Below are 49,304 nucleotides of genomic sequence, written 5' to 3'. Positions count from 1 at the left end.
CTTTGAAGACTTTATCAGTAAACCTTCGGTTAAGGATACCAAGGTCATATTAATGGGATTCTCCTTAGGCGGTAACCTTGCTTTAAAGATAGGCATCAACAACCAAGAGCAAATAGACGGAATGGTTTTAGAAGGCGCTTTTACCGATCAAAAATCTATCGCAGCAGAACGAACTCCTTTTCCTATGAAATTCTCGGCAAAAATGATTGTTAAGAATTTTGTAAAGGGCAAGGAATTAATTCAAGAGTGGATGAAACCCTTGCTTATCATTCATAGTGAAGACGATGTGGTTTGTCCTTATTATATGGGGAAAGAATTATATGAATTAGCTGAAAGTCCAAAAAAAGAATTTTGGAGTATCAAAGGCAAACATTTAGCGGGAATGGCTTTGAATTACGACACTTATATTGGTAAAGTCTCAAGACTTTTAGATTAGATTACTCCACAACCAAATTTAGGAATACAGGCAAATGGTCGGACATATAATAGAGGCTTGAAATAATATTTTTCGGTTCAGATTTATTTTCGGGTAAATCAATTAATGATTTATCCAACCTCAGTCCATCTTGGCCTACTGCTCGGTAAGAATCTTGCATATATTTAATTCCACTACCTCCATCCATTATACTTTCGTCGAGTAAAATCAAATCGAAACGGTCGTCCATTCCACCGTTAGCGCCACCATTAAACTCTTTAGTTCTTGTACTTTGTGTATGATATTTGGCATATTTTGGATTAGCGTGCCAAGCCCCTGATTGGTCGATTGGATCTTTAAAATTTAAAGCGTCTACTGCTGTTAAAACCTCCCATCCAGGTTCGATATTCGAGCCATACATATTAAAATCTCCAGCCATCATTTTATTGTCTAAATCAGGATGATTGTTAATATATGTCTCCATTAACTTCAATGCTGAAAAACGCAACTGTGCAGATGTTACACTTGCTTTAAGGTGACAAGTGAATAGATTTAGGAAAGTTGTATCGTTGTTAATATCATCTTTTTTTAATGTGTAAAAATTATAATGATCAATTGTTCGAGGCAATGATTTAATACTTGTTGATTTTTTCAATCCCAACTTTTTAGCATTGTAGAAAACAATGTTCTCTTTGCTACTTCCCGATGGTATATTCGCCATTTGATAATCTCGAACAGTATCCTTTATGAGAATTTTATAATAAATTAAGTCCGCACCACTTAATCTTGACATTTCATTCAAGACTAAAATATCAGGCTTGAGATAATTCAAAATATTGTTCAGTGTATCCAGTCTTGTTTCATTCTTTTGCGGAAACCACAATAAATTATACGAAACGACAGCGATTGTATCTGTTTGAGAATTAGCTGGTGAAATATTCAAAACCAGCATAAATAAAATTAGAAAAACTCTTTTCAAATTGATTCAATTTTAACAAATATAATTATTCGAACGCGGATTTTTATTCAGTTACTCAATTCAATTAAATATGTACTGTTGATAAGAACCGAATTTTGATTCGTACTACCAGCTAAATTGAATTATCTTTATGAAAAATATAATACTATGCTGAAAATTGGGTTGTTTGGAATTGGTCACTTGGGTAAAATTCATGCGAGATTAATTACTGAATTGTCAAACGAATTTGAATTTGTTGGATTTTATGATCCTAATGACACCAATGCAAAAGCTGCTGAAGAATTGGGTTTGAGAAGGTTTGCGTCTATAGATGTATTGTTAGACATGGTTGATGCAATAGACATTGTCACCCCTACGCTTTCTCATTTTGAAATTGCGTCTTTAGCGATTCGAAATTCGAAACATGTATTTATTGAGAAACCAGTTACCCAGACTAACGAAGAAGCAAAAAAGCTGCGTTTATTAGCGAACGAGGCGAATGTAAAAGTGCAAGTTGGTCATGTCGAACGATTTAATCCGGCATTTAAACATGCACTTCCATTTATAAATAAGCCGCTATTTATTGAAACACATAGATTGGCTCAATATAATCCAAGAGGAACAGATGTTCCGGTTGTATTAGATTTAATGATTCATGATTTAGACATTATTCTTAGTACAGTTAAGTCTACAATTCGTAGAATTAGTGCCTCGGGGGTTGCTGTTGTCAGCGAAACTCCAGATATAACGAATGCTCGAATAGAATTTGACAATGGTTGTGTAGCGAATTTAACAGCTTCAAGAATTTCAATGAAAAACATGCGTAAATCGCGTTTTTTTCAGAAGGATGCTTATATCTCTATAGATTTTCTTGAAAAGTCTTCTGAGATTGTTAAAATGACGACGCTAGAAACCGAACCCGATCCGTTTGACATCGTTTTTGACTTGGGAGAAGGTAAAGCAAAGAAAAAAATTGAAATTTTTAAACCTGAGATTTCTGAGTCAAATGCGATCAAAGAAGAATTACAATCCTTTGCCGAATGTATTAAGAATGACACTGTTCCAATCGTATCAATAGAGGATGGAGAGTACGCTTTAAATGTCGCTTTACAGATTATGGAAAAATTAAAATCAAACGGAAACTTGATTCAAGAAAATATTTAGTGTTTTTTTGCGTTCTAAAAAAAATACGCTTTTCCATATGACAAAAATTTTACTTTTTACAGTAACGATTTTATTTCTTTTTTCTGGCTGTAAGCAAGATAATCTAACACCTTCTTGGTTGAATATAGATGAATTTCTATTAGAAACTGATGAAACTTATCAAGGTGCAAATTCAACCAAAATAACTGATGCATGGGTATACATGGATGGGCAACCGCTTGGTGTTTTTGAACTTCCTGCAAACATTCCAATTTTAGCTGAAGGAGAACATAGTTTCATCATATTTGCTGGAATAATGGATAATGGTCGATCCGGAGAAAGGACTATTTATCCTTTTTACAGAAGTTATGACATTGATTTAGATCTAGTTACCAATGATACAATAGCAATTACTCCAGTTACTGAATATAAGGCGGCAACTACTTTTGCATTTATTGAAGATTTTGAAAGTGCAGGCTTTGATATAGTTAAAGGAGCGGGATCTGACACGAATATCACTTTTATTACAAAAGAAGCATATCCCGAAATTGTAAAATATGGTAATAAATGTGGTGGTATCTTTTTGGATGAAATAGATAGTCTTTATGTTGGCCGAACGAATGAAAACTTTATCCTACCAACGAATCAAGATGTTTATTTAGAGATTGACTATCGTAATGATAACTCCATGACAATGAGTACAATTTATGAAGATAATGGTGACGAAACGCAAGAATTACCTTATATAACAATGGTACAGCAAACCACAGGTGAAGAAGTCTGGAAGAAAATGTATATCAATTTAAAAGAGAATATCAGTTTTAGGGTCGGAGCAGATAATTATGACGTTTACTTTTTATCCATCCTTGACAACGATAAGGTAACTGGTACATTTTATTTGGACAATATTAAGATTGTACATAATTAATGAACCAGAAAAAACGCACAATATTTTTAGTCATCTTTGATTATTTAGCTGCCTTTGCAGCCTGGTTTTTGTTTTATGTATACCGTATTTTACTTATTGAAGAGAATGACTTGATTTTTAAAGAAGGCTTTTTCATTGGTATTGTTATTATCCCAATTGCATGGATTTTGCTTTACACCTTGCAAGGGACTTATCATGAAACGTTACGGCAGTACCGCTTAAAAACAATCAAACAAACACTTTTTGGTTCTGTAATAGGTGTAACCATTCTATTCTTTATCCTTTTATTGGATGACCAAGTTTATTTATATCAACAGTATTACACACTATTTTTAGTTTTGTTTTGTCTACATTTTGGGTTAACTATCATTCCTCGTTTTATTGCAACAACTATTCATGTTAAAAAAATTCACTCGAATAAAATTGGATTTAGTACGGTTATAATTGGTGGCAGCAAAAAAGCGTGTGAGATCTATAATGACATTATTCATTTAAAGCCGAGCTCAGGCCACCGTTTTATTGGTTATATCAATATAAACGGAAGTGATTTTGATTTAAACGATAAGATCCCTTATTTAGGACACATAGACAATATTGACGATATTATTAATAAGGTTGATGTAGATGAAGTGATTATTGCATTAGAAAGTTCGGATCATGAGCGTTTGAAAGGAATTATCACCAATTTAGCGGCTTATAATATTCGCGTAAATTTAATTCCTGATACCTACGATATCCTTTCTGGTCAGGTGCAAATGTCAAGTATTTTTGGTGCTTTATTGATTCGTACCAACGATTCTTATATGCCTGACTGGCAATTTGCCACCAAAAGAATTCTGGATATAGTAATCTCGTCTATAGCCATTGTTGTATTATTGCCACTCTATATTATCCTTGCTATTTTGGTCAAAACATCTTCCCCTGGCCCAATATTTTTTAAACAAGAACGGATTGGATTGAATAGAAAACCCTTTAGTATTATAAAGTATAGAACAATGTTTGTTGGGTCGGAAAAAGATGGCCCGCAATTGTCCAGCAGTAATGATAAACGAATTACTAGGATTGGCAAATTCCTCCGAAAAACGAGATTGGATGAATTCCCTCAGTTTTGGAATGTAATTATTGGCGATATGTCACTTGTTGGTCCTCGTCCTGAAAGACAATTTTATATTGACAAAATTTCAGAACACGACCCTCAATACTTGTATCTGCACAAGGTGAGACCGGGTATTACATCATGGGGACAGGTAAAGTTTGGTTATGCTGAAAATGTTGAACAAATGGTCCGGCGAATGAAGTATGATTTATTATACATCAGAAATATGTCCATTGCCTTAGATATTAAAATAATGTTCTATACAATAGCAATTATCTTTAAAGGAAAAGGTAAATAACACCTCGAAAACACTAAATAAACAAAGGATTAATTCAACCTTTGTTTATCCCATACTTCAATTAACCTATCAGCTTCTCGAATAAATTCATTGTAATGATAAAAACTTGTCGGCGATTCACCTTTATTATTTAAAGCCGTTTCATAAACCGCTTTTATCAAGAAGAATATATTTGATCCAACTAATTTTTTTGAATATTCAGGATTCACCTGAAAACTATCATATACGTCACGAATTCTAGCCAATTTGGTTCGTTCGGACTTATCCAATGATGTCTTGGTCATTAATTCTGATAAACTCGGCAGCAGCGATCTTGAAACCATCACAAATCGCTGAAGAATGTGCACAGCACGTACTCGTTCTTGAAATGTCATAATAGTTTGTTTGTTATAAAAGACGTGTGAAAATTTAAAATGGTTGGTTTCCTATCGGGTAGAAAAGAATGAATAAATAAAACAAATGGACTTTCATTCATTTATAATATCATTTAATATTTCACGATCTAACTAATTAAACATTGAGAATATTATATATGCAGAAGTATAATTTCGCATTAACTTTAAGACAGTTTTTCTTAATTACCCGATTATTTGCACTAGCAATTAATTATAGGATCTTTAACTTTGATAATTTTTATAAGTCCAAAAAAAAGACTTTTCAATAAAAATAAATGTTTATATTTCCAAAAACTTAAATCTATGAAATTTAAACAAAACTTATTTTTACTCATACTTATCTTGCCGTTTTTGTCGTTTTCCCAAGATATTTCTGAAGGTTTACTACTGCATTATAATTGGAATGGAACTTTTGAGGATCAAAGTGGTAATGAGTATGATGGCATTGCCACTGGAACCACTTTCGTTGAAGATCGGTTCGGTAATCCAGGGAAAGCTTGCCATTTTGACGGGATCTCAGATTTCATTTCAATGCCAAACCTAGCAGAACTAAAACCTAATTTACCTATTACTATAGCTTTCTGGCTAAAACATGAAGACCTCTATTATGAGTATGCATCAGTCTTTAACACCTCTTTCCAAGACGATGTTAATTCTGGCTTATTCTTTACAATTTCCAATGCTACACATGAATATGCTGTAGGATATGGTGATGGCGATTCAGGTTATAGTAGTTCAGGCCTTAGAAGACTTTCATCAACGGCAGTCGCAGATATCACCACTTGGCACCACATAACACTTGTTGTAAGTGGACCTACAGACATGGAAATATATGTTGATTGTCATCCAACAGGAGATGAATACGTCGGGTCTGGTGGATCAATAGCTTATTCCTCTGGTGCTGGTACTATTGGTAAACACGATCGAAATACAGGTGATCCCGGAGACTTTTTTAAAGGGTACTTAGATGATTTCAGATATTATAACAGAGCATTATCCGCTGAAGAAGTAGCTATTCTTTGTACAGTTAAAGATGAAGATGAAAATGCAAATTTGGATGAAAAATCGATATTGAATGAAGAATTACTCGTTTATCCAAATCCATCTACTCATGAAATTAATTTTAAAATTGAAGATCCTTCAGCTGTCAACTATCTTTATATCTCAGACATGCTTGGAAACAAAATTTATTCTGGTCCTTTCGTAAGGAGTTTAGACGTCCAAAATTTACCTGCTGGTGTCTATATAGTGCGGATTGAAAATGCACGCTCTAGTAGTATTACAAAATTTATTAAAGAATAATTTTAATCGACTGCGATTTATAATTTACAAAACTATAATTGATAAAAAAAGGGTAATAGCTGACAGCTATTACCCTTTTAATTTTTACTTAATTCCAAGTTTAAATTGAAGATCTCATTTTCGCATTAGTTATTTTATGCAACCATACTTTAAATCTATAAAGAATTAAATACATCACTGGCACAATAATTAGCGTTAAGAATGTAGCAAATGTAAGTCCGAAGATAATTGTCCATGACATTGGACCGAAGAACATTGTATTGTCCCCTCCTCTATAATAGTTTGCACTATATTCTGTAAACAATGTTGTAAAGTCGATATTTAATCCCATTGCAAGTGGAATTAATCCAAGTATAGTTGTCAATGCCGTTAAAAGAACCGGTCTTAAACGCGTTTTCCCTGCTTGTACGACAAAATCTACTATTTCTGGCAGAGGAAGTTGTTCATACTCACTTAAGCCTAACTCTTCTCTTCTACGTCTTCTTAATAAATCTGTATAATCAATCAATACAATGGCATTATTCACGACGACCCCAGCTAAGGATATAATCCCAATCATTGTCATCATAATAACGAATTCCATTTGGAAAATAACTTCTCCCATGAATACCCCAATTAAACTAAATACAACAGAGAATAAAATTATTACTGGTGTTGTATACGAATTAAATTGTGCAACAATTACAAGAAGAATAATAAATACAGCGATTAAAAGTGCTTTAGAAAGGAAAGCCATTTGATCAGCCTGCTCTTCTTGCTCTCCTGTGAACTTAACTTCTACTCCATCCGTCATGTTTACTTCATCCTCATATTGTTCCATTATCTCTTTCAATTCTGCAACAATTTCATTTGCGTTATAACCTTCCTGTACATTTGAGAAGATTGTTACAATTGGAATTTGATCCTTGTGAATAACCGAACTATAAGTAGTGGTAGGTTTAGGAGTCGAAATTAATGCACGAATGGGAATTCTAAGCATTTGCCCTTTATTGTTTCGGAAAATCAATTTTTGATTCATTAAAGCATCCAAATCATTTCTAGACTTATCGTTAAAACGAACAACCATATCGTAAGTATCATCACCCTCTTTAAAGGTTGAGATATCTGCGCCAAATAAGGCGGTACGAACAGCATTTGCAATTTGTCCTGTACTCGTATTAAATAATCTCGCTTTTTCACGATCAATTTCTATTCGTAATTCAGGCTTACCCGTTTCTACATCTAATTTTAGTTTTTCTACACCATGTACATTTTTACGGTCTAAGAAAATTCTAATTTTTTCTGCTTCAGCTATTACCTCATTATAATCAATTTCTCCACCTACCTCAATATTAATTGGCGGTGCCGTTGGTGGTCCTTGATTATCTTTATCAACAGTAATTTGAATATCTGCAGGGAATTTGTTTTTTAATCCATTTGATATTTTCTCCATTAAATGGCCTGTCTCATAATCTTTTCTATACTTAAATTCAGAAAAGTTAATTGTGACCCTACCTTTATGTGGTGTATTCCCCATTACAATTCCTTGTGATGGATCAGAGGTACCATTCCCTACTTGCGCAATTACAGATTGAATAATCCAAGACTCGAAGTCTTTATTCACTGTATCACCAAGTTCTTCAGGTAAAATCTCTTCGTTAATTATTCGCTCAACCTCTAACGTTGTTTCATTCGTAACGCGAATGTCTGTTCCGATTGGGTGTTGAATAAATATATTCACATAATTCGGTTGATTTTCGGGAAAGAACAACACTTTTGGTGTGAAAATCCCGACAAAAACAAGCGACATAAATAACAAACCAATAGTTCCTAAAAAGAAATAAACTGGTCTTCTTCTTTTTAAAGCATAAGCCAATATTTTTTCATATCCACTTTCTAATCTAGGTAAAAATTTCTCTTGGAAAGTTTTAGTAGCAGGTGTAAGTACGAAAATGTTTAGTATTACAAATAAACCTATCACAATAAATAAATTCCCTGCACCAGTACTAACGCCTAATAATATAAAGCCAAGAACAATAAAGATACCAGCAACAATTAATGGAATTTTCTTCTTTTTATTCGATTCGTCAACCTTCATCCACATTGCTGTAAGCACTGGATTCACAATTAATGCAACGAATAGAGAAGAACCAAGAACAATAATCAAAGTTATAGGGAGGTATTTCATAAACTCACCCATTATTCCAGGCCAGAAAGCCAAAGGAATAAATGCACCTAACGTTGTTGCTGTTGAAGCAATAATTGGCCATGCAACTTCACCAACGCCTTTTTTAGCTGCGGTAAAACTGTCTACACCCTCTTCCATCAAACGTTGAATATTTTCAACAACAACAATTCCGTTATCCACCAACATTCCTAATGCCAATACGAGTGAGAATAATACCATCGTATTTAAGGTTACCCCCATTGTTGATAGAATCAAAAATGACATTAACATCGACAGCGGTATCGCAACACCAACAAATATTGCATTCCTTAAGCCTAGGAAGAACAGTAAAACACCTACAACCAAAAGTACACCAAAGATGATTGAATTTAACAGGTTAGAAACCATTTCTTCCGTCTTCCCCGATTGATCATTCGTTACAGAAAGATTTATTCCTGCTGGTAAAATTTTGTCTTTCTCTACTTGTGCAATGATTTCATTAATCTTTCTTGATGCCTCTAAAAGATTCTGTCCGCTTCTTTTCTTAACATCTAACATGACAACCGTATTGCCACGTTCACGTGCATAAGAAGTTGTATCTGCATCAGTAAATTTAACTTCTGCGATATCACGAAGATATACAGGTTTATAATCCTCTTGTTTTACAATTACATTCTCAATTTCTTTAGCCGATTTGAATTTACCATCAATTTGGATAGTTCTTTTTGTTGTTCCATCTAAATACTCTCCACCGGACATGGTGATGTTCTCATTAGAGATTGCAGTTTGAATATCGTTAAATGAAACATCAACCATTTCCGCTTTTTTGGGATCAACCATAATCTGCATCTCTTGGTCTTGAATACCACGAATGTCAACTTCTGAAATCTCAACCAATGCTTCGATTTTATCTTCTAAAATTTCAGCATAATCTTTTAGATCACTAATTGAATAGTCACCTGACAGGTTAATGTTCATAATCGGCATTTCTGAAACATCCATTTCAAAAATATTCGGTTCAACTGGTAAATCAGCGGGAAAGTCTTTAGTTGCTCTAGCCTTATCAACAGCATCTTTTACATCTTGTAATCCTTGTTTTGGACTAACAGTGAAATCGAATTTGATATTGATTGAAGCATAACCATCAATTGAAGTCGAATTAATTTCGTCAACGTTTTTAATCGTCTTTAATTCCTTCTCAATTGGATCGGTAATTTTTTCCGCTATTAATTCAGGCGAATTCCCAGGATAAGCAATACCGATATATATTTCAGGTATTTGAAGTTCTGGAAAGTTTTCTTTTGGCATTGATTGGTATGATGCAAAACCACCCAATAAAATCATCATTATCAATAAATAAACCGTTTTCCGGTTTTTTACAGCCCATGATGAAAGTCCAAATTCTCTTTGGTTCTCAATTTTACTTTTACTCATTGTCTTTCTTATTGTAAAGTTACTTTATCACTTTCCGTAATTCCCTTAGCTCCCTTCATAACAATTAATTCATCCTTTGTTAAATTACCTTCAACACAAACGAAATCTCTGTACTTCTTCACTATCGTTACAAATACCTTCTCTACTGAGTAAGTTTCTGAACCTTTTATTTTTGTTAGCTTGTATAAGTAGTTATTGTTTTCAGTATCCTGTAGAATTGATTCAGCATCTACAACAATTGCATCTTTTCTTTCAAAATCAGTCACATTTACTTTAGCAAATTGATTCGGCAATAATAATTTATTGTTCTTAATTTCAATTTGAATTCTAAATGTTCTGTTCGTTGGATCGATATAATTTCCTTTATTCGTCACTACTGATACAATTGTAGTATCATTCATTGCTGGAAAATTCATTTCAACTGCTGTTCCTTCATTTACTTTAGACAATAAGTTTTCTGCCATTGAAGCATTAATCGTAACAGTACTATTATTAACTAATCTCATTAATGGAACTTGAGGAGCTGCCATTTCGCCTTCATTTACCATTATGTCGTCAATAATTCCTGAGAATGGTGCACGAACAGTTGTTTTACCTTGTTGAGATCTTAATGTTTTAATTCTTTTCTCAAGCGATAATTTTTGGTTCTTCGCTTGTTCATATTCAATTTCAACACCTACACCTTTATCATGTAATTGTTCTTGCTTTTTCACCATATAATCTGCTAACTCTAAAGAAGCTTGCAGTTCTTCAATATTTGCAGCTAAAATCTCAGAATCAATCAAAGCTAAAGTCTGTCCTTTTGACACTTTTGCGCCTTCTTTGACGTATATTTTGGTAATTAAACCACTTGCTTCAGCTGTGATTAATGAATTTTGGTCTGTTTCAACTGTACCTGGAACTTCAACTTTATGAACAAAATCTTCGATCTTTACTTTGGTAGCTGTTACTATCGGTAATGATGCCACTTCCGCAGTATCTAATTCCGAAATCTTATGATTCAATGTTACTAGTTCCGCCTTGAGCGAATCTCTTGTTGATTTTAATTTATCTAAATTGGTAATTTCTGCACCTCCACAACTAGTTAAAATCACGCCTAGGGTTAAGATATAAATTAAGCTTCTTTTCATTACTCTTTTTTTTATTTTTTTCGATTGTTCCAATTACTTTTTGAGCTTATTAGCTTTTTTGGACTTATTGATTATATAATTTATCTAATTGTACTTTCACATTTAACATATCCATTACTGAACGGATATAATTACTTTCAGCTGTTAATAACTGACTTTGTAATTGGGTCACTTCTAAAGCAGAAACTGTTCCTGTCTTTTTTCTGATCACTGCATTTTCGTAAACTCGCTTTGCCAAATCAACATTCGACGATTCTATCTCCATCAATTCAACAGACGACTTATACGTTGCTTTTAATTGAATTTCTTGAAATTGTAAGCTTCTTTCTAGATTCTGTAGGCTATTCTCGTCTTGTTCAATTTTCATTTCCGCTTGTTGAACCTTGGCAATTTTCTGCCCACTGCTCATAATAGGAATGTTTAGCGTCACTCCCCAAACTGTAGTTGGATACCATGGTTTGTTTTCGAAAAAATCGAATTCACTTCTAAAAGCATTCTGAGAATGATTAAAAAATGCACCTAAAGAAGGCAAATAAGCAGCTTTTTCATTCTTCAAACTATACTCGCTAGATTCTCTTTGTTGATCTAGCATAATGTAGTTAGCATTTTGCTTTACATCCTCTGTTTGTTGCATTGGGTTGTTTGTCTCTAACTTCGCTAAAACATCATCCAAAGTTTGGCTAAGTTCAAGTCCTTTTTCAAAATCATAGCCCATTTGTAACTTCAATAAATTCATTGCCACTTCAATTTGTCTTTTACCACTATTCTTTGAAGCACGAATTCTATTAAAAGCAATTTCAACTTGATCTGATTCTTCAACTGGAATGAATCCACTTTCAAAATAGATCTTCGTTTCTTCCCATAATGTTTTTGTTACCAATTCAATCGAATCAAGTAAAGCAACATTCTCTTTCGCTACTAAAACATTATAATATGCTTCTCTTATCAAAGCTTTTACTTCGTTTTGAGTATTCGTTGCAGATGTTTGCGCCATTTTCTGGAAAAACTTCGAAAACTTTAATCCAACGATATATGAACCATCAAAAATTAACTGTGATGCTGTAAATGTTGCTGAAGTACTAAACTCCTGCCCCATACTAAATTCCATCACATCTCCTGGTTCTGCCATCGGATTGAATAAACTTGCATCCACAACAGAAACTGGAATATCTAATAACTGTTGGAATTCGCCTTTAGCACTTACCTGAGGTAAACCAATTGCTGTTGTTTCCCAAACTTTTTTCCGCGCTATTTCAATATCTAATAAGGCATTTTTTACCTTTTCATTATTGTTAACACCATACTCCTCTGCTTCCTCCAGCGTAAATGAAGTGGATGATTCTTGTGCGAATGATACCTGACTCAGCAACAAGGCTGATATAACTAATATTTTCATTTTATAAATTTTCATCGTTTTTGATCATTTCTTTTAAATAGGCCAACCCTTTTGTACTCGCAATCCCTCGAATATGGTATCTGAAAAATTCAGAATAAATTACTTCAGGACCGTAAGTATGACCTTCGGTTAAGTCATTTGACATTAAATGCTCCATCAATGCCATATGAATATTAGCTAAGATTTCTGCATTAAGATTATCGCGAAACAATCCTTCCTTTACGCCTTTTTTTAAATTATTTAATAATAAATCTTTTATTTCCGAATTTTTTTGGGAGCTTATCTTTGTTAAAGACTTAGGATGGTATTTACTTAAATCAAAAAATATTGACGGATGAATATCTTTTAACTGTTTCATTACCTTCTTACTAACCTGCATTAATTCTTGAATTGCATTTTCTCCATGATTAAAGACGCTTTTTAAATCGGCTAGGTCACATTCTAATGCATAAGTTAAACAAGAATCTACAATATCATTCTTATCAGTAAAATACTGGTATAATGTCTTTTTCGAAACGCCAAGCTGACGGGCCATTTCATCCATAGTAACGGATTTTACTCCGTACTGCAAATAAACGTCTAAGGCAGCGGCTATTATCTCTTTCTTCTTCTTATCCATGCCGCAAAGTTAAAAACTTTTTATACAACGGAAACAAAATAAGTTAAAAATGTTTCCACTGTGTAAAATGAACCTTTTGTTAAATCGAATTAAACCTTAAATTTGCTTTCATGGCTAAGCAGGTAAAATATTATGTTGTTTGGGAAGGCAATACTCCAGGTATATATCGTTCGTGGGATGATTGTAAACGAGAAATAAAAGGGTATGCAAATGCTAAATTCAAATCTTTTACAAGCTTAGAAGATGCGCAAAAAGCATTTAAAGATCCAGATAGCGTTGCTCCCGACCCGAATAAAAAACAATATTATTATGTTGTTTGGCATGGGCATACTCCTGGAATTTATACCGATTGGAACGAGGTATTAAAACAAATTAGAGGTTTTCCTAAAGCTATTTACAAGACCTTTGGAAGTAAAAATCTTGCAGAAAAAGCATATAACGATCACCCTGATAATTATAAGGATGGTGATTATAAAAAAACCAAAGACCTTTCAGATAAAGATTTAGATCGTATTGGCGATCCCATAGAATTAAGTCTTGCTGTAGATGCCGCCTGTAATGGGAAAGGTGATTTCGAATATCAAGGTGTTTGGACTTTTAGCAAAGAAAATGTATTTAAGGTAGGTCCCTATAAAAGAGGATCGAATAATATCGGTGAATTCTTGGCTTTGGTTCATGCTTTGGCTTATTTAAACAGCCATAAAGATCCAAAAATGAAGGAAATGCCCATTTATTCAGACTCTAGAATCGCCATGGGATGGGTAAAGAAGAAAATGTGTAAAACAACCAAACAGCCACAACCGGACGTTCATAATTTAATATTACGAGCTGAATCGTGGCTAAAGAAAAATACGTTTAAGAACCCTATATTAAAATGGGAAACGAAAGTTTGGGGTGAGATTCCTGCAGATTTCGGAAGAAAATAGCAATTGTTACTTTTTACTTATTTTGTATTTATAATTAAAACAAGATTATGATTATAAAGACACTTTTCGCTTCAGTATTCACGATTGCAACCATTAATGCTGATATAAAAAGTGTTCAAGAAACAATACACACTAATCAAATTTTGACTTATGACCAACAATTAGAGCAGATTGAAAAGGATAGGTTAAATTTTAAATCACACCCGGTTTCAAATGATAGCTGTAAGGCCTTTTTAATTAATTCATTTGATCAGAAAATATTCCCCTATTGGATTGGAACGAAATGGGATTATAACGGTTATACAAATCGACCTGGGAATGACAAAATAATTGCCTGTGGATACTTTGTTTCAACAACTTTAAAGCATATTGGGTTTAAATGGAATAGATTTGATCTTGCAAAAATGTATTCTTCCAATATTGTTGAAAGCATTTGTGAAAAAACAGACCAATATCCGGATAAAAAAACTGCTTTACTTTCCATCATAAATCTTCCTGATCAACTTTATATTGTAGGACTATCATCACATGTTGGCTTTTTACTGAAGCAAGGTGATAAAATTTGGTTCGTCCATTCTAATTATTACGAAAACGAAGGTCCTATAAAAGAAATTGCAAAAAACAGTCAAGCTTTTAACGACAGTGGTATTTTTTATATTGGCGCCTTTTTCACACCGAAAAATATGGAACGATGGGTTAACGGCAATGATTTTAATTTCTATTAATCACACTTAGTTGTCTCGATTTTCGAAATTTTCTGTTTTTTTAATTCTATTTCTTCGAACAATCAAAACAATAATAATCACTGCTAAAACAACAACAATTAAGCTCTGAATTGACAATATTATATTTGCTATTGCTTCCATTATTTAAGCTTTACAGCCGTTCCATAAGCCATTATTTCTGATGCACCCTGCATAACCATAGAAGTTGTAATTCGAACATTCAAAATTGCATCTGCACCTAGTCTTAACGCATCATCGGTCATTCTTTGCATCGCCTGCTCTCGAGCCTCTGCTTGCAACTTTGTATATTCTTCTATCTCTCCACCGACCAAGTTTTTTAAACTCGCAAAAATATCACGTCCAACATTTCTAGCCCGAACGGTACTCCCTCTTGCAATGCCTATAATTTCTGTAATTTCTTTATTCGGAATGGTTTCTGTAGTCGTTAGTATCATATTCTTTTGTTTAAAACTTAAATGTACGTTTAATTTGTTTTCAAATTCGAAATTATAATTATTTGTATGCTTTACAAAACTTAATATGTAATTTTGAATGGTAATTAGCCTTGCAAAAAATGATGAAAAACTTCCTTATAATTCTCTTATCCATAATATTTAAGACATTGAATGTTTACGGACAAATCACTGATGCCTCAACAAAATTTGAGCAACACGAACTATTGACCTTATTGAATTTTGAGGGGAATGACTATAGTCAATATGCAACGAATTTTGAAAGCACATTTGAGACGGTTTCAAAATTTTATGATGTTCCAACAGATCTAGTAATCATTCAATATTTTAGCAAAGAATTAAGACCTCAATATTCCTTCCACGCAAAACCTGAATTATCGGTTGAATTCCAAAACAAGCTTGACAGTGCTTTTTCAAGTATTGATCCAGTCTTTACAACCATCACAAATTTTCAGACGACCTTTCGCTGCAAGTTAAATGGGGGGAATAAGAATAGAAAAGCGGTTTATACTCCTGCTATTCCTAAGCTAAGGAATCTTCCCCGCGAATCATATAAAAACGAACCCATTCAAAGTCTTGTTGCCCAAACAAAAAACTGGGCAGCTGAAGTTGCTATGCCCTTACTTCAATTGCATCTTCAGAATTATGAATATGTATCGCCTGAAATTGCTGTATTTGCGAATGATTTAGATCTACTTTTAAAGGATACAACTTTGTCAGTTGAAGAAAAATTCGATTCGAACCCTATTTATTGGCTCGCGAATGAACAACTTAAAGAAGCACCCACATTATTACCAACAATAAAGTTATTTGCTTTAGTAATGGACGGCAGATTTGAATTTGCGCAAACTTATGCTCAAATCATGTATAATTTTTCAGCACAAGAATCTATCATTATTTATTTATTAACCGAATTGAGTTGGCGCTCATCTTATTGTGCTCAAAAGCAAGAAACCATGTCACGCAAAGCGATTCAATTCAAAAATGATAATTTATTAGATTCAGCCAATAATGTGATGACCAATTTGTTTGAATCCAACGTAAAAAGTGCTTATGGATTTGCAAAATTTGCCAATTTTAACTTTGACAGTTTAAATCTTAAAAGTCAAGAAAATATTTTTGAAGATGAATCTAATTCTTCTTACCTCTTTAAATTGAATCCCTTTTCAATTGATACCATTCCTGCAAGCAATAAAGTTGAAGCCTATCAGAATCAAATCAGATTAATAATCTATGATTATTTTGTTGATCCACGAAGAATTGAAGGAGATTATGAACGCTTTGCAAACAGAGCTTTAGAACTCAAGTCCTACAGTATCGCTGCTGAATTGTTCAGGCTATTATCTAATAAAAGTAACCTTACTGAAGTTGAGGAAAATGCTTATATTGAAAAATATCTATTCTCTTTACATATGCTCAAAATACAATCAGTAGATAAGATTTATGAAATTAAAAGTAAAAGGAGAGACAAAAAATTAAAGAAAGCATTAAAAAAGACGATGATAAAAAATGATCGTTACAAAAATTTCGATAAATGAAATTAGCCAAAATTATTCTTAGTATTCTCGTCACTATGAGCTTTCAAACCAATGCTCAAGTTATTTTAGATATTCAAACTGAACTCAACACAACAATATCAGAAGTATCAGGTATTATTTGGATAGAAGGCCGACTTATCGGACACAATGATTCTGGTGACGACGCTAATTTGTATGAAATTGACCCAGTTTCGGGAGAAGTAATTCGAACGGTTATGGTTGAGAATGCTACCAATATTGATTGGGAAGATATTACCTATGATGAAGATTATATCTACATCGCTGACTTTGGAAATAATGATGGTAATAGAACAAATTTGATGATTTACAAAATAAGTAAATCAGACTTTCTATCTATGCCGACAGTCATTGCCGATACCATAAAATTTAATTATGCGGAACAAATAGATTTTAGCCCTGGACCATATTCAACTAATTTTGATGCAGAAAGTATAATTTCTTTAGACGATAGTTTATATATATTCACTAAAAATTGGGGAGATTTTAAATCAAATATTTATGCTTTATCCAAATCCCCTGGTGACTATACAATAAGTCGTAAAGATTCGTTAGATCCAAATTGCATGATTACAGGCGCTACATATAGTGCTGTAGCAAACGAAATTTACTTATGTGGATATGATGTTCGAGATCCTTACATCTATTATATCACTGGTTTTTCAGGTGATCATTTTTCTGAAGCAACAACCAAAAGACGATTCGAAGCTTCTGTTCTTGGATCAATACAAATTGAAGGAATTGAATACATCGATGAATATTTTTACTTAGCAGCCGAAGCTAGAGGCGGATCAAAAGCGGCACTTTATATGGGAATAATAAATTTCTTAGACAATGACAAGTCTGACGATCAGGAAGTATTGCGATTATTCCCGAACCCTACAACTGGAAGTATACACATTCCCTATCCAACAGATACAAAATGTATAATCTACGATTTAAGCGGCAGCATTGTACTTTCAACCAATAAAAAACATATTAGTTTAAGCCATCTTAAAAAAGGCCTTTACATTACCGAAGTCAGAAATGCTGATAATGAACTTATCTTAACGCAACAAATCGTTAAAAACTAAACCCAATCACGTGATTATCGATTAATTTTCCAAGCAGACAACGGAGCCTTAATACTTTGTTTAACCTGTTCTTTCCCTAACGATCTGAATAATTTGAGTGCTGCTGCAGATTTATCAGTAGTAATTTCTTTACGCAATACTTCTGGCTTAAAGAATTCATTTACAAAGTTAATCGTAAAACTACCATCTCTAAAAGCAGCATGATCAATTGCATAACGACAAAAACCTAGCGTCGTACTAAACCCAGCAATTTCATAATCACTGATCGCTTTAATCGTTTTTTCAATTGCTTCTTCACGGTTTTTACCATGTACGATCAATTTAGCGATCATCGGATCGTAAGTCAAAGGAATAGTCATTCCTTGCTCGTAACCGTCATCTACCCTAACCCCTAATCCAGTTGGACGCTTATAATGCACCAAACTACCTAAATCTGGTAAGAAATCGTTTTCAGGATCTTCAGCATAAACTCTCACTTCAATAGCATGGCCATTTAATTGCACTTCTTCTTGCGAGTAACCTAATTTTTCTCCTCGAGCTACTTTAATTTGCTCTTCAACTAAATCTAGTCCAGTTATCATTTCAGTCACAGGATGTTCAACCTGTAAACGTGTATTCATTTCAAGGAAATAGAATTTTTTATTTTTATCCAATAAAAATTCAACTGTTCCGACACCCTCATAATTACACGCACGCGCTACATTAATTGCTGCATCGCCCATCTTTTTTCTCAAATCAGCATCAACGACTGGAGATGGTGCTTCTTCTATAACTTTTTGATGTCTTCTCTGAATAGAACATTCACGCTCATTTAAATGCAATACATTTCCATGTTGATCAGCAATAACTTGAATTTCTATATGCTTTGGTTCTTGTACAAACTTCTCAATAAAAACGGCTCCATTACCAAAAGAAGAAACAGCTTCAGAAACGGCTCTTTTAAACTGACTATCAAACTCTCCGTCATGTTCAATAACTCTCATTCCTTTACCTCCACCACCGGCAGAAGCTTTTATTAAAATTGGATAGCCAATTTCTGCGGCAATCTTCTTACCTAAATCTAAATCTAGAATTTCTTCATCCGTTCCAGGTACCATTGGCACATCAAACGCTTTAACGGCTTGTTTAGCATCCAATTTGTCGCCCATTACATTGATTGCTTCAATAGAAGGCCCAATGAATTTGATTCCTAAGTCCGAAACACGTTGTGCGAATTCGGCATTCTCTGATAAAAATCCATATGCCGGATGAATTCCGTCTGTATTTGTTTGAATTGCTACTTCAAGAATTTTATCAATATTTAAATAACTCTCTGAAGGTGCTGGTTCTCCAACACAATATGCTTCATCTGCAAATTTAACAAAAGGAGCATCTGCGTCAATTGTTGAATATATAGCAACACTTTTAATGTTCATACTTTTCAACGTTCGCATTATTCTTAATGCTATTTCTCCTCTATTTGCGACTAATACTTTCTTCATATTCTTTTAATTTGCTTCAATTTCGGGATCTTCGGATTTAAGTCCAACTTCCAATTTTTCTCTTGCGCCTGCAACTGGCCTTTTACGACCACTGGCTTTACTTTGTTTAATGTTTACATCTTTACTTGAAGGTCTAAATATATTTAAAAATCCTTGTAATAATTTAAAGTCACGCGCATTATTAAAAGATTCTTGATAATGAAGACCAACACCCTGCGTAAATGGACCTGTTTCTGCATCACTTCCGTCATTAGATTCGTTGAATGCATTAACAGTAAAGGATCCGTCATCATTTAAACGGTATTCTATCACCACATCTCCAACAATATCACCCGAAGACTCTTCGTCTGATAATACACCAAGACTAGTAATTACGCTTATTTTATCATTAATCTGTGTAGATACACCCAATGCTGTTTTACCATTTTCAAGATTCGCTGCTATTTGATAATTCTCACTAACATTACTCAATAGCGCATTTATTTGCTGCTCGGCAATTCCCGATACCACATTACTTCCTGCCCCACTAGCACCCTGAGTTGGTAAAAATTTATTTAAAATTAACAATGAGAAAAATTGTTTATTCAAGTGATCCTGATCTGCTTTTAACGCTTCAATTGCCGCTTTACCTAGATCCGACGCTGTAGGCGAATTGATATCAAAAGTTAATTTTGGTGCCATTAATGTAGAGCTCATTTCAAGTGTTCCTATAACTTTCTCTTTACTTGAATTAGAAGTACCATCAGGATCATCAGGATCGAGCGGCATAATATCTTTTAATGAAATATACCGTTCAAAATCAGCATAAATATCTATCCTAGCATCATAAGGTGAACCTGACCAAACTAAATTACTACCATTACGAATCGTAAAGTCTTTTCCTACAATATTCTTCATTCTCATATTGTATTTCCCATCAATGATGGTATAATTTCCAAACATATCTAAAGATCCATACTCATCCATTTTAATGGTCAAATCACCCTCTCCCCCATTTACCAAAATCTGATCCTCATATATTGGATCGAAAATGATGGCAACTTTTGCATCTTGGGTTATATCAAAATTCATTTTAAGAATCAATCCCGAGTTTTCTATTTTGGCATTTTTATTTAAAGTATCACCTGCAATATATCGCGGTACAATAGAGTCAAAAACAATAAAGGATGCATCATCCAATTCGGACGTTCCGTACATCGCTAATTTTAAATCTGTGCCCTTTTCAGTTTTAGCGTTTACTTCAATTTCGGTTAATTTATTGGGGTTAGAAATATTAACAAAGCCTGAAATATAAGCCGCTCCATAATAAAAATCACCTTCGTTATATTTAGTATTCATCACCATGAATTTTTCAGAACCAACAGCTTTTGACATTTCTAAACTGATATCATAATTCCAATTTGCCCAGTCATAATGATAAATTTGAAACATGGCCAATGAATTATTTCCTTTTTCATCTGTTACATACATTGATTTAGTAATCAACTCACCATCACCAAATTCTAATAATCCTGAGAGACCAAAATCAACATTAAACATTGGCACATTTATATTGGCCGATACGACATCTAAATCACCTTCAATAATAGGATTATCTAATTCCCCTGTCACTTGCAGCGAACCGTTTAAAATACCTTTAATATTTTTATACAGTTCAGGATCTGAAAAAGCATTTAAAAATCCAATATCCGTATTGTCAAATATTAAATCCATATCTAAATTGTCCTTTTCTCTTTTTGTGAAGTAATTTCCTTTGAATTTGAAGGTTTCTTTTTTATCCCTTAATAGCGCTCCTTTAATTCCAACACTGCTGCTTTCAATATCCCATGTATTGTCTAAAATTATATCGCCAACTTTTTCTTTATCTACAACAAGATCAGTTATTTCTGAAAGAGACATAAACTTAATATTCTCGTAAACATCTGAAATTCCACCATCGACATTCACAACACCTCCAATAGTTGTTCCTCCCAATAATCCATTTAAGGTTGCCAAATCAAAATCCTTTATTTTAAAATACAACCAATCACTTGGATCTTTGGATACTTTTCCATTAAATTGAATTAAGTGCGGACCATTTTCGATATCAAAATCTGTCAGTTCTACGATATCCGTATTCCACAATAGTTTGGATGATGAACTAATATTCCATTTGTTTTCTTGCAAAAAGAAGAAGGAATTATCAAATTCGGTCAAAACATCTTGATTTTCAGATAAACTTGTTTTAAATGCTAAAAATGCTGGCTCTACTTTACCGCTGCCGTCCCAGCCAAAATCAGTAAATAATACATTGTCTTTTATATCTGATTTTAAAAGAACATTTCTTACACTTAAACTATCCGATACCTGCGCCATATCAATTTCGTATCTAATATTTGCGCGTGTGCTATCAAAATAATTATGTAAGTTTATTTTTTCAAAAACCATTTTGGCGTATTGCACCTTTTCAGCGGTAACATCAAAGGATAACTGTTCTTTTTCAGCGTTGAAATTGGCAAGAATTTGGCTATTTGCTGAAATTGTGATATTCGTATCAACAAAGGCTAAAATTGGATTTATATCTTTCAAATTAACTTTAAGATCGAAATATTCATTACCTGTTTTTTCTATGTCAGTATCTTCAATAAAATGGTCAATAACGTGTGACAATTGATGCTGAATAATAGGGGTTAATTTTAATAAATCAAACTTACCTACAAGATCTAAATCAAGTATATCTGACCGCAATAAAATGCTATCATTCACTTCACTTCTAGTAATGGCCAAATTAATATTCTCTGCCTTAAAATTCGTTTCACCTAAACTATAGTTGATACTAGCAATTCTTGCTGTACCTGTTAACTTATTTAAGTCTGTTCCACTTATATTCACGTCAATATCAGTCTGAAGATCATGTCGAACACTATCAGTAATAAGGTTCAACTTTACAAATTCGGCCTGCGCTATGTTTAATTTAAAATTGAATATTAAATCTTTCTTAAAATCAACATATCCGCTATAATCAATTTTTAAATATTCGTCATCAATTTTCACATCACCATCAAAACGACTCTTCGCATATACCCCGTCTTTTATTAAAATATTATTATAAGTGTAATTATTATAAGTAACGTTAGAGATATTTCCATCAAGCAAGAGCTTCATATCTTTAGTACTAAATCCTTTAGATCCTTCCTTTATCGATATATATCCTGACAACATTCCAAGTGATGCATCACCAGCAATTAATCCGAGGTTTAGATTTTCTAATATTATATCTTGATTAGATTTTACGATTCCATTATAATGGTAAACATTGTTTTGATCTAGCTTAAATCGAATCCCGTTTAGCGCCGAAACATTCCCAATATCCGAACTTAATTTACCTGCTGCTTTGAAATTAGATAATACACCTGAAAAAACACCTTTTTCTAAACGAATTAGATTGGCTTGGTGAAAATTAGCTGGCAGTTCAAGATAATCTTGCCCCTCTAAAAATGGAGTGAGTTTTAATTTTTCAAGATCTGCAACACTCGTCGTGAATAATTGAATATTTTCTTCGAACCTTGCGGAGTCTATATTACTTAAATTTGGAATTTGAAAATCTCCGATAAGCTTCGTATCATTAAGAATGTGAATCTTAGTTTCATTCAATAACATACCATAAACCGGTCCGTCGAATTCAACATGATCAATATTCACTGTATTATTCATTCCGTAAATATCCGGAACGAAGAAGGCTAAATCGGCGAGGTTTATTTTTGAAGCTTTAATTTTACCACGCATGACAACTTTATTCACAAAATCACTATAATCCTCGCTCCCATTAGGTGTATGCATTTCAAAATAATCAGCTTTTAAAATTGTTTGAGACAAGCCTAAATTTAAATCTTTTAAACTGATTAATTGCGGAGAATAAAGCACATCCGCAGATAGGTTTACTAATTTCAATCCACTTCTTTCACCAAATCCTAAATCTTCAACCTTTACAAGAATAGAGTCACCCTGTAAACCGAATTGGGACAAAGTACCAGATAGGTTATTCACGCCAATATTCGCAAAGTCCATTCCATTTAGAACAGCTTCTGAATTCTCGTCGTGGAATTTAAAGTTGACATTACTCAAAATCACTTTTGCAACGTTTAGCTCGAATTTTGTTGATGAAGTATCTTCGCTTTCCGTCGCAAAATAATCGACTAAATGTTGAAAGTTAAATGTTGTATCATTTTTATATTTGATTAAATTGACGGTTGCATCCGCTAGCAGTACCTCTTCAATATCAATCTTTGGAATTGCAAAATCAAAGCCAGAAATATTTACGCGAATTTCTCCGGTACTGAGTAAAGTATCTTTTATTTTATCCTCAACATAAATGCCTTTTATATCGATGATGTCAACAAATACGATATCAACTTTATCAATTCGTATTTCAGTTCCTAGCTCTTTGCTTAAATAACTTGAAGCTTGATGCGCTAAAAAGGTCTGAAAACCAGATGTTCTGATGCCAAATAATAGCAATACCAAAATTAAGACCACCAACTCGATTAATAGATGGAAGAATTGACCAGTTCCTTTCAGTATTTTCAGTAATTTTGTGATAGTTTAATTTTTATGTAAAAGTAATCAATTGATCGAAAAGGACGTTATAATTTTAGGAATAGAATCATCATGTGATGATACATCCGCAGCTGTTATTAAGAACGGTAAAATCCTATCTAATATTGTAGCTAATCAAGCTGTTCATGAAGAATTTGGAGGCGTAGTTCCTGAATTGGCTTCACGTGCGCATCAACAAAATATAATTCCAGTTGTACAAAAAGCTATCAAGGCGGCGAACATTAAAAAATCAGATCTTTCTGCAATCGCTTTTACGCGAGGACCAGGTCTTTTAGGTTCGTTAGTTGTTGGAACAAGTTTTGCTAAAAGTTTTGCTTATGCATTGGATAAACCGTTAATCGAAATCAACCATATGCAAGGTCATATTTTGGCGCATTTTATAGGTAACGATACGAATGTTTATCCTCAATTTCCATTTATCTGCATGACAGTTTCTGGAGGACATACGCAATTGGTTTTAGTTGAGGATTATTTTAAAATGAAAATTATAGGGCAAACGATTGATGATGCTGCCGGTGAAGCTTTTGATAAAGCGGCTAAAATCATGGGAATTCCCTACCCTGGCGGCCCATTGATTGATAAGTTTGCCAAAGATGGAAATCCTCATAAGTTTAAATTCCCCATTGCTTCAATAAAAGACTATAATTACAGTTTTAGTGGCCTGAAGACTAATTTGCTGTATTTTCTGCAGAAGGAAATGAAAAACGATGCCCGTTTTATAGAAAACAATAAAGCGGATATTTGTGCATCCTATCAACACACGATAATCAAAACACTTTTCAAAAAATTAGTTAAAGCTGCAAAGGATCACAATGTGAATCAAATAGCAATTGCAGGTGGGGTTTCTGCCAATTCTTTATTGCGTAGTGAATTAAATAGAATTGGTAAAATTGAGCAATGGACAACTTTTATTCCTTCGTTCGAGTTTTGCACAGACAATGCTGCAATGATTGCAATTGCTGGTCATTATAAATATTTAGCAAAAGAATTTGCTCCGCTAGATATTGTTCCAGACGCTAGACTCAAAATTCAGCCTTAACTGCAAATAAAATTAAATTTATTTTAGTCCAAACTTGTCTTCCGCCATTATTGCGATGTATTCGCCTATAGCTAATGATGCAGTTGCTGCAGGTGAAGGTGCATTCAACACGTGAATACTATCTGCTGTATGTTCAATTCTAAAATCATCTTTGGTATCACCATCTTCGCCTAATAATAAAGCTCGAACGCCAGATCTACCTGGTTTAATATCATCCATAGTTAAACTTGGAATCATTGTTTGCAATGTTTTAAGGAATAGTCTTTTTGAGAACGCTCTACGGTATTCATCAATACCAAATTTCACATTTCCAAAAAACAATTTCCATGTTCCTTTATATGATAAGGCATCAACAGTATCAGACCAACTAAAGTCTGTCTTACCATAACCCTCACGTTTAAATGTAAACACGGCATTAGGACCACATTCAATTTCACCATTCGTCATTCGTGTAAAATGAACACCTAAAAATGGGAATTCAGGATTTGGTACAGGGTAAATTAGATTCTTCACCTTGAATTTCGCTTCATCTGTTAATTCATAATAATCACCTCTAAATCCAACGACCTTTTCTTTTAGTTTAACATGGTCTTTTTTCGCCATTCTATCCGCTTGCAGACCAGCACAAACAATTAATTTTTTAGCATTAAAAACCAATCGCTCAGTAACTATTTCTTTATGATCACTTTTATCGTTTATGGCAATCACCTTTTGACCTAAAACCAATTTAGACGCGGGTTGTTTTCCTAAAGCAACTTCAACCATTTTTTCTGTTGCGCCAACAAAATCAATAATCCCAGTACAAGGAACCCAGATTCCACCTATCCCTTCAACATGTGGTTCAATATCTTTTATTTGACTTCCCGTTATTTTCTCAATGCCTTCGGTATTGTTTGCAATACCATTTTCGAAAATTTTATCCATAAACGGGAATTCACTTTCTTTTGTCGCAACAACAACTTTACCACAAACATCATGAGCAACTCCATGTTCTTTTGCAAAAGCGACTAGCTCATGCCTTCCTTGAACACAATTTTTAGCCTTAAGTGAGCCTGGCTTATAATACAGACCGGAATGAATTACACCCGAATTATGTCCCGTTTGGTGATTCGCTAATTTTGGTTCTTTTTCAATTAAGACAATCTTTAAATCAGGATGTCTCATTTGTAATTTATAGAATGTTGCTGCGCCAACAATTCCACCACCCACAATTGCAATATCAAATGTTTCTCTATTTTCCAATTTCTGTATATTTGACCACAAAATTAATGAAAGATACGTTTTGACATCCATCACAACCGAAAAAATACAAAAGACTTATTTCAACAATTTGAATGCTTTGCGATTTATTGCTGCGTTCTCGGTCTTTTTCTTTCATTTAATTAACCAGTTAAAGGCTGCGTATCCTTCGCTAACGGAAATAACTTTACTAAAACCTCTATTTGTTATTTTTGACAAAGGCAATTTAGGTGTAAATTTCTTTTTCGTACTAAGCGGCTTTTTAATTACATATTTGATTCTAGAGGAAATTAAAAATTTTGGAAGTTTTAGTCTTTCAAAATTTTTAATTCGGCGAACACTTCGCATCTGGCCTTTATACTTTATCATTATTCTTTTGGGATTCGTTATTTTCCCATTACTCTTTTCAGATTATTATACGGATCATAAATTAATTAACTACCTCCTTTTTTTAGCCAATTTTGATGAGATATGGCATGGTATCAATGACCCCATCAACTTTTTAACTGTTCCATGGTCTGTTGCGGTTGAAGAACAATTTTACCTTTTTTGGGGCGTACTTATCTGGGCTCTCCTTCGACTTAAGAAGTTGAAATTGGGATTTGTAATCTTTGTGTTATATATTCTTTGTTTTATTTTTAGAACATATCATTGGCAAGATGAATACATCCTTTATTATCACACAATCGCTGTTGCTCAAGATATTCTCACTGGAGCCTTTGTTGGATTGTCAGTCTTTAAAGGCCGAGAATGGATTGAGAAACTAAAGAATTTAAAGCAATGGCAAGTCATATTCATTTATGCCCTTGGATTGTTTATTTGTATCGCGAAAAACAAAATATTCGCAGATCAAATGGTCATTTTTGAACGTTTTATCCTATCCATTTTCTTTGCTTATGTTATCATTGATCAAAGTTTGGGTAAAAATTCATTTTATAAATTCGGCAAAACGAAGTTCTTCAATTATTTTGGAAAAATATCATATGGGCTATACATGTACCACTTATTAATCATGTATTTAACAGCGATATATTTACCCGATTTTGAAAACAAACCTGGACTATATCTTATTGTACATTTCGGCGTAAACCTTTCTTTAACGTTAATAATTTCTAGTTTAAGCTATCGTTTTATTGAATCTAAATTTTTAGCTTTGAAACCAAGTCAAAAAAAATGAAAAACATTCTCTTCCCGCTATTACTGATCCTGTCCATTCATTCGTTTGGAATGAACACTACAAAAAGAGATAGTACTAAAACTGGCAAACAATATGTAAGTGTAATTATAGCACCTATTGCTTTGAGTTTATTAAGTGTCGATTTAATGCGAGATTCTATTAAATATGGTTTACAAAAGGTATTTAGAAGTCGAGTTGATGAAGATTTTCACACAGGTATTGATGATTGGATTCACTATGCGCCTGTAGTTATGATGTATGCCGCAGATTTATTCAAAGTTCCTGCTAAAAATACAGTTTGGAACCAAACAAAATACTTAATATTCTCTGAAGCTATTACGGCAGGAATAGTATGGGGACTAAAGTATAGTTTAAAAATTCAACGACCGAATAACGGTGCATTTAATGCCTATCCTTCAGGACATACCTCTCAAGCATTTGTTCAAAGTCAAGTATTGTATAATGAATTCAGAGAAACGGCGCCTTTGCTTGCTGCCAGTGGGTTTTTATTTTCCATTTCAACAGGAACAATTCGTATTCTAAACAATAAGCATTGGGTGCCAGATGTACTTTTAGGAGCTGGTATAGCGATGCTTGTCACCAATACGATCTATCATTTTGAGCCGCTAAAAAACTGGAATCCTTTTAAAAATTTAAAAGAAAAGCAGCTTGATTTAACTTTTATGCCTCAGTTGAATCCGGATTATATGGGGGGGTATTTTAGTTTGAGGTTTTAAGTGCTGCATATCCCTATCGATCGACTAGTTTTTTAATCAGGTACTTGACCGTTATTTTTAATATTAGCTTCGATATGTTGGGAATCCTAATTATCATTTATAGCCGCAGTATTTCATAGAAATCACTGTATATTCTTAGAATCTTTGTAAATTAGTTCTCTAACATATTAGAATTAATTAATGAAAAGTTTTGCCGTTTGTCATTTATCCATAGCCCCTGTTCGTATCGATTGTAGTGATAGAGCTGAAATAGTAACACAGCTATTATTTGGAGAGAGTGTATCTATAATTGAAACTCAAAAACCTTGGGTTAAAATAATTTGTCACCATGACAATTATGAAGGATGGATGGACGAAAAACAATTGATTTATTTGAATCAAGAAGAGTTTGATGAATACCATAATAAACCAGCTAAAGTATTAAACCAACCATTAATTAAAATAGAAGGACCATTAGGTGTGCAGCATATTATGTTAGGATCAACCTTACCTAATTATTCAATGCAATCTATTAAAATTGGGAGTTCAATTTACGAACTTAAAGAAACTTTATCAAAAGAAATTCCAGATATTAAAACGGTTGCGATGTCTTATTTAAATACGCCATATTTATGGGGAGGGCGATCAATTTTCGGTATAGACTGTTCTGGATTCATTCAAAATATTTACAAGATACTAGGAATGAAAATATGCAGAGATGCTTCTCAACAAATCAATTATGGTGAAGAAATCCATTTCTCACAAAGAAAAGAAGGTGATTTAGCTTTTTTTATCAACGATAAAGATTTGGTGCATCATGTTGGACTTTTGATAGAAGGGGATAAAATCATTCATGCTTCTGGTGCCGTTCGAATAGATAAATTTGATGAAATTGGAATTCATAGAAGTGATATTTCAAATTACACGCATAAATTACTTTGCTTAAGAAGAATAAAAATTCTTAAATAGTTGATTGATGATTCAGAAGGAAATTAAATTGAATTCAAAACCGAGAGGTTTTCATTTGGTTACAAATGAAATAATTGAACATGTAAACCCACTCCCTGATATCGGTATTTTACATCTTTTTATTCAACATACTTCCGCAGGCCTTTGCATAAATGAAAATGCCGATCCGACAGTTAGAGAAGATTTAAATGCATGGTTCGATAGAAATATCAAAGAAAACGAGCCTTATTATCAACACAATTACGAAGGTCCTGATGATATGCCTGCTCACATTAAATCAATTTTAACTGGTCACTCTATTTCAATTCCGATAAGAAACGGCGCCCTATTATTAGGAACATGGCAAGGAATTTATTTGGCTGAATTTCGAAACATATCAACAAAAAGAAAAATTATAGCTACAATTCATCAATAATCGTGAAGGACTTATTAATTTCGTGCAACAAATAAAATTTAGAAATTGACGGTAATAAAAGCATTTAAAGCTATTCGTCCTACCAGAGACAAAGCTTACCTTGTGGCAACTAGGCCTTTTTATGCATATAAACAGAATGTTCTTGATGCTAAGTTAGAGCACAATCCATATACTTTTTTACATGTAATTAATCCAGAATTTCACACTGGAGATAAAACAAAGCCAAATTCGCCTGAACGATTTCAGAAAATCAGGAATAAATTTGATGAATTTATTCGAGCAGGTGTATTAATTCAAGACGAAATGGAATGCCTATATCTTTATAGACAAACCAAAGAAGGGCATCAGTTTACGGGATTAATTGGTGGTGCTTCTATCGATCAATATAAAGAAGGACATATTAAGAAGCATGAAGACACGATAACAGAGCGTGAAGAAGTATTTTCACAATACTTGAAAATTGTCGAATTCAATGTTGAACCTGTTTTATTGTTTCATCGCAAACATGACCATTTGAATGATCTATTTAATGTAATTACAGAAGAACGTCCAGAATATGAATTTAGTTCTACTGAAAAAACATTACACGAAGTTTGGATCATCCGTGACATAGATCGTATTCGACAAATTCAAGAATATTATACCGAAATTGACGACGTTTATATTGCTGACGGTCATCACAGATGTGCCTCTTCAGCGCGACTTGCTGAAAATTTTGATAAAAAAGAAAGCCCGAATAAAAATCATTTTTTGGCTTATTATATTTCTGAAGAAAAATTACAAATACTCGATTATAATAGATTAATTCAAGACTTAAACGGATTAAGCAATGCTGATTTTATTGCTGCTATTCAAACGAACTTTATTATTAATGAAGTGAATAAAGCAGATGCTAAACCTACAGGATTACATGAAATGAGTATGTATCTTGACAATAAATGGTATAAATTAATTGCCAAAGAAGATACTTTTGATCGAACGCATCCTGTTTCGAGATTAGATACTGACATCCTCACAAAAAACATTCTTGAACCTATTTTAAATATTACCGATCTAAAGACAAATTCACGTATTCGCTTTCTTCAAGGAGACAAAGGTATGCAAGGAATTTCAGACGCTGTGAATAGTGGAAAGTTCAAAATTGGATTCGGTCTTTTTCCTGTTCAAGTTGAACATTTAAAAAGAGTTGCAGATGAGGGACTTATAATGCCGCCTAAATCAACATGGATTGAACCTAAATTAAGAAGCGGATTAACTATTTTTCCTTTATATTAATGGAAATGATTGCAGAAAATATTAAAAAAATCGAAGCGCAGCTACCAAGTCATGTAACACTTGTTGCCGTATCAAAAACGAAACCTATTCATTTACTTGAAGAGGCATATAACGGAGGTCAAAGGTTTTTTGGAGAAAACAGGGTAAACGAATTGGTTGAGAAACACGAAAAGTTACCGAAGGATATCCAATGGCATATGATTGGTCATTTACAGTCTAAAAAAGTCAAATTAATTGCTCCGTTTATTAGTCTTATTCATGGTGTAGATTCGTTTAAATTACTTTCAGAAATAAACAAACAAGGTCTCAATAATGATCGTGTGATTGATTGCTTATTGCAATTCCATATAGCTAATGAAGAAACAAAATTCGGTTTTAGTTATGAAGAGGTTGAGGAATTACTGGATGATCCATTATTTTTTGAATTAAAAAATGTACGTATTGTTGGCGTAATGGGAATGGCTACATTCACCGAAAATTCTGAGCAGATATCAAACGAATTCAACCTTTTGGCAACCTATTTCGCAAAATTATCATCCAATCAATTTAAGTTTGCTGATTATTTTAAAGAAATATCAATGGGAATGAGTGGTGACTATCAATTGGCAGTTGAGGCTGGTAGCACAATGGTTCGTGTAGGTAGCGCCATCTTTGGTTCTAGATAGAAAATTAAACACTATCCGTGATTTAATATAATTACAGCGGTTCTATACCTTATTATTGCTAGCTTTGTGCGTTCTAAAATTAAAAAAAGTGGAAATAGCAAAAATCGTTCTCAAAGCAGGTAAAGATAAATCAATTCAAAGAAAACACCCTTGGATTTTTTCTGGTGCAATCAAAACTATTACTGGACAAGTACAAGAAGGTGATTTCGTTCAAATTGAAGCAAATAAAGGAAGACATCTTGGGTATGGTCATTATCAAAATGGTAGTATAGCAATCCGTGTACTTTTGTTTGGTACGGAAGAGTTAAAAGACAACCTTTACGAGGACAGAATTCAATCTGCTTATAATTTGAGAGAATCATTGGGTTTAATGCACAATGAAAACACCAATATTTTTAGACTAATTCATGCCGAAGGAGATTTTTTACCAGGCTTAATCATAGATCATTACGCAGGTCACCTTGTTGTTCAATGCCATAGTATTGGAATGTACAAGGATATCGATAAAATTAAGAATGCTTTAATTAAGGTTTTTGGAAAAGAATTAAAATCAGTTTATTTAAAATGTTCTGGAACGTTACCTAAAGATTACGAAGGTTATACAGGGGACACATATATTTATAAAGAAGCGGAAACACCACAAATTGCTTTAGAATATGGCAATAAATTTGCTATCAATTGGGTAACAGGTCAAAAAACAGGTTTTTTTATTGATCAGCGAGAGAACAGAGCATTATTAGCAAGATATGCAAAAGGCAAAAAGATATTGAATACTTTCTGTTATTCTGGAGGCTTTTCAGTTTTTGCTTTAAACGCTGGAGCAACTTTGGTTCATTCGTTGGATGCTTCACAAAAAGCAATTGACTTAACCGATGAGAATATTGAATTAGGTAAATTCAAACCTGAGCAACATAAATCTATAGTTGCCGATGCGATGGAATATATTAAAGATCTTCCTGAAGATTATGATTTGATAATTCTTGATCCTCCGGCTTTTGCTAAGCACAGGAATGCAAAACACAATGCCGTTCAAGGTTATAAAAGGCTCAATGCTCACGCAATGCGTCAAATAAAACCAGGTGGAATTATTTTCACATTCAGTTGCTCACAAGTTGTAGATAAAACATTGTTTACTAATACAATTATTGCTGCAGCAATCGCAGCAGAGCGTAACGTTCGAATTTTGGAGCAATTGCACCAACCAGCTGATCACCCTATCAATTCAACCCATCCTGAAGGTGAGTATCTAAAAGGATTGGTGATTCAGGTTGAATAAAATGAAAGAATTTTCATACCGCAAAATACTATCTATCACTGGACCTTTAATGTTCGGTACTTTCATACAGTCTATAGTTACTTTCACTGATGCTATTTTTATCAGTGAATTAGGTGAAATATCTATTGGTGCATTTGGCAATGGAAGTTTGATGTATATCGCATTCTTCATGTTCTGCAGAGGCTTATCTGATGGTGCGCAAATAATGATTGCACGATACGAAGGAGAAAAGAACTACCCTTTAATAGGCGAAACAGTCTTTCATACAAAAGTTTATCAACTCCTCATCTCAGCCATTATATTCAGTATTATTTTAATATTTGGTCAAAGCATTATATACGGAATTGCTAATTCGAACCTAATTGCTGCAGAAATGTATGATTTTATTCGTTTTAGGGGAATAGGTCTTTTTTTTGCTGCTCAATATTTAACCTTAGTCGCTTTTTTAATAGGTATTGGTAGAACTAACTTAATTTTAATATCAGCTGTAATCATTGCTATAACAAATATATTTCTCGACTATGTTTTGGTTTTTGGACATTTTGGTTTTCCAGAACTTAAATTGATTGGTGCACCAATTGCATCTTCTATTGCTGAAATAGTTGGATTCATAGTTTTATACGTTGCAATTAAATATGCCAAAAACTTCAATAAATATGCGATTTTTGTTAAACATAAATTGAACTATAAAAAATACATCCCATTATTGCAACTCAGTATACCTTTAATGTTCCAGGGAGTACTTTCGTTGAGCACTTGGCTAGTATTCTTTACACTTATCGAACATAAAGGAACAGCAGAATTAGAAGCCTCTTTGAATATTAAATATATTTATTTCCTCGCATTTGTTCCAATATTCGGATTTGCCGCATCCACAAAAACCATTATTAGTAACTTAGTTGGTCAAGGAAAACAACATTTAATCATTAAAGCACAATTTAAAATCATCTTACTATCAGTAATTTTTATCTTATTCTTTTTTCACGGCGCCGTGCTGTACCCAGAAGTTTTGGTGAGGATGGTCAATCAAAATCCCAACATTGGCGAAAACACATTGAATAATAGTGTCGAGATATTAAAATTTGTGAGTGGCTCTATCCTACTCTACTCTGTTGTCGTTGTTTTGTACAATACAATAGCTGGCCTTGGTAAAACACGTATTTCATTTTGGATTGAAGCAATGGGGATTTTATGTTATTTAACCGCTTGTTATTTATTCATTGTTCGATGGGATTGGAACATACGAGATGTTTGGACAGTTGAGTATGTTTACTTTTCCAGTTTAGGCCTTTTCAGTATTATTTATCTTATATATTATAAATTTAAAAAACTTAATTATGAAACATAGCGTAATATTTATGGGTACACCTGATTTTGCCGTAGCATCATTAAATGCGTTATTAGATAACAATATTGATGTCAAAGCAGTTATTACAAGTCCTGATCGCCCAGCAGGTCGTGGTCAAAAAATAGCGATGTCTGCTGTAAAAGAGTTTGCTTTATCTAAAGACATACAGGTATTACAACCAACCAATTTAAAAGATGATGCATTTATAGCATCATTAAAAGATTTAAATGCTTCACTATTTGTTGTTGTTGCTTTTAGAATGCTTCCTGAAATAGTTTGGGCAATGCCTGAATTAGGTACGATTAATCTGCATGGATCTTTACTTCCCCAATACAGAGGAGCTGCACCTATTAATTGGGCAGTGATAAATGGCGAAGAGCAAACAGGCGCGAGTACTTTCTTTATTGAAAAAGAAATTGATACAGGTAAGATAATAGATACGGTGAAGATAGCTATCGGTCCAAATGATACGGCAGGTATAGTCCATGATAAATTAATGATTCAAGGGGCTCAATTATTAGCCAAATCTGTTCAGGAAATATTTGAAGGAAAAGTGAATGCAATCGCTCAAGACAATTCGACTTTGACCGACCTTCAAAAACATGCGCCGAAAATTTTTAAACCTGATTGTAAAATTGACTGGAATAATACTAGCGAAACAATCCACAATAAGATTAGAGGTCTATCTCCTTATCCGACTGCATGGACAGAAATAGTAAATGATACGCAAAAAAAATCTCTAAAATTATTCCACAGTGAAATTGTGAATGATTCAAAATTGGAAGTCGGTCAAGTTACTGTAGCAGAAAATGAATTATTTATTGGCACAAACAATGGCAGTATTAAAATCATCGAATTACAACTAGAAGGTAAAAAGAAAATGAAAACTTCGGACTTCCTAAAAGGTTTTAAATTTGAAGAATGGCAAATTGTCAATAAATAAATCCTTTCGAACTGATTTAAACCAATATTCTTTTTGACGAGTTTTTCGTCATCAGCTTGCTTACTTTTTTATTTCATTAAAAACAGGTATTAAATGTAGCAAACCGTTATTAATTCGAGGAATTCACATTGGCATTATTTCTTAACGTAGTATTTATATTCTAGTCATATTGTTAAAAAAATATCTATCAACACGTCTAAAACCTAGTAAAACAGCGGTTTCAAGGTGCACTTATCAACATTTTGCCGATTTTATTAACAAAATAAAATAATTTTATCTCTAAAACCTTGCAGGATAAGGATTTTAAGATATATTTGTTGGGATAACAAATTTTTAACCAAATAATTAAATTAATTATGAACAAATCAGAATTAGTTGAAGCTATCGCTTCAAACTCAGGATTATCAAAAGCAGACTCTAAAAGAGCATTAGAAGGATTCATCACTGCTACAGAAGGAGCACTTAAAAAAGGTGATAAAATCTCTTTAGTTGGATTCGGATCATTTTCAATTTCAAATAGAGCAGCAAGAACAGGAAGAAATCCTCAAACAGGAAAAGAAATTAAAATTGCAGCTAAAAATGTAATTAAATTTAAAGCTGGTGCAGATTTATCTTCAAAAGTAAACTAATCAACAGTTTTTAAGACATTAAAGCGTTTGTCCATTGGACAAACGCTTTTTTTATGAAATGAAATTAAATTTTGGCAAATGGAAAAAAAAGCTTGGTTATTAGAAAAATTCTACGAACATATTTCTGAGAATAAAAAAACATTGTTCGATTCCATTATTCAACAAAGGACTAGGCATGTCACTGTGGCTTTAGAAAACATTTTCCAACCTCATAACGCAAGTGCAGTTTTACGTTCATGCGATTGTTTTGGTGTTCAAGACGTACACGTGATTGAAAACACGAATGAATATGTACCAAATCGAGAGATTGATATGGGCTCTTCTAAATGGTTAAACATTCAACATTACAGTGAAACGGAGAATAATACTTTAGAGTGTATCAATAAATTAAAAGCAAAAGGTTATAAGATTGTTGCCACAACTCCCCATGAAAACGATTCGTTTATTGATGAACTTCCAGTAGACCAACCTGTTGCTTTACTTTTCGGGACTGAGGCTACCGGATTATCACAATTGGCATTAGACAATGCAGATGCTTTTGTAAAATTGCCAATGTATGGATTTACTGAAAGCTATAATATTTCCGTTTCTGTTGCCCTCGCTTTGTTCAATATTACTGAACGCATGCGTAAAACTGAAAATTTAAATTGGCAATTAAGCGATGAAGAATCCGTAGACATTCGTTTAGAATGGGCTAAAAAAGTAGTAAAACATTCAGAAAAGGTTGAATCTATCTTAAATGCTCGCTATCCATTCTAACTTCTGTTCTTTAAGTTTTTAATTGTTTTATTAAAATCATTTCGAATTTGATCTTGAATTCGATGTTGACCAGCCTTTACAACCAATTCACCATTTGCAAAAGTACCTGCTAACATTGCGGCATCCGTAGCATAGAGAATTGTAGATGCTAAATCTTCTTTTCTTGTATTCGCCAATAATGGGACTTGAGCATCTATCATGACACCATTAAAATAATCTCCAATTTCAAAATAAGCAACAGCTTTTTTATTCATTGCTTTACGCCCAGCCTTCCAACTCATGGCAATGGCATATTTGCCACTATCTCCTTCTTCTGTCGAATAAAAAGTATTCCTTTTGTGGCTGATCAATCTTTGACCGTAATCCAATATTCGCAGCTCTTCTAATGGATTAATTCCAATATGACTATCAGTTCCAATACTCCAATTCCCTCCTAATGATTGAAATTGTCGCAAAGGAAAAATTCCATCGCCAAGATTCCCTTCAGTCGAAGGGCATAAAACGACATTCGCACCACTTTTAGCAATACCTTCGGTTTCCATATCAATTAAATGGGTAGCATGAACTAAATGATATCTATCATTCATTTCAATATTATTCAACATCCACTCTACTGGTCTTTGCCCCAAGTAAGCAATCGAATCTTCAATCTCCTTCAACTGTTCCGAAACATGAATATGAAAAGGCAAGTCTTGTGGACCATTAGCAGCCAATTCAGCGATAACTTTTGGTTCAACACCTCGCATTGAGTGGATTCCAATACCCAAATTAGCATGTTGATATAAATCGGTAGACTGCTCTGAAGCTTCCAATAATTTTAAATAATCATCTTTTGAGGCTGATATAAATCGAATTTGTCCTGCGTTTGGCGCTTTACCAAACCCACCTTTCTGATAAAAAATAGGAACCAATGTGATACCTATCCCTACTTTCTTTGCTGCCGCGACTAAACGCTCGCCCATTTCTGATAAATTAGCAAATTGTTCACCGTTTTTTTCATGATGAACATAATGGAATTCTGCAACATGCGTATAACCATGGCGCAACATTTCGCTGTATAACATCGTAGCGATATGCTCTAAGTCATCTGGACCAATCCGAAGAGCCAAGTCATACATCGCTTCACGCCATGACCAGAAATCGTCTGGTGTTTGATTTGTAGCATGTCGTTCTGCCAATCCTGCCATCGCGTATTGAAAAGCATGAGAATGTGCATTTTGAAAACCTGGTATTAAATAATTATCGAATGCTTCACTAATCGGATGACTCGTTGAAGATGCAACTTCAAGAATTCGACCTTCATCATCTACACGAACAAAAGCTGGAATAATCCAATCTGAATTATCTAATAGCCCCTTAAATTGATAAGTTTTCATTTTCTAAATTTATTGAAAACCAAATTTAGAATTATTATTTAAGGCTTTTGAATTATAGTGAGCTAATTTGAATGAATCACTAACAAAGGTTCCTTTATTCTCCCTTCAATTTTCATCAACAATGATTATATTTAGCACATGAAAATTGCCGAAATCACAGCCTATTTAGAAGGCATCGCCCCATTATCGAGTCAAGAATCGTACGATAATTCGGGCTTAATCGTAGGTCAACCCAACACAGAAATCACAAATGCACTTATCTCATTAGATTGCACTGAAATAATTGTTGACGAAGCAATTGCTCGAGGATGCAATTTAATTATTGCACATCACCCGATTGTTTTTAAAGGTTTAAAAAAATTCAATGGCAGCAATTATGTCGAACGAACGATTATTAAAGCCATCGAAAATAAAATTGCTATCTATGCTATACACACCAATTTAGACAATTCTAAACAAGGTGTTAACTATAAAATAGGCAAATTATTAGGGATAAATAAGCCACACATTTTAGCGCCAAAAAAGAACAACTTAATTAAGCTAATCACTTATTGCCCAAACGATTATACCGAATCAATTAAAGCATCACTTTTCGAAGGTAATGCAGGAGAAATTGGGGATTATTCAGAATGTAGTTTTTCACATCAAGGAATTGGCACATTTAAGGCGAATGAAGATGCAAATCCTTTTGTTGGAGATAAAGGAGAGCAACATCGAGAAAACGAAACAAGGATAGAAGTTGTGCTTAATTCGCATATCGTTAAAAAAGTAATTAAGAATTTATTAGCAGCTCATCCTTATGAATCTGTTGCATACGATTTAATTCCATTAGCGAACATTCATCTCGACGAAGGGGCAGGTATGTATGGGGAATTAGAAGTAGCAATGGATGAAGTAGATTTTTTAAATAAAATCAAGTCCATTTTTAATTGTGGTATCATTCGACATACAGCATTGCGAAATAAGTCAATAAAAAAAGTAGCATGGTGTGGCGGAGCAGGAAGTTTCTTGTTAAATCAAGCAAAAGGAATAGGCGCAGATATTTTTATTACGGGTGATTTTAAATATCACGAATTTTTTGACGCTGAAAATCAACTAATTATTGCAGATATTGGACATTTTGAAAGCGAACAGTTCACAATTGAGCATTTAGGTTATTTATTAAGAAAAAAATTCCGTACATTTGCACCTTGTTTAACCGAAAATAATACGAATCCGGTAAAATATTTTTAATACATGGCAACGAAAAAAGGATTAGATCAAACCATTGAAGAAAAGCTTAATAGCTTATTTGAATTGCAACAAATAGACTCTGCAATTGACAAAATTCGCACAGTTAGAGGTGAATTACCTTTGGAAGTTGAAGATTTAGAGGCTGAAGTAGAAGGTTTAACGACTCGTTTAGATAAACTTACTGAAGAGAAAACTGAATTAGATACCTTAATCACTGATCGTAAGAATATGATCAAAGATGCGAAGGCTAGTATCAAAAAATATACAGAGCAACAAAAGAATGTTCGAAACAACCGTGAATATGATTCTATTTCAAAAGAAATTGAATTCCAAGGTTTAGAAATTGAACTTTCTGAAAAAAAGATTAACGAAGCTAAGGCTAAAATTAGTCATAAAGAAGAAATCATTGAAGCTTCAGCTTCTCGTTTAAAAGAGAGAACAGCTGATTTAGATTTGAAGAAAAAAGAATTAGCTGAAATTTCTGCTGAGACTGAAAAGGACGAAGAAAAATTGTTCAAACGTTCGGATAAAGCAAGAAAAGACATCGAAGATAGATTAATTAGAGCTTACGATAGACTAAGAAATAATTCAAAAAATGGATTAGCTGTTGTAAGTATTGAGAGAGATGCTTGTGGAGGTTGTTTTAATAAAATACCACCACAAAGACAAATCGATATCCAAGCACGAAAAAAATTAATCGTTTGTGAACACTGCGGACGTATTTTAGTTGAGCCATTAGTTGAGGCTTAAAAAATAAACTTAACGCCCTTATTCATTCATTTGAATAAGGGCGTTTTTTTATGCCATAATTTGGCGTGAATTTGAAATAGCAATGTTATATTTATATAAAATTTTATTAAATGGGATTATTAGACGGAAAGGTTGCAATTATAACTGGTGCCTCAAGAGGTATTGGTAAAGCTATAGCTGAAACATTCATCGCACAAGGTGCAACTGTTGCATTTAGTTATTTATCATCTGATGAAAAAGCAAATGCTTTGGTGAAAGAATTAACTGCCAATGGTGGAATTGCAAAAGGTTTTAAATCGAATGCGGCGGAATTTGATGCTGCTCAGAATTTGGCTGATGAAGTCATGAAAGAATTTGGGAAGATTGACATTTTAGTTAATAACGCAGGCATCACAAGAGATACGTTATTGATGAGAATGAGTGAAGAACAATGGGACGAAGTGATGAACACGAATCTTAAATCGGCTTTTAACATGACGAAAGCTGTATTGAAACCGATGTTAAAAGCTAGATCAGGTTCAATTATTAATATGAGTTCTGTTGTTGGTGTGTCGGGTAATGCTGGCCAAACAAATTATGCAGCCTCAAAAGCTGGCATGATTGGCTTTACAAAATCTGTTGCTTTAGAATTAGGATCAAGAAATATTCGTTGTAATGCAATTGCTCCTGGATTTATTGAAACAGAAATGACCGGCGCACTAGACGAAACAGTTGTTCAAGGATGGAGAGACTCTATTCCTATGAAACGAGGAGGAACTCCTGAAGATGTAGCAAATACGACAGTATTTTTAGCTTCCGATTTATCAGGATATGTAACTGGACAAACCATCAACGTTTGTGGCGGTATGAATACTTAAAAATAATATTAGAATATTTTAAAAGCACCATCTTTAATTTAAAGGTGGTGCTTTTTTTTCGTCATTTTATTTATGTTGTTCACAAATTAAATAACTGGATTTGTATATCTGTTTTACATACTTTATGACTATTCTATAAATTAGCCAGCAACTCCCAATGCTTGTGAGAGCCATAAATTTCAACTATGAGACTACTTTTTATTATTTTATCGTTTATTCTATTGTTTATTTGCCTTTCAAGCACAGCTTTAGCACAAGGTTGTGTTGCTGTTAGATCAATGAGTTGCAGCGCTGGAACTCACGGAAGTGAATTAGGTATTTTAAATAAAAACGATTGGCAACTCTCTGGCAATTACCAATATTTTGAATCTTACCGACATTTTAGAGGTGATGTTGAAGAAAAAGAGCGCGTAGCTCATCATACACAAGTATTTAATTTTTCAAATTCTGTAGATTTAGGCATTCGCACAGCACCAACAAATCGTATTAACTTGACATTAAATATTCCCATATTATTCTTTAAAAGAAGTTCACTGTACGAACATTATGGCAATTCATCAGTCTCAAATCCTGAGCAGAAAAGATTTGAAACAGATGCACAAGGTATTGGTGACATTCGATTGACGGCAAACTATTGGTTATTCAATCCCGCTAATACAAAGGCTAAGGGAAATGTTTCAATTGGTGGAGGAATAAAAATCCCTACCGGGAATTCAAACTTTCAAGGAGAATTCCATAAACTTGATCAGAACGGGAATGATAGTATTGCTTATAAAGCTGTCGATCAATCAATTCAGTTAGGCGATGGAGGTTGGGGTATCATTCTACAAACAGAATTCATTGGCAAATTAAATAAAAAAACTACCTTTTTTGGGAATGCCTTTTACTTATCTAATCCTATGGCGACCAATAAAACCATGACAAGAGGATCAATTTTAGGTGTTGATCCCTTAATTTCCCACCACTCTATTCCCGATCAATATTCTATTCGTTTTGGTGTCAATTATGTTTTTTATGAAAAGCTAGGGTTATCATTCAACCTTGGGAATCGATTTGAAGGGGTTACAAGTAAAGATTTAATAGGATCGAGTATTGGTTATCGCCGACCTGGTTATATCTACTCTATCGAGCCAGGAATCAGTTATAATAAAAATTTATGGAGCTTTAATCTGAGTGTACCTGTTGCAATCTACAGAAACCGTATTAAAAGTCAATACGACTTAGCAGACCCTACTGGACAAAGACATGGAGATGCTGCATTTGCCGATTATTTGATCAATTTTACGTTCGTTTACAAGATTGAAAAAATGAGTACGAATCATAATTTTATGGTAACAGATATTGAATAAAAATTCAATTTATTTCTACCTTTTCCAAGATTCCTTATATTTACGTTTCGCGGATTGCTGAATAGCTGTCCTAATAATCTGATTATCCGAACCGAATTTATACAATGTTTGCAACAAATATCACGAAAGAAGAAATAAACCAATTACGTTTGGATAAATACAATGGTGTTATTGAGCTAATTGATGATATAACTAAAGTAAAACAGGCATTTAAAGAAATTAATAAATTCGACTATTCTGGTTTTGACACAGAGTCCAAACCTGTATTTGTAAAAGGACAATTTAATGATATTTCACTTGTTCAAATTGCAACAGCTGACAAAGCATATTTATTCCGTATCCATTTGACTGGAATTACTGACGAAATGATAGCTTATTTTAAAAATGATAAACACTTAAAGATTGGTGTAGGACTGCGTGATGATATTATCGGTTTACAGAAAATCAGCCCATTTAAGGCTGGAGGGTTTGTTGAATTGAATGAAATCGTTAATAAAATCAACATTGAAGCAAACGGATTACGAAAGTTAACGGCAATAATCTTAGGATTTAGAATCTCAAAAAATGCGCAAGTATCTAATTGGGAAGCCCCTGAATTAAGTAAGAAACAGGAAATTTATGCTGCAACTGACGCATGGGTTTGTTATGAAATGTATCAACGCCTGCTTGCTTTGAATATTAAATAATATCTAACTTTTAATTATTATGAATTCGGTATCAAATGCAAATCCGTTTTCATTTGAAAACTTTGGTTCTCCTCCCAATTGATCCGTCAATATTTGCACCAATTCAAAGCCAAGAGTGTTTAAATTATCAAAATCGACATCTTTTGATAATCCAGGACCTTCGTCATGATAATGTAAAGAATAGGTACTCTCTTTTATATAGTCAATTCTTATTTCAAAATTTACCTCTCCCATTTCATTCGCTCCATACTTCATAGAGTTTGTAATTAATTCATTAATAATTAAACCTAATGGCATGGCTTCTTGAATTGTAATCACAAGGTTATTCGTTACTATTTTTGATTGAATTTTCTTTTGACTAAAACCTTCACATACTGCATCTACTAGTGAATTAAAATAAATTGACATTTCAATTTCGTCTAAACTATTCGTCCCATAAAGATTTTCATGAACAATCGCCATCGAACGAATGCGGTTTTTAGCTTCCAATAATGGCTCAGACAATCTTTTATCAGTCAATTGATTCGCATGTAAATTTAAAAGACTTTGAATGATTTGAAAATTGTTTTTAACCCTGTGGTGGATTTCCTTCAAAAGTAATTTTTTCTCCTCTAAGCTTTTTGAGATAATGGCTTTTTGATTCGTTGTTCGTTTAAATTGACGGTAAATGACATAAAACAATCCCCCCAATAAGCAGCTAAAGATCACTAAACTTATGGCCAATCTATTTTTCTCTTGGATAAAAAGTTCGTGTTTTTCGATTTTGAATTGTTGCTGTTGAAGCACTAATTCATTTGCAATATTCATTCTATATTCTTCTTCCTTCCATCTTCTCTCTTCATCTTCTAAATTCATAGCCATGCCTGCATCAAAAGCCAATAAATTAGACTCTAATTCTAAAAACTCTGAAGCATATTTATATGCAGTTTCATAATCTCCTTTTCGCTCATATGCCAACATCAAACAATTGCAAGCTTTTTCATGGTCACTAATTAAATCATCAGTTCCACTCGTCGCCATATAGCCTTCTAAACATCTATTAATTGCTAAATCTAAATCGCCTACCTCTAAATCATATAAACCTAAATAAATGCTAATAACCTCGAATGCGTGCAGGAAGGTACCTCCTGAATTATACTTTTCCAATACTTCATCGTATATTTTTCTAGCCTTTTCCTCCTCATTATTCTCTGTATGAATGATTAATAAATACTTCTCAATAAAGCCATAGTAGAATTCAAGTTTATTATTTTTAATATAATCTCGACCACGTAAAAAATATTCCATTGCTTGTGCTGTATCTCCAACATGGATCATCTCTTTTGCTAAATTTAATTCTATCTCTAAAATCTTTAATGAATCGCCTAACTTTACCGCATAATCGTATGCCTCTTCTAATGTTTGCTCTGCTTTTTTATGCATACTAGATTGACAATCAATATCTGCTTTACGAATCAAACTCAATAAATAATTAAGTTTTAAAGTTTTAGCACATGAATCAGTCAAAGCGACTGAATAAATCTTCATACATTCCATTAACAATTGAGAAGCACTTTTTAAATCGCCTTTATGCAGTAGCATCCTGACTTTATTATTGGCGACCGAGACGTAACTTACACTATCCCCCTTCTCCAATGATACAGCAAGACTAGAATCAAGGTAGTTTAAAGCTGATTCGTTTTCTCCAATTGCCTGCTTGTAAAGTGACATGCCATGTAAATAGTTGGGATAGGCATAAGAATCAACTGTTATATAACTTCGATACAACTGCAAATAATGTTGAAGCGAATCAACATCTCTAAAAACATAATAACCTAATAAATCCCCTATGGCCTCAATCTTTACAGAGTCGGAAAAATCACCTTTCACAATTTTGAGTTTTTCTCTTGTATCCACCTGACTATTGCCTTTCAATGGAATCCATAGCAATAACAAAAACACTAAAATTTGTTTCATTCGGATCAAGTTTTTCAACCTTTCAAAAGAATAATTATTCAAATTATGCATTGCGAAAAAATCAATTTTTTCGTTTTATTAAAAATTCGGTCCTTAAGGTAAAACCGCTCTCATTGGTAATAATCACTTCACCATTCAATTGTTTAATTAAAATTTGCACCAACTCTAAGCCAAGAGAATTTAAATTCTCAAGATCAATTTCTTCAGGAATTCCGGGGCCAATATCATGATAGTACAATGAATATACATCTTCATTTATATGTTCAAATTTTATTTCAAAAAATATGTCACCATCTTCGTTGGCACTATATTTAACCGAATTTGTTATCAATTCGTTTAAAATCAACCCCAGTGGAACGGCCTCATCAATCGTTACAATTAGATCATTCGTTTGTACTTTAGACTTAATTTTTTTTCGATCAAAGCCTTCACAAATCGAATCAATTAAGGAACTAAAATAACCGGCCATTTCTATTTCACCAAGACTTGTAGTACCGTATAAATTCTCATGTACCATTGCCATGGATCGAATTCTGTTCCTAGCCTCGAGTAAAGGTTCAGAAAGCAGTGGATCATTTAATTGATTCGCGTGAAGATTTAGTAAACTTTGAATCACTTGAAAATTATTCTTCACACGATGATGAATCTCTTTTAGTAAAACCTGCTTATCATTCATCTTCTTTGAAATCAACTTTTTTTGCTTTTGAGCTTTTTGATTGAGCAAAAAAACGACACTAATTAATCCCAATAACAAAAAGATAAAAATGTTAAGAAAAATCGTTAATTGAGATCTGTCTTTTATTAATATATTTTGTTTCTCTAGCGTAAATGCCTGCTTTTGCTTCAATAAACTATTCGCTAACATCGTTTTGTGTTGCTCATCACTTGTATTCGATCTAACTTCTTGGATATTCAGAATCAGTTGTGAATCAAAAATAACTGACGCTTCACTAATTTTGATTAATTCCTTCACGTAAAACAAAGCCTTTTCATAGTCTTTGATCCCAATATATGCGGTTTTTAAACATTCACAAGCCTCTTCCTGGTTTGCTGCATAATTATCCAAATTCATCTTATCCAATCCAGCATGACAACGCTTAATTGCCAAATTATAATTCCCAACAGCAATATCATAATTCCCCAGCATCAAATCCATATATCCATTAGTATAGGCTCTATATCCATCTACATTTTTATCAATCAATTTTAAATCCTCATAAACCTCCTTCGCTTTATCTAATTTATTTTGCTTAATATAGATTTGAAGTAGCATAGACTCGGGGATACCAAAATAAATCTCTATTTTATTGTCATTTATATACTTACGACACGCTATAAAAAGAGGAAGTGCAGCATCATAATTTTCTAGTTTATAATACCCTTTTGCTATATTGAGTTTCGACTCGCATATCCTGATACTATCTCCTAGCTTAATTACTATATCGAATACTTCCTTATGCGTGTGCAAAGCTTTTTTATATTGACCAGACTTTGATTCAATTCTAGCTTTATACTCCATTAGTTTTGTATAATCAAGTAATAGTTGATCAGAATGTTCTCCAGCTAAAAGTTGTTTAGAAATCTCTAAATTTTCAACAATTAGTTCAACTGCAGATTTATAGTCTTCTATCACTAAACGCCTTCTAATTTTTGAATTACTCACGTCAATATATGCTTCTAAATCATCAATCTTTAAGGCCATTTGAATTGCTGAGTCGATATAAGTTTCAAATAATTCAAATTTTTCTTTCCTACGATAATAAATAGATAGTCCTTTTAGGACACTTACATATTCTTTCGAATCTTGTTTCAATAGAGGCTTATAAGCTTCTATATAGTAGAATAAAGAATCTAAATCACGAACAGAATAATAAGAAGCCAATTGAAACCCAGCTTCAGTTTTGATACTATCATTCTTCCCATCATTCAACAGCCTGATATGCTCATGTACATCGAATTGAGCACTCGTATTTAGCGAAAACAATAAAACGACGAATACAACACAAGGGAATTGAATTTTCAGTAAGACTGAACTAAGGGATATTTGGGATACCTTAAATAAATACATGAAAACTACTATAATCGGAACAAATAAACTGCTTTTTTCGGAAGTGACAAAGTATAGTTGTGCTTAAATCTAATATTAGCGTAAATAGCCTTTGATTCGTTAACTCAGCGACTTATAATTGACGGGTCTCCTTTTGAAGAATATTGATCCACATTTAGCTTTTAATATTGACTTAAATATTCTTAGTATAATCATCCCAATTTTCAGGTTTTGGCTCTTTTAATTTGCCAAGAGATTTTGCTACGATTAATGATACCGTGGCATCACCTGTCACATTGATTGTTGTCCGCAACATATCTAACGGCCTATCTACAGCAAAAATAAGGGTTAACCCAATTGCAATTTCTTCTGGTGTAAATTTACCTACTGCCTGTAACACAATAACCAACATCACCATTCCTGCTCCAGGAACAGCAGCTGAACCTATTGATGCCATCAAAGCAGTCAATATAATGACTAGTTGATCTCCAAAAGTCAAGTCTACTAATAATGCTTGAGCAATAAATACTGCTGCTACAGCTTGATACAAACTAGTACCATCCATATTAATTGTAGCACCAACTGGCAATACAAAAGATGACACTTCTTTATCTACCCCCATATGCTCTTCTACCCGCTCCATCGTAACCGGTAAAGTTGCCGCGCTGCTACTTGTTGTAAATGCCAATAATTGAGCTGGGGCTAATTGTTTTAAAAACCACCACGGATTTCTTTTTACAATCAATCCAACGAGTGTTAAGTAAAATCCAATCATTAAACCTAATCCCAAAGTAACTGTGAGTGCATATTTAATTAAAGCCATTAATATTTCAGGACTTTCTGACGATACAACTACTGTTGCCAACAATGCAAACACTGCAAATGGTGCAGTCAACATGATTAAATCAACCATTTTTAAAACAATATCATTGAGTCCATCAAAAAAGCTTTTTATTGTTTTTGTGCGTTCGTCTGGCACCAATAACATTGCAATACCAAAGAATATGACAAAGAAAATCACTTGCAACATGCTTCCATTATTTCCTAGTGCTGCGAATAAATTCGATGGAATCATATTTTCAATAAAATCCAAAGGTCCAGAATTGGCTTGCGAATCTGCTGTCATTAATTTGCTTGTAACACCTTCGTTTCCAGCGTATGTTGCCGTCATGGTGTCAATGGTTTTTTGTGAAATTCCATTACCGGGTTTTATGATATTCACAACCAATAAGCCTATAGTAATCGCCACTACCGTAGTACCAACATAGATTAATATAGAACGACCTCCAATTTTAGCGAATTTTGAAATATCCTTTAAGTCAGAAATTCCTTTTAAAAGTGATGCTACAATTAAAGGAATCGCAATCAATTTTAGTAAGTTGACGAAAATAGTTCCAAATGGCTTAATCCAATCTATTGTAAAGTTTTTCCCCCAGCTTATTTGTGTCATGATAAAGCCGAAAACCAGGCCAATTAACATTCCTGCTAGAATTTTTAAATGCAAAGGGATTTTTTTAGAAAACATAAATTGTGAATTATAATTTTTGATTTTGTCTCACTATGAAAATATCACGACAGCATAAAAATAATCATATTGCTCTAAAAACAGAGGATTACAGCGTAAAAAGACGGATGAACAAAGCCTAAATCAGAAGATTGAAAGATCATTAAACTGTGCTTATTCAATTCTATCTTTTATGCTATTCATTAGTAAACAAACCATTACCTATTCCCTCTTTTAAAAAGTTCGCCTTTGACGAAGATAATAATTAGGTGTTTAAACAAAAAACATTCTTATTTCCCGAAATTAAAGGGACTCAATTATTTCCCTCCACCAACAATCTGCACCGTTCCTTGGCCAACTAATGTTGTACCATTATCAGTAATTGCTTCGTAAGTATAGAAATAAACCCCGTCATTACATTTAGAACCATTCATATCTGTACCATCCCAAGTATCAGTAATTGCACTCATTTCGGTTTTGGTAATCCCCCAACGGTCAACAATTACACATTTAAATTCGGCAATAGATTTTGATTTAAACTCAAAAGTGAATAAATCATTTGCTCCATCACCGTTCGGACTGAAAATATTGACATTATCGAATTCTATTGGTGAATAAACGATGATATTCTTGCATAATGTATCTGTACATCCGTTTTTATTGATCGCTACTAAACAAACATCTACATCATAAGAGTCATCTCTTGGTTCATAAATTTTATCGAATGATTCGTTTAAATCTTCGCTTAAAATCCACATGCCTTGTGGACTGTCAAAATTCCAGAAGAAAGTAGTGTCCGCCAAAGGATTGAATGGATTGGCAAAGTGCTCTGACAAGTTCACAAAATGTGCATCAATCTCAGCCGTTCCTTTATAGTTGGATGTAAATTGATCTGATGTGATTTCGAAATTAGCTCTTGGATTTAAAGAATCTACTGTGATCGTTTCTGTCAAAGTACAACCATTAGCATCGGTAGCAACCATTTGATATTCTCCTGGATTTAAAC

40 protein-coding genes and 2 pseudogenes are annotated in these 49,304 nt (G+C 33.4%); 27 read left to right on the top strand and 15 right to left on the bottom strand.

Annotated features, from left to right (window positions below; translation table 11 throughout):
• On the top strand, positions 1-436 hold a 436-nt coding region (locus T367_RS25130), incomplete at its 5' end, for an alpha/beta hydrolase (protein ID WP_027421543.1).
• Position 437: 1 nt separating this feature from the next.
• On the opposite strand, the gene T367_RS0120765 is transcribed toward T367_RS25130, so the two are convergent.
• Positions 438-1,394, bottom strand: coding sequence for a hypothetical protein (locus T367_RS0120765; protein ID WP_157454347.1), 957 nt, complete (start codon positions 1,392-1,394; stop codon positions 438-440).
• A 147-nt stretch (positions 1,395-1,541) separates the two neighbouring features.
• Here T367_RS0120765 and T367_RS0120760 point away from each other — a divergent pair, with 147 nt between their 5' ends.
• From T367_RS0120760 to T367_RS0120750, 3 genes are read left to right on the top strand one after another with little or no spacing between them, the layout of a single operon-like run.
• On the top strand, positions 1,542-2,537 hold the full coding sequence (locus T367_RS0120760) for a Gfo/Idh/MocA family protein (RefSeq protein ID WP_027421541.1): 996 nt from the start codon (positions 1,542-1,544) through the stop codon (positions 2,535-2,537).
• A 37-nt stretch (positions 2,538-2,574) separates the two neighbouring features.
• Complete coding sequence (locus tag T367_RS0120755; RefSeq protein WP_027421540.1) at positions 2,575-3,444, top strand: hypothetical protein; 870 nt, start codon at positions 2,575-2,577, stop codon at positions 3,442-3,444.
• On the top strand, positions 3,444-4,838 hold the full coding sequence (locus tag T367_RS0120750; protein WP_027421539.1) for a sugar transferase: 1,395 nt from the start codon (positions 3,444-3,446) through the stop codon (positions 4,836-4,838). The genes T367_RS0120755 and T367_RS0120750 overlap by 1 nt, the downstream gene beginning before the upstream one ends.
• Positions 4,839-4,867: 29 nt before the next feature.
• On the opposite strand, the gene T367_RS0120745 is transcribed toward T367_RS0120750, so the two are convergent.
• Complete coding sequence (locus tag T367_RS0120745; RefSeq protein WP_027421538.1) at positions 4,868-5,212, bottom strand: hypothetical protein; 345 nt, start codon at positions 5,210-5,212, stop codon at positions 4,868-4,870.
• Positions 5,213-5,536: 324 nt separating this feature from the next.
• Here T367_RS0120745 and T367_RS0120740 point away from each other — a divergent pair, with 324 nt between their 5' ends.
• Positions 5,537-6,535: a LamG-like jellyroll fold domain-containing protein gene (locus T367_RS0120740; RefSeq protein WP_157454346.1), complete on the top strand. Its 999-nt coding sequence runs from the start codon at positions 5,537-5,539 to the stop codon at positions 6,533-6,535.
• Between the two features lie 100 nt (positions 6,536-6,635).
• On the opposite strand, the gene T367_RS0120735 is transcribed toward T367_RS0120740, so the two are convergent.
• From T367_RS0120735 to T367_RS0120720, 4 genes are all read right to left on the bottom strand, one after another.
• Positions 6,636-10,115, bottom strand: a complete 3,480-nt coding sequence (locus T367_RS0120735; RefSeq protein ID WP_027421536.1) for an efflux RND transporter permease subunit — start codon at positions 10,113-10,115, stop codon at positions 6,636-6,638.
• Between the two features lie 8 nt (positions 10,116-10,123).
• Entirely contained in the window at positions 10,124-11,245 is a 1,122-nt protein-coding gene (locus tag T367_RS0120730; protein ID WP_027421535.1) for an efflux RND transporter periplasmic adaptor subunit, read from the bottom strand.
• A gap of 64 nt (positions 11,246-11,309) precedes the next feature.
• Positions 11,310-12,641: a TolC family protein gene (locus tag T367_RS0120725; RefSeq protein WP_169736101.1), complete on the bottom strand. Its 1,332-nt coding sequence runs from the start codon at positions 12,639-12,641 to the stop codon at positions 11,310-11,312.
• Between the two features lies 1 nt (position 12,642).
• On the bottom strand, positions 12,643-13,260 hold the full coding sequence (locus tag T367_RS0120720; RefSeq protein ID WP_027421533.1) for a TetR/AcrR family transcriptional regulator: 618 nt from the start codon (positions 13,258-13,260) through the stop codon (positions 12,643-12,645).
• A gap of 110 nt (positions 13,261-13,370) precedes the next feature.
• Here T367_RS0120720 and T367_RS25655 point away from each other — a divergent pair.
• The 3 genes and pseudogenes from T367_RS25655 to T367_RS24425 all read left to right on the top strand — a co-directional run.
• A pseudogene (locus T367_RS25655) lies at positions 13,371-13,502 on the top strand (ribonuclease H1 domain-containing protein); the annotation flags it as partial.
• Between the two features lie 54 nt (positions 13,503-13,556).
• Positions 13,557-14,186, top strand: a pseudogene (locus T367_RS23470) (ribonuclease H1 domain-containing protein); the annotation flags it as partial.
• Positions 14,187-14,233: 47 nt separating this feature from the next.
• Positions 14,234-14,911: a hypothetical protein gene (locus T367_RS24425; RefSeq protein ID WP_051568718.1), complete on the top strand. Its 678-nt coding sequence runs from the start codon at positions 14,234-14,236 to the stop codon at positions 14,909-14,911.
• A 140-nt stretch (positions 14,912-15,051) separates the two neighbouring features.
• Here the strand turns inward: T367_RS24425 and T367_RS0120700 are convergent, their stop codons facing one another.
• On the bottom strand, positions 15,052-15,366 hold the full coding sequence (locus tag T367_RS0120700) for a YbjQ family protein (protein ID WP_027421532.1): 315 nt from the start codon (positions 15,364-15,366) through the stop codon (positions 15,052-15,054).
• Positions 15,367-15,485: 119 nt separating this feature from the next.
• Between T367_RS0120700 and T367_RS0120695 the strand changes: the two genes are divergently transcribed.
• Both T367_RS0120695 and T367_RS24420 read left to right on the top strand, forming a co-directional pair.
• Positions 15,486-16,922, top strand: a complete 1,437-nt coding sequence (locus tag T367_RS0120695; RefSeq protein ID WP_027421531.1) for a hypothetical protein — start codon at positions 15,486-15,488, stop codon at positions 16,920-16,922.
• Positions 16,919-18,013, top strand: coding sequence for a T9SS type A sorting domain-containing protein (locus tag T367_RS24420; RefSeq protein ID WP_051568717.1), 1,095 nt, complete (start codon positions 16,919-16,921; stop codon positions 18,011-18,013). The genes T367_RS0120695 and T367_RS24420 overlap by 4 nt, the downstream gene beginning before the upstream one ends.
• A gap of 14 nt (positions 18,014-18,027) precedes the next feature.
• Here the strand turns inward: T367_RS24420 and T367_RS0120685 are convergent, their stop codons facing one another.
• Both T367_RS0120685 and T367_RS0120680 read right to left on the bottom strand, forming a co-directional pair.
• On the bottom strand, positions 18,028-19,494 hold the full coding sequence (locus T367_RS0120685; RefSeq protein ID WP_027421530.1) for an acetyl-CoA carboxylase biotin carboxylase subunit: 1,467 nt from the start codon (positions 19,492-19,494) through the stop codon (positions 18,028-18,030).
• A gap of 6 nt (positions 19,495-19,500) precedes the next feature.
• Positions 19,501-23,997, bottom strand: a complete 4,497-nt coding sequence (locus tag T367_RS0120680; protein ID WP_157454345.1) for a translocation/assembly module TamB domain-containing protein — start codon at positions 23,995-23,997, stop codon at positions 19,501-19,503.
• Positions 23,998-24,100: 103 nt separating this feature from the next.
• Between T367_RS0120680 and tsaD the strand changes: the two genes are divergently transcribed.
• A complete protein-coding gene (gene tsaD, locus T367_RS0120675) occupies positions 24,101-25,129 on the top strand; it encodes a tRNA (adenosine(37)-N6)-threonylcarbamoyltransferase complex transferase subunit TsaD (protein WP_027421528.1) in 1,029 nt (342 codons plus the stop codon).
• 18 nt (positions 25,130-25,147) lie between these two features.
• On the opposite strand, the gene lhgO is transcribed toward tsaD, so the two are convergent.
• On the bottom strand, positions 25,148-26,371 hold the full coding sequence (gene lhgO / locus T367_RS0120670) for an L-2-hydroxyglutarate oxidase (RefSeq protein ID WP_027421527.1): 1,224 nt from the start codon (positions 26,369-26,371) through the stop codon (positions 25,148-25,150).
• Positions 26,372-26,411: 40 nt separating this feature from the next.
• On the opposite strand from lhgO, the gene T367_RS0120665 reads away from it, so the two are divergent.
• From T367_RS0120665 to T367_RS0120615, 11 genes are all read left to right on the top strand, one after another.
• Positions 26,412-27,545: an acyltransferase family protein gene (locus T367_RS0120665; RefSeq protein ID WP_027421526.1), complete on the top strand. Its 1,134-nt coding sequence runs from the start codon at positions 26,412-26,414 to the stop codon at positions 27,543-27,545.
• On the top strand, positions 27,542-28,282 hold the full coding sequence (locus T367_RS23455) for a phosphatase PAP2 family protein (RefSeq protein ID WP_035846976.1): 741 nt from the start codon (positions 27,542-27,544) through the stop codon (positions 28,280-28,282). The genes T367_RS0120665 and T367_RS23455 overlap by 4 nt, the downstream gene beginning before the upstream one ends.
• A 180-nt stretch (positions 28,283-28,462) precedes the next feature.
• Complete coding sequence (locus T367_RS0120655; protein WP_027421525.1) at positions 28,463-29,230, top strand: C40 family peptidase; 768 nt, start codon at positions 28,463-28,465, stop codon at positions 29,228-29,230.
• 7 nt (positions 29,231-29,237) lie between these two features.
• Positions 29,238-29,645 carry a secondary thiamine-phosphate synthase enzyme YjbQ gene (locus T367_RS0120650; RefSeq protein WP_084274516.1) on the top strand — a complete coding sequence of 136 codons (408 nt, stop codon included), beginning with the start codon at positions 29,238-29,240 and terminating at the stop codon, positions 29,643-29,645.
• 45 nt (positions 29,646-29,690) lie between these two features.
• On the top strand, positions 29,691-30,920 hold the full coding sequence (locus T367_RS0120645; protein WP_027421523.1) for a DUF1015 domain-containing protein: 1,230 nt from the start codon (positions 29,691-29,693) through the stop codon (positions 30,918-30,920).
• 5 nt (positions 30,921-30,925) lie between these two features.
• Entirely contained in the window at positions 30,926-31,585 is a 660-nt protein-coding gene (locus tag T367_RS0120640) for a YggS family pyridoxal phosphate-dependent enzyme (protein ID WP_035846995.1), read from the top strand.
• 88 nt (positions 31,586-31,673) lie between these two features.
• Positions 31,674-32,861: a class I SAM-dependent rRNA methyltransferase gene (locus T367_RS0120635; RefSeq protein ID WP_157454344.1), complete on the top strand. Its 1,188-nt coding sequence runs from the start codon at positions 31,674-31,676 to the stop codon at positions 32,859-32,861.
• A 1-nt stretch (position 32,862) separates the two neighbouring features.
• Entirely contained in the window at positions 32,863-34,209 is a 1,347-nt protein-coding gene (locus tag T367_RS0120630; RefSeq protein WP_084274515.1) for an MATE family efflux transporter, read from the top strand.
• A complete protein-coding gene (fmt, locus tag T367_RS0120625) occupies positions 34,199-35,152 on the top strand; it encodes a methionyl-tRNA formyltransferase (RefSeq protein WP_157454343.1) in 954 nt (317 codons plus the stop codon). The genes T367_RS0120630 and fmt overlap by 11 nt, the downstream gene beginning before the upstream one ends.
• 356 nt (positions 35,153-35,508) lie before the next feature.
• Positions 35,509-35,781 carry an HU family DNA-binding protein gene (locus tag T367_RS0120620; protein ID WP_027421518.1) on the top strand — a complete coding sequence of 91 codons (273 nt, stop codon included), beginning with the start codon at positions 35,509-35,511 and terminating at the stop codon, positions 35,779-35,781.
• A 78-nt stretch (positions 35,782-35,859) separates the two neighbouring features.
• Positions 35,860-36,540, top strand: coding sequence for a TrmH family RNA methyltransferase (locus T367_RS0120615; RefSeq protein WP_027421517.1), 681 nt, complete (start codon positions 35,860-35,862; stop codon positions 36,538-36,540).
• Here the strand turns inward: T367_RS0120615 and hutF are convergent.
• Positions 36,537-37,916 (bottom strand): formimidoylglutamate deiminase, encoded by a 1,380-nt coding sequence (hutF, locus tag T367_RS0120610; RefSeq protein WP_027421516.1) that lies wholly within the window; start codon positions 37,914-37,916, stop codon positions 36,537-36,539. The two genes, T367_RS0120615 and hutF, sit on opposite strands and share 4 nt — an antisense overlap.
• A gap of 138 nt (positions 37,917-38,054) precedes the next feature.
• Between hutF and T367_RS0120605 the strand changes: the two genes are divergently transcribed.
• The 5 genes from T367_RS0120605 to T367_RS0120585 all read left to right on the top strand — a co-directional run bounded on the left by T367_RS0120605 (position 38,055) and on the right by T367_RS0120585 (position 42,791).
• Entirely contained in the window at positions 38,055-39,149 is a 1,095-nt protein-coding gene (locus T367_RS0120605; protein WP_027421515.1) for a Nif3-like dinuclear metal center hexameric protein, read from the top strand.
• A 3-nt stretch (positions 39,150-39,152) separates the two neighbouring features.
• On the top strand, positions 39,153-39,899 hold the full coding sequence (locus tag T367_RS0120600) for a zinc ribbon domain-containing protein (RefSeq protein ID WP_027421514.1): 747 nt from the start codon (positions 39,153-39,155) through the stop codon (positions 39,897-39,899).
• Positions 39,900-40,009: 110 nt separating this feature from the next.
• Positions 40,010-40,756 (top strand): 3-oxoacyl-[acyl-carrier-protein] reductase, encoded by a 747-nt coding sequence (gene fabG, locus T367_RS0120595; protein WP_027421513.1) that lies wholly within the window; start codon positions 40,010-40,012, stop codon positions 40,754-40,756.
• A gap of 185 nt (positions 40,757-40,941) precedes the next feature.
• Entirely contained in the window at positions 40,942-42,105 is a 1,164-nt protein-coding gene (locus tag T367_RS23450; protein ID WP_072032241.1) for a hypothetical protein, read from the top strand.
• A 104-nt stretch (positions 42,106-42,209) separates the two neighbouring features.
• Positions 42,210-42,791: a 3'-5' exonuclease gene (locus tag T367_RS0120585; protein ID WP_027421512.1), complete on the top strand. Its 582-nt coding sequence runs from the start codon at positions 42,210-42,212 to the stop codon at positions 42,789-42,791.
• Positions 42,792-42,794: 3 nt separating this feature from the next.
• On the opposite strand, the gene T367_RS24415 is transcribed toward T367_RS0120585, so the two are convergent.
• The 4 genes from T367_RS24415 to T367_RS24410 all read right to left on the bottom strand — a co-directional run.
• On the bottom strand, positions 42,795-44,747 hold the full coding sequence (locus T367_RS24415) for a sensor histidine kinase (protein ID WP_169736100.1): 1,953 nt from the start codon (positions 44,745-44,747) through the stop codon (positions 42,795-42,797).
• A 61-nt stretch (positions 44,748-44,808) separates the two neighbouring features.
• Positions 44,809-46,815 (bottom strand): histidine kinase dimerization/phosphoacceptor domain -containing protein, encoded by a 2,007-nt coding sequence (locus T367_RS0120575; RefSeq protein ID WP_027421510.1) that lies wholly within the window; start codon positions 46,813-46,815, stop codon positions 44,809-44,811.
• A gap of 172 nt (positions 46,816-46,987) precedes the next feature.
• Positions 46,988-48,319 (bottom strand): dicarboxylate/amino acid:cation symporter, encoded by a 1,332-nt coding sequence (locus T367_RS0120570; protein ID WP_035846973.1) that lies wholly within the window; start codon positions 48,317-48,319, stop codon positions 46,988-46,990.
• Between the two features lie 296 nt (positions 48,320-48,615).
• The coding region (locus T367_RS24410) for a T9SS type B sorting domain-containing protein (RefSeq protein ID WP_051568715.1) at positions 48,616-49,304 on the bottom strand (689 nt) is incomplete at its 5' end.

This window comes from Crocinitomix catalasitica ATCC 23190 (assembly GCF_000621625.1).
Lineage (GTDB): Bacteria > Bacteroidota > Bacteroidia > Flavobacteriales_D > Crocinitomicaceae > Crocinitomix > Crocinitomix catalasitica.
This window is presented reverse-complemented; position numbering and strand designations above follow the sequence as displayed.

What these genes read in the sequence shown, in the direction of transcription:
- fabG (WP_027421513.1), top strand. Translation starts at nt 40,010, where the DNA reads ATGGGATTATTAGACGGAAAGGTTGCAATTATAACTGGTGCCTCAAGA.
- T367_RS0120745 (WP_027421538.1), bottom strand. Translation starts at nt 5,212, where the DNA reads ATGACATTTCAAGAACGAGTACGTGCTGTGCACATTCTTCAGCGATTT.
- T367_RS0120575 (WP_027421510.1), bottom strand. Translation starts at nt 46,815, where the DNA reads ATGTATTTATTTAAGGTATCCCAAATATCCCTTAGTTCAGTCTTACTG.
- T367_RS0120620 (WP_027421518.1), top strand. Translation starts at nt 35,509, where the DNA reads ATGAACAAATCAGAATTAGTTGAAGCTATCGCTTCAAACTCAGGATTA.
- T367_RS0120720 (WP_027421533.1), bottom strand. Translation starts at nt 13,260, where the DNA reads ATGGATAAGAAGAAGAAAGAGATAATAGCCGCTGCCTTAGACGTTTAT.
- T367_RS0120695 (WP_027421531.1), top strand. Translation starts at nt 15,486, where the DNA reads ATGATGAAAAACTTCCTTATAATTCTCTTATCCATAATATTTAAGACA.
- hutF (WP_027421516.1), bottom strand. Translation starts at nt 37,916, where the DNA reads ATGAAAACTTATCAATTTAAGGGGCTATTAGATAATTCAGATTGGATT.
- T367_RS0120750 (WP_027421539.1), top strand. Translation starts at nt 3,444, where the DNA reads ATGAACCAGAAAAAACGCACAATATTTTTAGTCATCTTTGATTATTTA.
- T367_RS0120630 (WP_084274515.1), top strand. Translation starts at nt 32,863, where the DNA reads ATGAAAGAATTTTCATACCGCAAAATACTATCTATCACTGGACCTTTA.
- T367_RS0120585 (WP_027421512.1), top strand. Translation starts at nt 42,210, where the DNA reads ATGTTTGCAACAAATATCACGAAAGAAGAAATAAACCAATTACGTTTG.
- T367_RS0120700 (WP_027421532.1), bottom strand. Translation starts at nt 15,366, where the DNA reads ATGATACTAACGACTACAGAAACCATTCCGAATAAAGAAATTACAGAA.
- T367_RS0120730 (WP_027421535.1), bottom strand. Translation starts at nt 11,245, where the DNA reads ATGAAAAGAAGCTTAATTTATATCTTAACCCTAGGCGTGATTTTAACT.
- T367_RS0120685 (WP_027421530.1), bottom strand. Translation starts at nt 19,494, where the DNA reads ATGAAGAAAGTATTAGTCGCAAATAGAGGAGAAATAGCATTAAGAATA.
- T367_RS0120755 (WP_027421540.1), top strand. Translation starts at nt 2,575, where the DNA reads ATGACAAAAATTTTACTTTTTACAGTAACGATTTTATTTCTTTTTTCT.
- T367_RS0120605 (WP_027421515.1), top strand. Translation starts at nt 38,055, where the DNA reads ATGAAAATTGCCGAAATCACAGCCTATTTAGAAGGCATCGCCCCATTA.
- T367_RS0120640 (WP_035846995.1), top strand. Translation starts at nt 30,926, where the DNA reads ATGATTGCAGAAAATATTAAAAAAATCGAAGCGCAGCTACCAAGTCAT.
- T367_RS0120600 (WP_027421514.1), top strand. Translation starts at nt 39,153, where the DNA reads ATGGCAACGAAAAAAGGATTAGATCAAACCATTGAAGAAAAGCTTAAT.
- T367_RS0120725 (WP_169736101.1), bottom strand. Translation starts at nt 12,641, where the DNA reads ATGAAAATATTAGTTATATCAGCCTTGTTGCTGAGTCAGGTATCATTC.
- T367_RS24420 (WP_051568717.1), top strand. Translation starts at nt 16,919, where the DNA reads ATGAAATTAGCCAAAATTATTCTTAGTATTCTCGTCACTATGAGCTTT.
- T367_RS23455 (WP_035846976.1), top strand. Translation starts at nt 27,542, where the DNA reads ATGAAAAACATTCTCTTCCCGCTATTACTGATCCTGTCCATTCATTCG.
- fmt (WP_157454343.1), top strand. Translation starts at nt 34,199, where the DNA reads ATGAAACATAGCGTAATATTTATGGGTACACCTGATTTTGCCGTAGCA.
- T367_RS0120760 (WP_027421541.1), top strand. Translation starts at nt 1,542, where the DNA reads ATGCTGAAAATTGGGTTGTTTGGAATTGGTCACTTGGGTAAAATTCAT.
- T367_RS0120735 (WP_027421536.1), bottom strand. Translation starts at nt 10,115, where the DNA reads ATGAGTAAAAGTAAAATTGAGAACCAAAGAGAATTTGGACTTTCATCA.
- T367_RS23450 (WP_072032241.1), top strand. Translation starts at nt 40,942, where the DNA reads ATGAGACTACTTTTTATTATTTTATCGTTTATTCTATTGTTTATTTGC.
- T367_RS0120570 (WP_035846973.1), bottom strand. Translation starts at nt 48,319, where the DNA reads ATGTTTTCTAAAAAAATCCCTTTGCATTTAAAAATTCTAGCAGGAATG.
- T367_RS0120615 (WP_027421517.1), top strand. Translation starts at nt 35,860, where the DNA reads ATGGAAAAAAAAGCTTGGTTATTAGAAAAATTCTACGAACATATTTCT.
- T367_RS0120740 (WP_157454346.1), top strand. Translation starts at nt 5,537, where the DNA reads ATGAAATTTAAACAAAACTTATTTTTACTCATACTTATCTTGCCGTTT.
- T367_RS24415 (WP_169736100.1), bottom strand. Translation starts at nt 44,747, where the DNA reads ATGAAACAAATTTTAGTGTTTTTGTTATTGCTATGGATTCCATTGAAA.
- T367_RS0120650 (WP_084274516.1), top strand. Translation starts at nt 29,238, where the DNA reads ATGATTCAGAAGGAAATTAAATTGAATTCAAAACCGAGAGGTTTTCAT.
- T367_RS24425 (WP_051568718.1), top strand. Translation starts at nt 14,234, where the DNA reads ATGATTATAAAGACACTTTTCGCTTCAGTATTCACGATTGCAACCATT.
- T367_RS0120655 (WP_027421525.1), top strand. Translation starts at nt 28,463, where the DNA reads ATGAAAAGTTTTGCCGTTTGTCATTTATCCATAGCCCCTGTTCGTATC.